Annotated in this window: 35 protein-coding genes (1 of these 35 cut by a window edge); 12 read left to right on the top strand and 23 right to left on the bottom strand. The window is 71.4% G+C overall.

Annotated features, from left to right (window positions below; translation table 11 throughout):
* Positions 1-143: 143 nt before the first annotated feature.
* Positions 144-1,595, bottom strand: a complete 1,452-nt coding sequence (locus ACF07B_RS06050) for an NCS2 family permease (protein ID WP_392177875.1) — start codon at positions 1,593-1,595, stop codon at positions 144-146.
* A gap of 255 nt (positions 1,596-1,850) precedes the next feature.
* Here ACF07B_RS06050 and ACF07B_RS06045 point away from each other — a divergent pair, with 255 nt between their 5' ends.
* Positions 1,851-2,417: a SigE family RNA polymerase sigma factor gene (locus tag ACF07B_RS06045; RefSeq protein ID WP_384243208.1), complete on the top strand. Its 567-nt coding sequence runs from the start codon at positions 1,851-1,853 to the stop codon at positions 2,415-2,417.
* Positions 2,414-3,277: a hypothetical protein gene (locus ACF07B_RS06040; RefSeq protein ID WP_392177874.1), complete on the top strand. Its 864-nt coding sequence runs from the start codon at positions 2,414-2,416 to the stop codon at positions 3,275-3,277. Before ACF07B_RS06045 ends, ACF07B_RS06040 begins: the two co-directional genes overlap by 4 nt.
* A gap of 93 nt (positions 3,278-3,370) precedes the next feature.
* On the opposite strand, the gene ACF07B_RS06035 is transcribed toward ACF07B_RS06040, so the two are convergent.
* From ACF07B_RS06035 to ACF07B_RS05960, 16 genes are all read right to left on the bottom strand, one after another.
* Positions 3,371-4,165, bottom strand: coding sequence for an HAD family acid phosphatase (locus ACF07B_RS06035; protein WP_384242078.1), 795 nt, complete (start codon positions 4,163-4,165; stop codon positions 3,371-3,373).
* Positions 4,166-4,288: 123 nt separating this feature from the next.
* A complete protein-coding gene (locus tag ACF07B_RS06030; protein ID WP_392177873.1) occupies positions 4,289-5,398 on the bottom strand; it encodes a pectate lyase in 1,110 nt (369 codons plus the stop codon).
* Between the two features lie 43 nt (positions 5,399-5,441).
* Positions 5,442-6,461, bottom strand: a complete 1,020-nt coding sequence (locus ACF07B_RS06025; protein ID WP_392177872.1) for a pectinesterase family protein — start codon at positions 6,459-6,461, stop codon at positions 5,442-5,444.
* A 1-nt stretch (position 6,462) separates the two neighbouring features.
* A complete protein-coding gene (locus tag ACF07B_RS06020) occupies positions 6,463-7,605 on the bottom strand; it encodes a pectinesterase family protein (RefSeq protein WP_392177871.1) in 1,143 nt (380 codons plus the stop codon).
* A gap of 2 nt (positions 7,606-7,607) precedes the next feature.
* The gene (locus tag ACF07B_RS06015; RefSeq protein ID WP_369481321.1) at positions 7,608-8,936 is read right to left on the bottom strand and encodes a polysaccharide lyase family 1 protein; all 1,329 of its coding nucleotides are present in this window, start codon (positions 8,934-8,936) and stop codon (positions 7,608-7,610) included.
* Between the two features lie 27 nt (positions 8,937-8,963).
* Positions 8,964-9,758: a rhamnogalacturonan acetylesterase gene (locus ACF07B_RS06010; protein ID WP_369481322.1), complete on the bottom strand. Its 795-nt coding sequence runs from the start codon at positions 9,756-9,758 to the stop codon at positions 8,964-8,966.
* Positions 9,759-10,035: 277 nt separating this feature from the next.
* Positions 10,036-11,418 (bottom strand): ABC transporter substrate-binding protein, encoded by a 1,383-nt coding sequence (locus tag ACF07B_RS06005; protein WP_392177870.1) that lies wholly within the window; start codon positions 11,416-11,418, stop codon positions 10,036-10,038.
* Positions 11,419-11,606: 188 nt separating this feature from the next.
* Complete coding sequence (locus ACF07B_RS06000) at positions 11,607-13,169, bottom strand: family 43 glycosylhydrolase (RefSeq protein ID WP_392177869.1); 1,563 nt, start codon at positions 13,167-13,169, stop codon at positions 11,607-11,609.
* Complete coding sequence (locus ACF07B_RS05995) at positions 13,169-14,011, bottom strand: PmoA family protein (RefSeq protein WP_369481324.1); 843 nt, start codon at positions 14,009-14,011, stop codon at positions 13,169-13,171. The genes ACF07B_RS06000 and ACF07B_RS05995 overlap by 1 nt, the downstream gene beginning before the upstream one ends.
* Entirely contained in the window at positions 14,008-15,165 is a 1,158-nt protein-coding gene (locus ACF07B_RS05990) for a Gfo/Idh/MocA family protein (protein ID WP_392177868.1), read from the bottom strand. The genes ACF07B_RS05995 and ACF07B_RS05990 overlap by 4 nt, the downstream gene beginning before the upstream one ends.
* On the bottom strand, positions 15,162-16,064 hold the full coding sequence (locus tag ACF07B_RS05985; protein ID WP_392177867.1) for a carbohydrate ABC transporter permease: 903 nt from the start codon (positions 16,062-16,064) through the stop codon (positions 15,162-15,164). Before ACF07B_RS05985 ends, ACF07B_RS05990 begins: the two co-directional genes overlap by 4 nt.
* The gene (locus ACF07B_RS05980) at positions 16,061-16,996 is read right to left on the bottom strand and encodes a carbohydrate ABC transporter permease (protein WP_392177866.1); all 936 of its coding nucleotides are present in this window, start codon (positions 16,994-16,996) and stop codon (positions 16,061-16,063) included. Before ACF07B_RS05980 ends, ACF07B_RS05985 begins: the two co-directional genes overlap by 4 nt.
* A gap of 98 nt (positions 16,997-17,094) precedes the next feature.
* Positions 17,095-18,825: an L-arabinonate dehydratase gene (gene araD, locus ACF07B_RS05975; RefSeq protein WP_392177865.1), complete on the bottom strand. Its 1,731-nt coding sequence runs from the start codon at positions 18,823-18,825 to the stop codon at positions 17,095-17,097.
* On the bottom strand, positions 18,813-19,721 hold the full coding sequence (locus tag ACF07B_RS05970; protein WP_369481328.1) for a dihydrodipicolinate synthase family protein: 909 nt from the start codon (positions 19,719-19,721) through the stop codon (positions 18,813-18,815). Before ACF07B_RS05970 ends, araD begins: the two co-directional genes overlap by 13 nt.
* Complete coding sequence (locus ACF07B_RS05965; RefSeq protein ID WP_369481330.1) at positions 19,718-20,374, bottom strand: GntR family transcriptional regulator; 657 nt, start codon at positions 20,372-20,374, stop codon at positions 19,718-19,720. The genes ACF07B_RS05970 and ACF07B_RS05965 overlap by 4 nt, the downstream gene beginning before the upstream one ends.
* A 506-nt stretch (positions 20,375-20,880) precedes the next feature.
* The gene (locus ACF07B_RS05960) at positions 20,881-21,468 is read right to left on the bottom strand and encodes a TIGR03086 family metal-binding protein (protein WP_392177864.1); all 588 of its coding nucleotides are present in this window, start codon (positions 21,466-21,468) and stop codon (positions 20,881-20,883) included.
* Between the two features lie 453 nt (positions 21,469-21,921).
* Here ACF07B_RS05960 and ACF07B_RS05955 point away from each other — a divergent pair, with 453 nt between their 5' ends.
* Positions 21,922-23,097 (top strand): serine hydrolase domain-containing protein, encoded by a 1,176-nt coding sequence (locus ACF07B_RS05955; RefSeq protein ID WP_392177863.1) that lies wholly within the window; start codon positions 21,922-21,924, stop codon positions 23,095-23,097.
* Positions 23,098-23,401: 304 nt separating this feature from the next.
* Positions 23,402-24,076, top strand: coding sequence for a DUF4097 family beta strand repeat-containing protein (locus ACF07B_RS05950; RefSeq protein ID WP_369481333.1), 675 nt, complete (start codon positions 23,402-23,404; stop codon positions 24,074-24,076).
* Positions 24,077-24,204: 128 nt separating this feature from the next.
* Here ACF07B_RS05950 and ACF07B_RS05945 read toward each other — a convergent pair whose 3' ends face one another.
* Together ACF07B_RS05945 and ACF07B_RS05940 are read right to left on the bottom strand one after the other, a co-directional pair.
* Positions 24,205-25,386: a hypothetical protein gene (locus ACF07B_RS05945; RefSeq protein ID WP_392177862.1), complete on the bottom strand. Its 1,182-nt coding sequence runs from the start codon at positions 25,384-25,386 to the stop codon at positions 24,205-24,207.
* Positions 25,383-26,324, bottom strand: a complete 942-nt coding sequence (locus ACF07B_RS05940) for a 5-dehydro-4-deoxyglucarate dehydratase (RefSeq protein WP_392177861.1) — start codon at positions 26,322-26,324, stop codon at positions 25,383-25,385. The genes ACF07B_RS05945 and ACF07B_RS05940 overlap by 4 nt, the downstream gene beginning before the upstream one ends.
* 282 nt (positions 26,325-26,606) lie before the next feature.
* Between ACF07B_RS05940 and ACF07B_RS05935 the strand changes: the two genes are divergently transcribed.
* The 7 genes from ACF07B_RS05935 (at position 26,607) to ACF07B_RS05905 (ending at position 34,131) form a co-directional block, all read left to right on the top strand.
* Positions 26,607-27,416: an NAD-dependent epimerase/dehydratase family protein gene (locus tag ACF07B_RS05935; protein WP_392177860.1), complete on the top strand. Its 810-nt coding sequence runs from the start codon at positions 26,607-26,609 to the stop codon at positions 27,414-27,416.
* A gap of 332 nt (positions 27,417-27,748) precedes the next feature.
* Positions 27,749-28,519 carry a DeoR/GlpR family DNA-binding transcription regulator gene (locus tag ACF07B_RS05930; RefSeq protein WP_392177859.1) on the top strand — a complete coding sequence of 257 codons (771 nt, stop codon included), beginning with the start codon at positions 27,749-27,751 and terminating at the stop codon, positions 28,517-28,519.
* Between the two features lie 111 nt (positions 28,520-28,630).
* Positions 28,631-30,001 (top strand): ABC transporter substrate-binding protein, encoded by a 1,371-nt coding sequence (locus ACF07B_RS05925; RefSeq protein WP_392177858.1) that lies wholly within the window; start codon positions 28,631-28,633, stop codon positions 29,999-30,001.
* Positions 29,998-30,933, top strand: coding sequence for a carbohydrate ABC transporter permease (locus tag ACF07B_RS05920; protein ID WP_392177857.1), 936 nt, complete (start codon positions 29,998-30,000; stop codon positions 30,931-30,933). The genes ACF07B_RS05925 and ACF07B_RS05920 overlap by 4 nt, the downstream gene beginning before the upstream one ends.
* Entirely contained in the window at positions 30,933-31,784 is an 852-nt protein-coding gene (locus ACF07B_RS05915) for a carbohydrate ABC transporter permease (RefSeq protein WP_369481341.1), read from the top strand. The genes ACF07B_RS05920 and ACF07B_RS05915 overlap by 1 nt, the downstream gene beginning before the upstream one ends.
* Positions 31,781-32,770, top strand: a complete 990-nt coding sequence (locus ACF07B_RS05910) for a zinc-dependent alcohol dehydrogenase family protein (protein ID WP_392177856.1) — start codon at positions 31,781-31,783, stop codon at positions 32,768-32,770. The genes ACF07B_RS05915 and ACF07B_RS05910 overlap by 4 nt, the downstream gene beginning before the upstream one ends.
* A gap of 161 nt (positions 32,771-32,931) precedes the next feature.
* Positions 32,932-34,131 (top strand): TerD family protein, encoded by a 1,200-nt coding sequence (locus ACF07B_RS05905; protein WP_392177976.1) that lies wholly within the window; start codon positions 32,932-32,934, stop codon positions 34,129-34,131.
* Positions 34,132-34,514: 383 nt separating this feature from the next.
* Here ACF07B_RS05905 and ACF07B_RS05900 read toward each other — a convergent pair whose 3' ends face one another.
* Complete coding sequence (locus ACF07B_RS05900) at positions 34,515-35,081, bottom strand: TetR/AcrR family transcriptional regulator (RefSeq protein WP_392177855.1); 567 nt, start codon at positions 35,079-35,081, stop codon at positions 34,515-34,517.
* A gap of 135 nt (positions 35,082-35,216) precedes the next feature.
* On the opposite strand from ACF07B_RS05900, the gene ACF07B_RS05895 reads away from it, so the two are divergent.
* Positions 35,217-36,671 carry an MFS transporter gene (locus ACF07B_RS05895; protein ID WP_392177854.1) on the top strand — a complete coding sequence of 485 codons (1,455 nt, stop codon included), beginning with the start codon at positions 35,217-35,219 and terminating at the stop codon, positions 36,669-36,671.
* 88 nt (positions 36,672-36,759) lie between these two features.
* Here the strand turns inward: ACF07B_RS05895 and ACF07B_RS05890 are convergent, their stop codons facing one another.
* The 3 genes from ACF07B_RS05890 to ACF07B_RS05880 form a co-directional block, all read right to left on the bottom strand.
* Positions 36,760-38,349 (bottom strand): TROVE domain-containing protein, encoded by a 1,590-nt coding sequence (locus tag ACF07B_RS05890; protein ID WP_392177853.1) that lies wholly within the window; start codon positions 38,347-38,349, stop codon positions 36,760-36,762.
* A 517-nt stretch (positions 38,350-38,866) separates the two neighbouring features.
* Positions 38,867-40,324 carry an alkaline phosphatase PhoX gene (locus tag ACF07B_RS05885; RefSeq protein ID WP_392177852.1) on the bottom strand — a complete coding sequence of 486 codons (1,458 nt, stop codon included), beginning with the start codon at positions 40,322-40,324 and terminating at the stop codon, positions 38,867-38,869.
* Between the two features lie 267 nt (positions 40,325-40,591).
* Positions 40,592-41,154: the 3' end of a hypothetical protein gene (locus ACF07B_RS05880; RefSeq protein ID WP_392177851.1), read on the bottom strand. Its footprint extends 862 nt past the window's final position; 563 of the gene's 1,425 nt are visible here — the last part of the coding sequence; the start codon falls outside the window, past its right edge; the stop codon is at positions 40,592-40,594.

Below are 41,154 nucleotides of genomic sequence, written 5' to 3'. Positions count from 1 at the left end.
AAGGGTGTGGCGGCGCGGGTCGCCTCGGGTTTGTTGGGGGGGGCGCTTAAGAACGTCGCCGCGCCGGGCCCCGCACGCGCGGCGGCCCCGCACCCGATCGGGTGCGGGGCCGCCGCGCGTGAGGGCTCCGTCGCACGGGCCGGTCACTTCACTCCGAGCACCTGCTCCACCGGGTCGATCGCGAAGTACACCAGGAACAGCGCCGAGACGGCCCACAGCAGCCAGTTGACCTCCTTGGCCTTGCCCAGGACCGCCTTGATGACGACGTAGGCCAGGAAGCCGGCCCCGATGCCGTCGGTGATGGAGTAGGTGAACGGCATCACGGCGATGGTCAGGAACGCCGGGATGGCGATCTCGTACCGGTCCCAGTCGATGTGCTTGACGTGGGTCATCATCAGGAACCCGACCGCGATCAGCGCGGGCGCCGCGGCCTGGAGCGGGACGATGGTCAGCAGCGGGGTGAGGAAGAGCGCGAGGCCGAAGAGGCCGCCGGTGACCAGGTTGGCGAAGCCGGTGCGGGCGCCCTCGCCGACGCCGGCCGCGGACTCGATGTAGGCGGTGTTGGAGGAGGCGGAGCCCACACCGCCCGCGACGGCGGCGGCGCCGTCGATGAACAGGACCCGGCCGATGCCCGGGACCTGGCCCTGCTCGTCGAGCAGCCCGGCCTCGGCGCTGATCCCGACGATGGTCCCCATGGCGTCGAAGAAGTCCGACAGGACCAGCGTGAAGATCAGCAGGACCGCGGTGAGGACACCGGCCTCGGCGAAGCCGCCGAACAGGCTGAAGTGGCCGACGAGTCCGAAGTCCGGGCTGGCGACGATCTTGTCCGGGACCTTGGGCGTGGTCAGGCCCCAGCTCTTGATGTCGGCGACGGCGTCGATGACGATCGCCACGACCGTCATGGTGACGATGCTGATGAGGATCGCGCCCTTCACCTTGCGGGCGAGCAGCGCGATGGTCAGCAGGAGACCGAGACAGAAGACGAGGACGGGCCAGCCGGTGAGGCGGCCCACGGCCCCCAGCTGCACGGGAACGGTGGTGTGGGCGACGTCCGGGATGCGGCTGACGAACCCGGCGTCCACGAAGCCGATGAAGGCGATGAACAGACCGATGCCGACGCCGATGGCCTGCTTGAGCTGCTGCGGGATCGCGTTCATGATCGCTTCCCGGAGGCCGGTGAGCACCAGGACGCAGATCAGGACGCCTTCGAGGACGACCAGGCCCATGGCGTCGTCCCAGCTCATCAGCGGTGCGAGCTGGAAGGCCACGACGGCGTTGAGGCCGAGACCCGCCGCGATGGCGAGCGGCAGATTGCCTCCGATCCCCATGATGACGGTCATGACACACGCCACCAGCGCGGTGGCGGTGACCAGTTGACCGGTGTCGAGCGTGTGCCCGAACTTGTCCTTGGCGCTGCCGAGGATGATGGGATTCAGGACGAGGATGTAGGCCATGGTGAAGAAGGTGGCGAATCCGCCGCGTATCTCCCGGCCGACGGTGGAGCCTCTGGCGGATATCTTGAAGAACGCGTCGACCCCGCCTGCCGCCGGTGGGGCGGTACTTGGCCGGTTGTCGACCTTCTGCGCTTCGGGCATGGCGATACTCCTCGTTGCCTGCGTGCCTGGTGTGCGGATGCTGGCTGGATTGTTCCCCCGATCAACCGGTTTCAGGTTTTCCCCGTGTTACGGAATCGGGTTCGGCCCGCCATACGCCGTCCGAAGGCCCGCACGACCGGCTGGTACGCTCACGCGTCCCGCTCCGCCGGAACTCCCGTGCCCCACACCGAGATCACGGATCCGTATACACCGCACCCGCACCGGTGCCGCAGCCGAAGCGAGGGGAGGCATCCCGTGGGCACTCTCCTCGACGACGCCGCCTCGGTGGAGTTCCACGCGTTCTTCGAGCAGCACTACGCCGAACTGGCCCGCCTGGCCCATCTGTTGACCGGTGAGCCGGACGCCGCCGACGATCTGGCCGCCGACGCGCTGCTCGCGCTGTGGCACCGCTGGGACCGGGTGCGGGCGGCGGACCGTCCGACGGCGTACGCGCGCGGAGTGGTCGCCAACCTCGCCCGCACCCGGATCCGCGCCGCCGTGCGCGAACGCCGGCGGATCACGCTCGTCTGGTCGCAGCGCGAGGACAGGACCGAGAACCCCGACATACCCGGGACCGTCGATGTCCAACAGGCCCTGCGGCGGCTGCCGTTCCGCAAGCGCGCCTGTGTCGTGCTGCGGCACGCCTTCGATCTGTCGGAGAAGGACACCGCGCTCGCCCTCGGCGTCTCCGTGGGTACGGTGAAGAGCCAGACGTCCAAGGGCATGGCGGAACTGAAGCGGCTGCTCGGCACGGACGAGGCGTCGGTACGGCTGCACGCGGGCGCGCTGCCCGCGGGTGGGACCGGAGGACGAGACCGGTGAGGGAGCCGCGGGAGGTGCACGACGAACTGCGCGCCCGGCTGCGCGAGGCGGCCGGGGCCCACGAGCCGGACCGCGCGCGCGTCCTGGCGCGGGTGGAGCGCGGCATGGCGGGCTCCGGCGAGCGGCGGCCCCCGCGGGCGGCACGCCGGCCGCCGCTCGGCTGGGTCCGGGTCCTGGGCGCGACGGCCGCGGTCGCGGGCGTCCTGGCGGTGGGCGGTTACGCGGTCGCCACGGCGGTGAAGGACGACGGCCCGGCGCGGCGGACCGTGGCCGTTCCCCCGGCGCCCGACCCGTCGCCGGACCCGGCCGGCCGGGCGCCGGCCACCCCCGGGGCCGGACCTCGTTCCGGGACGCCGGAGGTGTCGGGCCGCCCGCGTCCGTCGCCCTCCCCGACCGCTGTGCCGACCGGGCCCACGGCCCCGGCGCGGACACCCGGCGGGGACACCGCGGACGGCCCGTTGCGGTCGGACGGCTCGGTCGACCCGCACAGCGACGACTTCTGGGCGCAGAGCGATGTCAGCCTGAGGGCCACGGAGCACCTCACCTCGCTGTCGGTCACGTTGAAGGTCAGGCAGACCGGCGGGGTGAGCCGGACGGGGGCGTGGCTCTCGCTGCCCGAGAGCGACTTCACGACGGCGGCCGGCGAGCGGGACGGCTTCCTCGTCTTCACCTGGACGCTCAAGCCGGGGCGTACGGTCCGGCCGGGCGCGTGGATCTTCGCCGGCCAGTACGGCCACGATCGTGGCGGCCGGGACGCGAAGGACGACGGCTACACGGTGACGGCGACGGCGAAGGGCGGCGAACGGGCGTCCGTGGCCGGGGACTTCGCGGCCCGGGACACCGACGGCGGCGATCCGTGACGAGCCCGTGGACGCCTTCGTCTCCCGGGATCGTCGAACGCCCCCGCCGGTGAGGACCGGCGGGGGCGTTCGACGTTTCACTGCGGGTGGACGTCAGCTCACGAAGTACGTGGGGTTCGGGAGCTTGTAGGTCTTGTCGGCGTAACCGCCGTCGAGGTCCGAGTACTGGTCGCCGAAGTTGGCGACGATGTCGTACCCGAGGGACTCGATGTGCTTGCGGGTACCGGCCTTGTACTGCACGGTCGTGCAGTTCCAGGCGGTGGCCGTGGCGCAGTCGCCGAGGTACGCGGGCGGGTTGGCCGCGTCCTTGAGGAACATGTGCGAGGCGTCGAGGTTGACGTCGACGCCGACCTTCTTGAGGTTGTCGACCGCGGAGACGCGCTGCGACTCCTTCAGGCCGGAGTTGTAGAACACCTCGACGCCCTTGGACGCGGCGTACTTGACGAGGTCGGCGCTGCCGAAGACGGCCGGACGGTCCGCCTGGGCGACGTACGCGGCCCAGGAGGCCGAGTTGTACGTGTAGTTGGTCTTCTTCTCGTAGTCGAGGGAGAGCAGCAGCGTGTCGTCGATGTCGAAGACGACCGCGGGCTTCCCGTGGCGGTGGTGGGCCTTGCGGGCCGCCTGGTCGATGTACCGCTTGGCGGAGGCGTCGAGGCGGGCCAGGTCCTTGGCGTACGGGCTCTCGGGGGACGCCTGGTAGACCCCGTTGGCGTCGGCCGTGGTGCCGTAGTAGGTGTCGATGTCCTTGACGAGGACACCTATGTTGTAGGGCTCGTGCGTCGAGTTCGCCGTGGACTGACCGGCGGTGGCGACGCCGGTGCCGTACAGGGCGGCACCGGCGACGACACAGGTTGCGGCGACGGCCGCGATGCGCAGTGGCTTATGCATGACAGGTTTCTACGCGCGTCACGTCCCCGGACGCGAGGCCTTTTGCCTGATCGATACATACTTTTCGGCCGACTTGGGCCTCGCGTCCGGTGATTTCGGGCCTCACGCCCTGCCCGGCGGGGGTCAGTTCATGGTCGCGCCGATGGTCGTGCTGCCCGTCGTGAGGAAGGTGGTCGCGGGCAGTGTCCCGCTGGAGGAGCGGGAGTTGTACGTGGTGGTCGCGTTCGTGGAGAGGAACGCCGGGGTGGCGACGCCGGAGTCCCAGTTGTTGCCGGCCGACGTCACCGAGGATCCCTTGGAGACCGCCGTGCCGTTGCTCACGGCGAGGTTCTTGCCGAGCTTGGCGGCGCTGGTGGCGAAGTAGTAGCCGTACTTCCCGTTGGCGTAGGCGGTGGTGCGGTTGATGACGATGGCACCGGTGTTGGAGTTCTCGGTGAAGCCGCTGCCCGCGTCGTCCCAGGCCGCGGAGTTGTTGACGACGTGGGCGACCACCTCGCCGTCCCCGCCCAGTTTGTAGCCGTTGCCGTCGCCCGCGAAGGCCGAGTCCCCCCAGCGGTTCTTGCCGTTGCCGAAGGACCAGGTGTGCTCGACGGTGACGGGTGAGGAGAACGACCAGAAGTCGATTCCGTCGTCCGAGTTGTTGTAGAGACGGGCCCCGGTGATCAGGTTGCCGCTGCCCGAACCGAACTTCACGGCGACGCCGTCCGCGTTCTCGCCGTGGGTGGCGGCGTCGTAGTTGCCGTACGAGTCGATGTTCTTGACCGTGTTGTTCACGGTGCCGTCTCCGGTCAGGGTGAAGCCGGAGTCGCCGCCGTTGATGGTCTTGATGTTGTTCCAGGTGGTGCCGGTGCAGGACTGGCAGACGACGGCGCTGTCCGGGGAGTTCTGGAACGTCACGTTCGAGACGTTCCAGTAGTCGGCCGTCAGCTTGAAGATCCAGGAGCCCGAGGGGAGCGAGGAGCCGTCGATCTTCACGGTCTCCGAGCCGTACGCCGTGAGGGTGACCGGTGAGGAGGACGTGCCGTTGGCCGTGGACTGGAGGGTGGCCGTCGGGGAGTAGGTGCCGCCGCGCACCTGGATGACGGTTCCGGCGGTGGCGCCGGAGATCGCGCTGGTCAGTTCGGCGGTGGTGTCGACGACGACGGTGGCGGCCTGTGCCTGCGTGGGGAGGACGGCGAGGCCTGCGCCGAGCGCCAGGGCGGCGCCTGAGGAGAGAGCGGTACGACGAGACATGGAGTGCGGTCCTTTCGTCGTGCTGTCGGATGGAACGGGGACATCACGGGCACCAGTCGCCGAGATAGGCGGCACGGGTGTGCCGCTCGGCCTCCGCGTCCGTGAGCTGGGGACGGTTCTCCGGGACGGTGATCACCGCGCCGGGTCCGGTGTCGCGGTACTCGCGAAAGCGCATGGACTGCCACGGATAGGCCGCGCGCATGTCGGTGTAGGGCGCCACCGCGTCGATGCCGGGACCGAGTTCGCAGCCGCGGACCACGAGTGAGGGCCACGCCGTGGTCTCGTACGACGGGACCCAGGGCCGGGCGATCTTGTACGCCCCGTCCTCGGCGCCCGAGGTGACACGGCCGCCGGCGACGAGGAAGCCGTGGGGGTTCGCGCGGGCCGTGGACGGCGCGAGGACCATGCCCTCGGGCTTGAAGGAGACGTCCCGGTCGAGGGTGTGGAAGCGGCAGCGCTCGAAGACGGCGGTGGCCCGGCCGAAGACGAAGTCGACGTCGCCCTCGATGTGGCAGTCGCGGTAGCAGTGCCGGTCGAAGGCGGCCAGGTCGCTCGTGTCCGCGAACAGCGTGTCCTGGTGGGCCAGCAGCCGCACCCGCTCGAAGTACGAGCGGTCGCCGGTGACGTAGGCAGCGACCGCCTGCGTGCCGGTGATCTCCGGGTGGTCGGCGCGCAGCCAGTCGTTGGCGATCGTCAGACAGCGCACGGTCAGCCCCGGAGCCGCCGAGGTGAAGGTGGCCGAGCCCGCGGTCCCGTAGGTCCCGGAGCCGTCCGGTACCGGCGTGCCGTTCGCCCGGTCGAAGACGACGACCGCGTCGCGCGGGTCGCGGGTGACGCCACGGAGGGTCAACTCCCCTTTGTCCGCGGGGATGTGGACCACCTCGCGGTACGTTCCCGGGTGGATGACGATCGTCTGCCCGGGACCGTCCACCGCGTCCACGGCGGCCTGGACCGAGTCGCCGGGACGCACGTGCAGGGCACGACGGCCGCCCGCGGCGGCCGGGGCGGCGCCCACGGCCGTGACCGACCCCGCCAGACCCGCGAGGAGGGTTCGCCTGCGCATCTCAGCACCCCTTCCACGGGGTCCAGTCGCCGAGGTACGCCTCGCGGGTCGCCGAACGGGCCTGCTCGTCCGTGAGCTGGGGCCGGTTCTCCGGGACGGTGATCACCGCGCCGGGCCCGGTGTTGCGGTACTCGGCGAAGCGCTGGCTCTGCCAGGGATAGGAGGCGGACATGTTCGTGTAGGGCGCGACCGCGTCGACACCGGCGTCCAGACGGGTGTCGCGGACGGTCAGCATCGGGCGGGCGGTGAGGTCCGAGCCGGGTACCCAGGGGCGGGCCAGTTTGTAGTACGTGTCCGGCGCGGCGCTGCTGATCCGGCAGCGGGTGACCAGGTATCCGCGCGGGTCGGCGACGGCCGTGGACGGCGCGAAGACGAAGCCGTACGGGGCGCCGGCCAGGTCCGCGCGGTCCAGCGTGCGGAAGTGGCAGTGCTCGAAGACCGCCGTCGCCCGCCCGAAGACGAAGTCCACGTCCCCCTCGGCGTAGCAGTCCCGGTAGAACTGCCGGGCGAAGGTGCCGAGCGCGATCGAGTCGGCGTACAGCGTGTCCTGGTGACCGAGGAAGCGGCACCGGTGGAACGCCGAGCGGTCGCCCTGCACCTTGATCGCCACGGCCTGGGTACCGGTGATCCCGGGGTGGTCGGCGCGCAGCCAGTCGTTGGCGAAGGTGACCGAGCGGGCGGTGAACCCGTCCGTCCGCACGGTGGTCGTCGCCGAACCGGTGGTGCCGTAGGTGCCCGAACCGTCGGGTTTCGGCGTGCCGTTGGCGTTGTCGTACACGACGACGACATCGCGCGGATCGCCGGAGGCGCCGATCCAGGTCATCTCCGAGCCGGCGGCGCCGGGCAGGCCGGTCGCCGGGTCGACCGCTCCGACCGAGACCGTCTCGCGGTAGACGCCGGGGGCGATGACCAGGGTGAATCCGGCGCCGGTCGCGGCGGTCACGGCGGCCTGCACGGTGGTGTGGTCGCCGAGGCCGCCGGGATGGACGTACAGCGTCCTCGCGTCGCGCCGCGCGGACGGCGAACCGTGCCGGCCGAACGGGGAACGCCCGGTGGCGCGGGCGGGGGCCGCGAGGCCGAGAGCCAGTGCGGCTCCGGTGCTCGCGGCCACGAACGCCCTTCTGCTGACGGGGTGTCCGGCCATGGTCAGCAGATCTTTCCGGCGCCCGCGCGGTGGTCGACGATGCCGGGAACGGCCCTCGGCGGGTCGACCTTCGTCCGCAGGACCGGGGTCCAGCCGGCACCGGACCGGAGCGTCTCGGCGGGGATCTCCGCGTTGTGCACGGCGATCAGGTCGGTGCGTACGCCGTTGACGTAGTTGTCGGCCGCGGTCAGCGGCGCTTCCTTCCACTTCTTGAGGACCAGCGCGGCGCTGACCGAGTCCGGCAGCGTGAACGCGTTGTGCTCGGCGACGAGTTGGGACTCCATGCCGATGCCGTAGCTGTAGCCGTAGGAGGAGTCGGCCACGAAGTGGTTGTTGTAGGAGTCCACTTGCCCGAAGCGGACGCGCGGGGCGCGCTCGACGAGGCCGGTGAACAGGTTGTGGTGGAGGGTGACCTTCAGATGACCGCGGTCCACGGCGGCCGTCGCCGCGCTGTCGCTGTTGCCGATCAGGATGGTCTTGTCGTGGTCGGCGAAGACGTTCCAGGACGCGGTCACGTGGTCGGCGCCCTTGACGATGTCCAGTTCGCCGTCGTGCTGTTCGTAGATCCGGCCGTAGTACGTCGGCAGCGAGCTGTCCGGGTGGTCGCCGTCGGTGAACGTGTTGTGGTCGAGCCAGACGTGCGTGGCCCCGTAGACGACCGCGCTGTCGTACTCGGAGTTCCAGTTGCCGGTGTCGCCGTCCGTCGGGTCCCACTGCGGGAAGCAGTCGAGGGGGCTCTCGAAGGCGAGGTTGCGGACGATGACGTTGTCGACGTCCTTGATCTGCAGGCTCGCGCCCTTGATTCCGGCGTCGCGGCCGATCCCGACGATGGTCGTGTTGGCGGGGACGTACGCCTTCATGGCGGTGTCCTGGTTGGCGGCGGAGGCGGCGCGCAGATCCTCCTGCTCGCCGCTGACCACCTGGTCGTAGCCCCACACCGCCGGGTCGTAGTCGGCGAGGTACCGGTCGAAGTCGTAGCCGGGCGCGGCGAAGGAGTCGCAGCCGTCGGCGTTCGCGTCGATCGTGCCCTTGACCTTGATGATCTTCGGCGCGCTGCCGTCGGCGGCGAGCGCGGCCCGGAACTCCGCCCAGGTCGTGACCGTGTGGATCCGCGCGGCCCCGGCGGCCGAGCCGCCGGTGGTGCCGGTCCCCTCGGACGCCCAGCCGTCGCCCGCGGCGAGCGTCTGCCGGCCCAGCTCGCGGGACTGGGCCTGGGCGGGGGTGCCGGTGACGGCGAGCACGAGGGCGGTGCAGCCCATCAGCGCGGCCGTTCTCCGCGTGGCGGTCACACTCCATGCTGTGGCATGCGCATGCCATTTCTGTGTGTTCATGGTGCGGCTCTCCTTCGGCTCAGGGGTTCAGGCGGTCGGCCAGGTGATCCGGGAATCGGGTATCTCCGCGTCGAGACGGCGTACGTCCCGGGGCGGGAGCACCCGGCGGCGCAGCAGTCCGGCCGCGACGAGACGGGCCACGGCGATGGCGCCCGGCGGGTTGAAGTGGGTGTTGTCCTGCTCGGTGTCGGTCCAGTTGAAGTACGTCTTCGTCTCCTCGACGCCGAGCCGCTGCCACAGCGCGATGGACTGGGCCTGGATGTCGAGGAGCGCCACCCGCTCGTCCGCGGCGAGCGCCCGCATCGACGCCGGATAGTCGCCGTGCGTCGGCACCGCTTCGCCGTCCGCGTCGAACTTCCTGCGCTCCACCGGAGTGGCGAGCACCGGCCGGGCGCCCCGGGCCCGCGCCCCGTCGAGGTACTGCCGCAGACAGTCCTGGAACGTCGTCCACGGCTCGGTGTAGCGCGTCGGGTCGGCGCTCTTCTCGTCGTTGTGCCCGAACTGGACGAGCAGGAGGTCGCCGGGCCGGATCACGTCGAGGATCGCGGCGAGGCGTCCCTCGTCGATGAAGCTCTTCGAACTCCGGCCGTTCACCGCGTGGTTGGCCACCACGACGTCCTCGCGGAGGAAGAACGGGAGCGCCATGCCCCACCCGGTCTCGGGTGCGGCGTCGGCGTACTTCTGGGCGGCGGTGGAGTCGCCGGCGATGTGCAGCGTGCGCGGCCGGCGGTGCGGGGCGGCGGGCGCGGGGCCCGCCGCGGCGACGGCGAGCGGTAAGGCGGCCACGGCCGCCGAGGTGACCTGTCTGCGCGTGAGGGACACGGGGGTGTGCCTTTCGACAGAGGTTTCGGCTGGGCTTTCCACGGGAGGTCTCGGCCGGCTCTCCGGCAGAGGACCTGGCTGAGGTTCCGGCAAAGGACCCGGCAGAGGACCTGGCTGGGGTTCCGGCAAAGGACCCGGCAGAGGCCCTGGCTGAGGACCCGGCACAGGTTCCGGCCGAGGTTCCGACAGGGGTTCCGCCGGACGTGCTGAGACAGCCGCCGGTCCCGGGCCGGCCGCGGCGCGACGCGCGCCACGGCCGGCCCGCGGGCGCGTCGGACTAGTGGTGGGCCTTCCAGTCGGCCTGCGCCTTGTTGAGCTGGTCGGCCAGCGTGTCCAGGAAGTCCTTCACGCTCATCTTGCCGAGCAGCACCTTCTGGAAGCCGGGCTCGTTGTCGGCCTTGGAGATGGTGTTCCAGTCGGGCAGGTAGTACGGCAGCTGCACGATCTTGGTGCCGGAGCCGTTCAGCGCCTCGGCGGCGAGCTTGGTCGGCTCGGCCTGCTGGATCCAGGCGTCCTTCGCCGCGTCGGTGTTCGCCGGAACCTGACCGGCCGACTCGTTGAACTTGGAGTTCTCCGCCGCCGAGACCGCGAACTCGATGAACTTCCAGGCGGCCGCCTTGTTCTTGCCGGACTTGAACAGGCTCAGCCCGTCGACCGGGTTGGAGATCTGCACACGCGTGCCGTCGTCCAGCGTGGGGTTCGGGACGCCGCGGAACTTGCCGGCGCCCAGCGCCTTCAGGTGGTCCTGGTAGGAGCCGAGGTTGTGGCTCAGCATGCCGATGGTGCCGCTGTCCCACTGCGCGACCATCTTGGTGAAGTCGTTGTTGACGTCGGCGGACGGGGTGGACTTCTTGTAGAGGGCGACGTACTTCTCCAGGGCCGCCACGTTCTTCGGGTCGTTGACAGTGGTCTTGTCGCCGTTCCAGAACGAGGTGATGCCGGTCTGGCCGTACGCCGCGTCCAGCGCCGGGGCGATGGAGCCCTCTCCGCCGCGGATGGTGAAGCCGAACTTGTTCTTGCCCGTGTCCGTGAGCTTCGCGGCGGCGTCGTAGAACTTCGACCAGGAGGTCGGCGCCTCCAGGCCCGCCGACTTGAACAGGTCGGTGCGGTACCAGAGCGTGCCGTTGTTGGCGGAGGTCGGCACCTGGTACAGCGTGTCGCCGCCGCCCGCGGCCCGGCTGACGTCGAGCAGGTTCTGGCTCAGCTTTCCGTTCAGCGCGCTCTTCTCGATCCGGCTGTCCAGCGGCTCCAGCGCCCCCTGGACGGCGACCTCGGCGAGCATCGCCGTACCCACGCCGCCGACGTCGGGCAGGCCGCCGCCCTGGATGGCGGTGTCGTACTTCGACTGGGCGCTGGCCGCCGGGATGCCGACGTAGTTGACCTTGATGTCGGGGTACTTCTTCTCGAAGTCGGCGATGATCTGCTTCCAGATGTCGGTGCGGACACCGCCGTTGTTGTCCCAGAAGGTGATCTCGCCCTTGCCGGAGCCCTCGGTCCCCTTGTCCCCCGCGCTGCCGCTGCCGTCGTCACCACAGGCGGTGACGGTCAGCGCGAGCACGGATCCGAGGGCGACGGCCACGGCGGCACGCCGGGCTCCCTGGACGCCGGTCCTTCTGGGGCCGGTCGCCGGTGGGTTGTTCCTGAGTGGGCTGGTCTTCATCGATCGGCTCTCTTCTTCCGGATCCAACGGGGCGGTGGGGTCGGTGCTGTGTCCTCGGAGATCGGCGGCCGGCTGCTTCCGGAAGGGGCGCGCCCTTCCCTCTCCGACCGGCAAGCGCTTGCTACGGAGGTGCTTCATTGCGGCTCCCAACAGGCGGGCGAACGACTGACGACGGCTGACGAGGACCCTCAGGGGGCCGGGGTGACACGGAAACGGGTGAACGTGGCGGCCCCCGCGTGTCCCGCGCCGGCCGGCGCGAGCGCGAACAGGCCCAGCAGGGCGCCGACCCAGCGCCGCCCGGTCGCGGCGAAGACCTGCCCCGAGGGCTGCCGGCCGCCGCCGACGTCGCAGGAGAAGCGGCAGCGGGCCCCCGCGCCGATCTCGATCCACAGCCGGGCCCGGCCCCCGGGGGCCAGGCGTGCCGCGGCGGCGTCGCGCTCGCCCTCGCACGGCCCCGAGCGCACGAGGGGTGCCCCGGCGGCGGTCTCGGCGAACCGGTGCACGAGCCGCACCGGTCCCCCCGGCTCGCGCTGGAGGCCGATCCAGCCGAACGCGTCCCCGAGCACCGCGATCCCGGCCCGCGCCCCGGGCTCCTCGCTGTCGAGGCGCAGGTCGACCTGGACGGTGGCGGCCGCGCCCGGCATCCGCTGGGTGAGGACATGGGGCAGTCGGCGCAGGTCGTGGGCGTCCACCGTACGGACACAGGCCAGCCGGAGTCCGTCGCCGGAGTGCTGGGTGGCCCAGCCGTCCTGGGGGTTGGCCGTCCACTGCCACTGGCGCCCGAAGCGGCCGCCCGGGAAGTCGTCGTCGGTGGCGGGCGCGGACGGCGGCTGGGCCGGCAGGTCCGGCTTGCGGTGGACGGCCACGGGGGTGCCCCGGTCGCCGAGCACCGGCCAGCCGTCCTCGCCCCAGCGCATCGGCTGGAGGTGGACCACCCGCCCGTAGGGCCCGCGCTGCTGGAAGTGCGCGAACCAGTCCTCGCCCGCCGGGGTGCGCACCCAGCCGCCCTGGTGCGGTCCGTTGACCGGGGTGTCCCCCTGTTCCAGCACCACCCGCTCCTCGTAGGGCCCGAAGAAGCCGCGCGAACGGAAGGCGCCCTGCCAGCCGGTCTCGACTCCCCCGGCGGGCGCGAAGATCCAGAACCAGCCGTCGTGACGGTAGGCCTTGGGCCCTTCGAGGGTGAACCAGCCCGGAATCAGATCGGCGTCGACGATCACCTTCCCCTCGTCGAGCAGCCCGGTGCCGTCGGGACGCATCCGGTGCCCGGTCAGCCGGTTCTTCACTCCCGAACGGGATCTGGCCCAGGCGTGCACGAGATACGCCTCGCCGCTCTCCTCGTCCCACAGCGGGCAGGGGTCGATGAGCCCCTTGCCCTCCTTCACCAGATGCGGACGCGTCCAAGGGCCCCTGATCTGCGAGGCGTTGACCTGGAAGATGCCGTGGTCGGGGTCGCCCCAGAAGATCCAGAAACGGTCGTCGTGGTGACGCAGAGAGGGCGCCCACACACCGCAGTCGGGCCGGGGGCTCCTGAACTCACGTGCGGGCTCAAGGCGTTGGAGAGCGTGCCCGACGAGGGTCCAGTTCACCAGGTCCCGGGAGTGCAGCAGTGGCAGGCCGGGGGCGCGGCCGAAGCTGGAGGCGGTGAGGTAGAAGTCGTCGCCGACGCGCAGCAGGTCGGGGTCGGACCAGTCGGCGTCGAGGACGGGGTTGCGGTAGGTGCCGTCACCGAGGTCGGCGGAGGGCAGGGCCATCAGGGGCTCACCGCCTTGCGGACCAGCGCGGCGGCCCCGCTCCGGTCGAGGGTCCCGTCGGCGACGACGGTGACGACCCGGCGTACGAGCGTCTCCCCCGCCTCGACGGCCAGCCGCTCGTCCTGGGCCAGGGAGGAGCCGACCCCCGGGTACTCGGCGGTGCGGACGAACCACGGGTCACGGCGGGTCGCGGCGGTCGCCCCGGCGAGGACGAGCGTCCAGCCGGCGCCCGCGAGGGCGAGCCAGTCGGCGGGGCGCGCGTGCACGGCCTCCTCTCCCTCCGCGTCGGCGGTGAACACGCGCGGGGCGTCCTGTTCCTTGCGGGCCCGCCAGAAGAAGCCTCCGTAGGCCGCGCCCGGCCGTCCGTTGGTGGCGGGGCTGCCGATCGACAGAGCGCGCGCGGTGACGTTCGTGAGGGAGAAGGTGAAGTCCAGCGCCCAGGCGGTGTCGGTGAGGGCGACGGCCGCGACCGTACGGCGTTCCCGCAGCAGTTCGGCGCCCCCGGCCATCCAGCGCAGCTCCTCCACGAAGCCGTCCGGGTCGCGCAGCTGGAAGCCGGCGTGGCGCTGGGTGCCGTGGTTGTCGAGCTCGGTCGGTCCCTGGTCGCGGACGTAGGTGCGCCCGCCCCAGAAGTTGTGCCCCTCGACGTCGGGTACGGCCACACCGACGCCGAGGTGGTGTGTGTGGTCGGCCGGGCTGAGCTCGGTGACGGCGGTGCCGGCCAGGGTGGTGACGGGGTGCAGATACGGGCGCGGGGAGAGCCGGGCCGGGAGCGCGGGCCGGGTGACGTAGCGGGCGACGGGGCGGCCCGCGATCCGCAGGAGCTGCGAGTCGTCGTTCATGGGGTGCTCACCTCTTTCGGGAGCGCCCAGGAGGCGCCCAGCTCGGAGTAGAGGGCGAGGGTGTCGGCCGCGGCCGCGACGAATCCGTCGACGCCGGGCACGACACGGCGCTGTTCGCCGGGGATCGTCTCCCAGGCGTCCGGGGGCAGCGCGACCGGGTCGGGGGCCTGCCGGATCGCCTCGACGACCTTCATGAAGGCGCCCGTCGACCCGGGCGTGACCAGCAGTCCGGCGCCGCCCCTGAGATGCTCGACGAGGTTCTCCAGCAGGTCGGTGCGGCCGTACTCGATCTCCTCGGGGCCGTGTCCTGACCGCTGCACGAGCACCCGGTCCTGCTTGTACCAGAAGGTGATCCGGCCGCCCGTGCCGTGCACCAGGACGTACGGTTCACCGGGGCGTTCGGCGCAGAGCGTGGCGGCGACGGTGATCCGGCCCCCGGTGGTCGTCACCCGCACGCACGAGGTGTCGTCGGACTCGATGTCGTTGGCTCGCAGCAGTTCGGTCCGGATGCCGGTGACGTCCTCCGCGCGGGTCGAGCCATCCAGCGCGAGGGCCGTGGCGACGGCGTGGGCCAGCGGGTTCGTCAGGACCCCGTCGACGACGTCGACGCCGTCGAGCCGGCGCCTGCCCGCCCAGGGCGCGCGGCGGAAGTACGCCTCGTCGCGGACCCACGCGCCCGCCCCGCCGATTCCGGTCACCCGGCCGACCGCCCCCTCGGTGATCAGTTTCCTGATCGCCGGCACGGCGTGCGAGCCGAGCGACTGGAAGCCGATCTGGCAGACCACTCCGGCCGCCGCGACCCCGTCGGCCATCCGCCGGAACTCGGCGTAGGACGGCGCGGGCGGCTTCTCCAGAAGCAGGTGGACGCCCTTGCGCGCGGCGGTCAGCGCGAGGTCGGTGTGGGTGGGGATGGGGGTGCAGATCACCGCGACGGCGGCGCCGGTGGAGTCGAGGAGGGCCCCGAAGTCGGCGGACTGCTCGACGCGCCGCCCGTCCAGCTCCTCCTCGGTGAGCGGGATCAGCTCGCAGACTCCGGCCAGGCGTACCAGGCCCTTGTCCTGGAGACGGCGGATGTTGTCCAGGTGCCAGCGGCCGTGGCCCCGGGCGCCCGCGAGGACGACGGGCAGCGGGCCCTGGCGCGAGGTGGCGGTCATCCCTTCACCGCCCCGGCGCTGAATCCGGTGATCAGCCACTTCTGGATGAAGGCGAAGACGACGACCACGGGGACGGCGGCGACGATGCCGCCCGCCGCGAGCGCGCCGAGGTCGACGCTGTCGGAGCTCATCAGGGTGTTGAGGCCGACCGGGATGGTCTGCTTGCTCTGGTCGCTGAGGAACATCAGGGCGAACAGGAAGTGGTTCCAGGCGTGGACGAAGGCGAAGGAGCCGACGGCGATCAGCCCGGGCCGCAGCAGCGGGAGGACGACGATCCGGAAGGCGTCGAAGCGGTTGCAGCCGTCGACCCAGGCTGCCTCCTCCAGGCTGTACGGCACGTTCCTGATGAACCCGCTGATGAGGATCATCGACAGCGGGAGCTGGAAGACCGTCTCGGCGATGACGACGCTGACCAGCGAGTTGATCATCCGGAGCTCGGCGAAGATCTGGAAGAGCGGCACCAGGAGCAGGGCGCCCGGCACGAACTGCGAGCAGAGCAGCGCGAGCATGAAGCCGCGCTTGGCCCTGAAGTCGAAGCGGGCGAGCGCGTAGCCGCCGGCGAGGGCGACGAGCGTGGTCATCACCAGGGTGGCGACGGCGATGATCACGCTGTTCTGGAAGTAGGTCCCGAAGCTCCGCTCGGTCCACACCTTGTCGAAGTGGTCGAGGGTCATGGGCCAGGGCACGAGGGAGGTGGACCCGGCCGGGCGCAGCGCGAAGAGCAGGATCCAGTAGAAGGGGACCAGGGTGAAGAGGAGGTAGCCGCCCAGGGGGACGTAGATCTGCCAGCGCGGGGCCTCGTCCCAGGCACGCCGCTTCCTCCCCGCGCTCGGGCGGGGTTCCTCCCTGGGCGGGGCGGGTACGGCCGGGGCGATCGTCCCGGCGTCCTTGGTGATCACTTGTCCCCGCCTCCGAACTTGCTCAGCCGCAGATAGACGATCGAGCAGAACAGCAGGATCACGAACGCGACCGTGGTGAGGGCCGAGGCGTAACCGAAGTTGTGCGCGTCGACGCTGGTGTTGGCGATGTAGAGCGGAAGGGTCGTCGTCTCGCCCGCGGGGCCGCCGCCGGTGAGGGTGTAGAGCAGGTCGACGTTGTTGAACTCCCACACCGCGCGCAGCAGGGTGGAGAGGACGATCGCGTCCTTGAGGTGCGGCAGCGTGATGTGCAGGAACTGCCGGACGCGGCTCGCTCCGTCGACCTCGGCGGCCTCGTACAGGTCCTTGGACACGGACTGGAGGTCGGCGAGGATCAGGATCGCGAAGAAGGGCACTCCGCGCCACAGGTCCGCGACCACGGCCGCCGGGAAGACGGTGGAGGTGTCCGAGAGCCAGCTCGTCCCGTACGAGCCCATGCCCGCGTCGGCGAGGTAACGGGTGATGCCCGTCTGGGAGTTGTAGAGCAGCACCCAGATCGCGGAGGTCAGCACCCCGGAGACGGCCCAGGGCGAGAAGACCAGGGCGCGCCCGGCGGCCCGGCCGACGAAGGTCTGGTTGACGATCAGCGCGAGCGCCAGGCCGAACAGCAGTTGGAGGCCCACCTCGACGACGACCCACTTCGCGCTGAAGGTCAGCGTGTCCCAGAACTGGGGGTCATCGGTGAAGGCGTGCACGAAGTTGTCGAGGCCCGCGTAGCCGTTGCGCCACGGTTTGGTCGGGTTGTAGTTCTGCAGGCTGTAGTAGAAGACGCTGATGACGGGGTAGGCGATGAAGCCCAGCATCAGCAGCGCCGCCGGGGCCATCAGCAGATACGGAAGCCTGCGCGGGGTCGCTGAGGCACGGCGCCGCCGGGGTGGCGCGGGCGGTTTCGCCACGGCTGCGGCTTGGGCCATGACTGTTCTCCGTTCGCAGTGGGGCAGGTACAGCGAGTACAGGAAGCGCTTGCTACAACCGCATGGGTCGAGCACGTTCCCATGCGGTCGTGGGGGCCTCAGCCCGCGTACGGGTCCGGGACCTTGCCCGGGCGGGCCAGGAACGCGAAGTCGCAGCCGGTGTCGGCCTGGGTGATCTGGTCGTTGTAGAGCGCGCCGTAGCCTCGCTCGTACCGGACGGGCGGCGGGGTCCACTCGGCCCGCCTGCGCTCCAGCTCCGCGTCGTCCACGTGGAGCCGGAGTGAGCGCGCCTCGACGTCGAGGGTGATCGGGTCCCCGCTCCGTACGAGGGCGAGCGGGCCTCCGACGTACGACTCGGGCGCCACGTGCAGCACGCACGCGCCGTAACTCGTGCCGCTCATCCGGGCGTCGGAGATCCGCACCATGTCCCGGACGCCCTGCTTCAGCAGATGGTCCGGGATGGGCAGCATCCCGTACTCGGGCATGCCGGGGCCGCCCTTGGGGCCGGAGCCCCGCAGCACGAGGACGCTGTCCGCGGTGATGCCGAGCGACGGGTCGTCGATGGTCCGCTGCATGGTGCGGTAGTCGTCGAAGACGACCGCGGGACCGGTGTGCTTGAGCAGGTGCGGCTCGGCGGCGATGTGCTTGATGACGGCGCCGTCGGGGCAGAGGTTGCCCCGCAGGACGGCCACCCCGCCCTCGGCCGCGACCGGGTTCTCCCGGGTGCGGATGACGTCGTCGTTGTGCACCCGGGCACCCGCGAGCTGCTCACGCAGGCTGTCGTGGGACACCGTTGGCCGGTCCAGGTGCAGCAGGTCGGTGATCCGGGAGAGGAACCCGGGCAGCCCGCCGGCGAAGTGGAAGTCCTCCATGAGGTACTTCTGTCCGCCGGGCCGGACGTCGGCGAGGACGGGCACGGTCCGGGCGATCCGGTCGAAGTCGTCCAGGGTCAGGGTGACACCGGCCCGTCCGGCCATGGCGATGAGGTGGATCACGGCGTTGGTGGAGCCGCCGAGACCGAGGACGGTCGTCACCGCGTCCTCGAAGGCCTCGGCCGTGAGGATGTCGGACAACACGCGTTCCTTGTGGACGAGTTCGACGATCCTGAGCCCGGCCGCGGCCGCCATCCGGTCGTGTCCCGAGTCGACGGCGGGGATGCTCGACGCGCCGGGAACGGTGACGCCGAGCGCCTCCGCGGCGGCCGTCAGCGTGGACGCGGTGCCCATCGTCATACAGTGCCCCGGCGAACGGGCTAGCCCGCTCTCCAGCTCGGTCATCTCGCAGTCCCCGATGAGGCCCGCGCGCCGGTCGTCCCAGTATTTCCACATGTCGGTGCCGGACCCGAGGACTTCGTCGCGCCAGTGGCCCGGGAGCATCGGCCCGGCGGGCACGAAGACGGTCGGCAGATCGACCGAGGCGGCCCCCATGAGCAGCGCGGGCGTGGTCTTGTCGCAGCCGCCCATCAGCACGGCCCCGTCCACCGGATACGACCGCAGCAGTTCCTCGGTCTCCATCGCGAGCAGGTTGCGGTAGAGCATCGGGGTCGGCTTCTGGAACGTCTCGCTCAGCGTGGACACCGGGAATTCGAGCGGGAATCCACCGGCCTGCCACACTCCCCGCTTGACGGCCTGCGCGCGGTCGCGCAGGTGCACATGGCACGGGTTGATGTCGGACCAGGTGTTGAGGATCGCGACGACCGGCTTGCCCAGGTGCTCCTCGGGGAGGTAGCCGAGCTGCCGGGTCCTGGCCCGGTGGCTGAACGAGCGGAGCCCGTCGGTGCCGTACCACTGATGGCTTCTGAGCTCCTCGGGCCGTTTCACAGGGACCATCCGGCGGCTATGGCGGCGACCTCGGAACGCTCGCTCGCGGGCAGTGGTCTGCTCGGCGGGCGTACGTCACGACGGCACAGGCCGAGCGAGGACAGGGCTTCCTTGACGACGGTGACGTTGTTCGCGGAGGCGTCGGCGGCGCGCAGCTCCTCGAAGCGCCGGATCCGCTCCCAGACCTTCATGGCGGCCGGGTAGTCGCCGGACCGGAGTGCCTCGATCATGTTCAGCGAGACGGCCGGGGCGACGTTCACCAGGCCCGAGGTGAACCCGGTGGCGCCGGCCGAGAAGTACGAGGGGGCGTACGGCTCGGCGAGTCCGGCCACCCACACGAACCGTTCGAGTCCGGCGTCCCGCGCGAAGGACGCGAAGCGCGCGGCGTCGGGGACGGCGTACTTCACACCGATGACGTTCGGGCAGGTGTCCGCGAGTTCGGCGAGCCGCGCTCCCGCGAGCAGCGGATTGCGGATGTACGGCACGACGCCCAGCTCCGGCACGGATTCGGCGATCGCCCGGTGGTAGTCGACCCAGCCGCCCTCGGAGACGTACGGGTGCACGGGCTGATGGACCATCACCATCGGTGCGCCGAGGGCACGGGCGTGCCGTGCGGAGGCGACGGCGGTGGGCAGGTCGTGCCCGACCCCGACGAGGACGACCGCGCGGTCGCCGGCCTCCTCGATCGTCAACTCGGTTATGGTGCGGCGCTCTTCGGGGGTGAGGGCGTAGAACTCGCCGGTGTTGCCGTTCGGGGTGAGGGTGCGGACGCCGCCGTCGATCAGCCGGCGCAGCAGGGCCCGGTGGGTGTCCCGGTCGATCGTGCCGTCCTCGGCGAACGGGGTCACCGGGATCGCCACGACCTCGGCGAGCGCGGCCCGCTGGGTCTCGAACGTCGCTGTCATTCCTGTCCCCCCTCTTCCTGGCCCTGCGGGAAGGCCCGTCGCACGAACGAGGCGATGTGCGCGTGCAGCGCCACGGCCGCGCCGTCGGCGTCACCGTCGAGGGCGAGCCGCAGGATCTCCCGGTGCTCGTTCGCCTCCCGCTCCCAGGAGGGATCGGACGCCCAGGCGACCGCCGAGACGAGGGCCGCCTGGTCGCGCACCTCGTCGAGCATCCGGCCGAGCAGCGGATTTCCGCAGGGGACGTACAGGGCACGGTGGAACTCCCGGTTGGCCAGGGAGCGTTCGGCGGTGTCGGCGGCCGCGTCGGCACGGGTGAGCGCGTCGCGGGCGGCGTCGAGGGAGGCCCCCCGGCGCACCACCCGCCGCAGAGCCTCGGGTTCGAGGAGCAGCCGCACGTCGTACACCTCGCGCGCCATGTCCGCGTCCACCATGCGCACCGTGACGCCCTTGTACTGGTTCATCACGACGAGCCCGGTGCCGGCCAGGGTCTTGAGCGCCTCGCGCACCGGGGTCTTCGACACCCCGAACTGCGCGGCGAGGTCGGTCTCGACCAGGGCCTGCCCTGGGGTCAACTGCCCGGTGAGGATGCGGTGTTTGATCCCCTCCAGCACGAACTGCGTGCGGGACGGGATCGGGGTGGGCACAGAGGTCATGCGCGCCTCTCTGGTCTCACGTCGCGGATCACGGGAGCCGGGTACCGGTCGCGAACACCGATCCCCGATCTCGCATATCGCGTCTCATATATGACGTACGAAGTACGACGCGTTGAAGGTAGGAGCGTGACCGTGTTTCGTCAACGCTTCCGGCAGAGGAAGTTCGGGAGACAGGTGCGGCGCGGGGTGCCGGAGGGTCCGGACTCCTCCCCCGAGGCGGGGCCTGTCGGATGTTCGCTCTCGCGACGCCGTCCGGGAGCACACGGACGGGCCGCCCGCTCGGCGGACGGCCCGTGAGACTTCAGGGGAGCGGTTTTTCGGCGGAGAGGAGGGGGCGGCGTCCCACGGGGGCGCCGGGCTTCGGGCCGCCTCCGGGCTTCACGGACCGTGTGCTTCCGTGAAGTGACGGCGGCCGTGGGCGGCTCGCGTCGGCGGCTCCTCCGTCACGGCTTCCGGCCCCGGTCGACCCCTCCGTCATCGGCTTCCAGCCCCGGTCGGCTCCTCCGTCACGGCTTCCAGCCCGGGTCACGGCCGCTGAGGCCGATCACGAGGTCGAGGAGCGGGGCGTCGTCGGGTACCGGGACGACGGGACCGAAAATGCCTCCGACGCGGGTCGGGTCGTCGGCGACGCCGTCGAGGAACTGCCGCGCCACCTGGAGGGCGGTGGTGTCGGGGGTGTACTCCTGGCCGGTGGCCCGCGCGAGGTCCCAGCCGTGCACCACCAGTTCGTCGGCGGCGACGGCCGCCGCGACCCCGGCCGGGAGCGTCACTCCGCCCGCCTGGGTCGTGCCGGTCCAGGCGGCCGGGTCGCGCCAGGCCCCGGCGAGTTCGTCGAGCGCCTTGGGCAGGGCCTCACGCCAGCTCGGCTCGATGTCGGGCAAGGCGGCGGTCGGGCTCGTGTCGGTCGTGGGGCCCAGGTCCTTGCGCCCGGCGTCACGGAAGGCGACGGCCAGGCCGGTCAGATGGCCGAGCAGGTTGCGCACCGCGTACTTCGGACAGGGGGTCGCCCCGTCGAACTGTGCGTCCGTGACACCCGCCGCGAGGCGCGCCACGACGAGGGCCTGCGGGCCGAAGTCGAAGGTCTGGCCGGTCATCCGATTCTCCTCAGAACGCGTATCCGTTGTCGTGTCCGATGCGGGGACATCGTGGGCGAGCCCGCGGGGCGAACCCGCGGGACTAGCCCCTCGGGGCACCCCCATGGCGGAGACCCTCGGGGCACGTACGTGGGGCCACCCCATGGGGTAGACCCCGCCCACACGGGAAAGTCATCGGTGCCCCGACCCGGGGTTCCCGTACCGGAGTCATCGCCCCCGGACCCGGGGTTCCCGCACCGGAAGGGCCAGCCCCGGCTCGGGGTCCCTCACCGGAGTCGGCCCCCCGGCCCGAGGGTCCCGCACCGGCGGCCGGACGGCTCAACACCGGGCCGCGCGCTCCTCCGTATGCAGCAGCGGCGCAGGCGAGCCGATCACCCCGGACCGAAGCTGGGCGTGCCCCGGCCCCCGCCCGACCCGGGAGGGGGCGTGCCCGGCCCCGACTCGGGAGAACCCATGCCTCTGCCCCGCCGCCTCCGGCCGCGTCCGTCCCTCGGCGTCCTGCTGGCCGCCGCCTGTCTGACCGGCGCCGTGTCCGGACCGGCCGACGCCGGTTCCGGCTCCGCGGACCGTGACCACGACCGCGCTCTGCGGAACCAGCTCGAAGAGCTGGTGCACAGCCCCGGCGGCCCGCCCGGCGTCATCGCCGTCCTGCGCCGCGAGGGCGGGTCCCGCATCGTGCGCGCCGGGGTCGCCGACCTCGACAGCGGACGTCCGATCCGGGTGGACGACCACACCCGGATCGCGAGTACGGCCAAGGCCTTCAGCGGCGCCGTGGCACTGCGCCTGGTGGACCGGCACGCGCTCTCCCTCGACGACACCATCGGCCGCCGGCTCCCGTCCCTGCCCCGACAGTGGCGCTCCGTGACACTGCGCCAGCTCCTGAACCACACCAGCGGGCTGCCCGACTACACGCAGTCCCCCGAGTTCCTGGAGATCCTCACCGCCGATCCGCGCCACCACTTCGACTCGCGCCGGCTGCTCGATTTCGTGGCCGACGAACCGCTGCTGTTCCGGCCGGGCTCGAAGTACCAGTACTCGAACTCGGACAACATCGCGGTCGCGCTGATGGCCGAGGCGGTCACCGGCCGGCCCTACGAGCAGTTGCTGCGAGGCCTCGTCTACCGGCCGCTCGGCCTGCGCGACACGAGCCTCCCCCAGGGCTACGAGATGCCCGAGCCCTACATGCACGGTTACGACGTCACGCCGCCGAATCCCCCCGAGGACGTCAGCGAGGCGCTGAGCGCGTCGGGCGTGTGGGCGTCGGGCGGGATCATCTCCACCCCGGCGGACCTGACCCGCTTCATCCGCGGGTACGCGGGCGGGGCCCTGATCTCCAAGGCCACCCTGCGCGAGCAGCGCCGATGGATCGACGGGGCCTCGGAGCCCGCGGGCCCCGGCGTGAACAAGGCGGGAGCGGCGATCTTCCGCTACTCCACCCGCTGCGGAGTGGTCCTCGGCCACACCGGCAACTTCCCCGGCTACACCCAGCTGATCGCCGCCACACCGGACGGCCGGCGGTCACTGACCTTCACGCTCACCACCCAGGTGAACAAGACGAACAAGCCCGAGCTGCTGGAGCGGCTGCGCACGGTCGAGGAGAGTTTCGTCTGTGCCCTGCTGAAGAACTGACGGAGTCTCCCGAGGGCGCCCGGACCACTCCGGGCGCCGTCCGCCCACTCCCCCCTCCCCGCGCCCGGCCCGCTCCCCGCTCCCCGCTCCCCGCTCCCCACTGAGCGTTCACCTTCAGTCGATTGCAATGCACCAAAGAGGCGACGTTGCATTAGAAGCAGAATCATTGCAATGAAATATCGGCATTCACCTGCAATAACAACAGCATTGCGCAATAAGCATGTTGCCCGATCCTTGAACGCAACGTAGCGTTTCTCATGTCAGAAACACAGGAACGCACCCGACGCAGACCATGGAGAGCATCATGCAGAAGTTCGACACCCCCGCCCCCGTCTCGGCCGTCCTCGACATCCCCGCCGGACGCATCCAGTTCATCGCCGCCGACCGGACCGACACCACCGTCGAGGTCCGGCCCGCGGACGCCTCCAAGGGCCGCGACGTGAAGGCGGCGGAGCAGACCGAGGTCTCCTACGCCGACGGCGTCCTGCGCGTCGAGATCCCGGAGGCGAGGAACCGGAGCATCGGCTCCTCCGGGTCCGTCGAGGTGACCGTGCAGCTTCCCGCCGGTTCCCATGTCGAGGCGAAGGCGGCCGCCGCCGGGTTCCGCGGCGTGGGACGGCTCGGCGAGGTCACCTTCGAGGGCGGCCACGGCTCGGTCGAGCTCGACGAGGCCGACAGCGTCCGCCTGACCGGTCTCGACGCCGACATCACGGTCGGCCGCCTGAACGGCCCCGCCGAGATCAGCACCCAGAAGGGCGACCTGAGGATCACCGAGGCCGCCCGCGGAACGCTCACGCTGAGCACGCTGAAGGGCGACATCACCGTCGGCGCCGCCCCCGGGGTCTCCGCGTCCCTGGACGCCGGCACCACCTTCGGCCGGGTCAGCAACACGCTCAGGAACGCCGACGCGACTCCCGGTCTGACCATCCGCGCGACCACCGCCCACGGCGACATCACCGCCGGCTCGGTGACGAACTGAAGGCACGACCCGCGCCGCCCTCCCCGCCCCCTCCTCCCCCGCCCGGGGCGCAGGGGGCGCTGGGGGTGGAGTCGGTGGAGTCGGTGGAGTGGATGGAGCCCCGCGAGAGCGCGGAGCACGAGCCCCCTCTAGCCGTCCAGCCCCGCCAGCACCCCCCGTACCGCCTCCAGATCGGTGTCCGAGGCCAACCCCGCGTGATACAGCCGCAGTTCAGTGGCGCCCAGGGCGACCGCGTCGGCCACGTCAGCCGCCAGCCTGTCCGGCCGGCCCCCCATCCCGGACACCACGGTGAAGTTGGCGGCCAGGACCCTTCCCCGCGCGCCCGCCCGCACCGCCTCAGCGAACGGCGTCAGCGGGCCCGCTCCTCCGGTGCACGGCACGACCACCCCGTCGGCCACGGACAGGATGTGCCCGGGGTCCACCCCGGCGTTGGCCCCGCAGTGGAAGGAGACCGGGTCGGCGTGCAGCAGCACCTGGAACCCGGCCGGCGCGGCGGATCGGACCGCCGCGACCGTCTCCTCCTGGAGCGAGCGGGCCACCTGGTCGCGCCAGACACGGGTGGCCGCCGCCGTCCCCGCCCCGAGCAGCTTCTCCACTCCGGCCCAGCCCCCGCCGGACGGCTCCCCCCGCCACACCGGCTCCAGCGCTCCGCGCACGAAGGACGCCAACTCCTCGGCGTCGAGGCCCTGCCGGTCGTACCCGTCCGCGCACGCGGCGCAGAAGCAGAGGGACATCAGATACTGCCCGGCCTCCCCGAGCTGCACTCCGCCGGTCTTGTCGTGGGCGTGCAGGTGGGCGAGCCCGTACCAGCCGAGCGACTCCAGTTCCGTGCCCGCCGCGCCGGGCCGGACCGCGGCCTCCACCGCGAGGCCGGCCAGGTAGGCGCGGGTGCCGGGCTGGGCGACACAGGGAGCCCAGGGGTAGCGGTCCCCATAGGCGTTGACGACGGACGTCGCCGGATGCTCTTCCCCCATACGGGAGTTGTGCGCGAGCACGACCCAGGTGTGGACGTCGAGCCCCGCCCCGGCGAGCGCGGCGGCGGCCTCGCCGTACGCGTCACCGGGGGCCCAGTCGCCGGCCGGGTACGGGCGAAGGGCCCGGCCCCGCCACCGCGCCTCGTCCACCGGGTGGAGCACGGCGGCGTGCGAGGCCGTGACGATCCGGTGCCGGGGATGGCGGGGCGTCAGCGCGCGCGTGGAGTGGTACGCGGAGGCGAGGGTGACCTGGCGGACGCCGAGACCGGCGGTCCTGGCGGCGGCCTCCGGGTCCCCGTTGACGTCCCAGGGGTACAGGAACGCGGACGTCCTCACATGTCCTCCCCGATGAGCGCGTACCCGCGCTCGATGAGCTGCGCGAGCTGCTTGACATGGTCCTCGGCCGGTTCGTGCAGCGGGGGCCGGACCTCGCCGACGTCCAGTCCGCGCAGCCGCACACCCGCCTTGACGAGGGCGACCGCGTAGCCGCGTCCCCGCGCCCGCAGGTCGACGAAGGGCCGGTAGAAGCCGTCGACCAGACGGTTCACCGTCGTGTCGTCCCCGGCGTTCAGGGCCCGGTGGAAGGCCAGCGCGATCTCGGGAGCGAAGCAGAAGACCGCCGAGGAGTAGAGCGTGATGCCCAGCCCCCGGTAGGCGAGCCCGGTCAGTTCGGCCGTGGGCAGGCCGTTGAAGTAGAGGAAGTCGCCCGGCGTCTCGCTCCGGACGGCGCTGACGACGCGCTGCATCAGGTCCAGGTCGCCGAGTCCGTCCTTGAAACCGATGATCCCCTCGGTGCGGGCGAGTTCGACCACGCTCGCGGGGGTGAAGACGGCGTTGTCGCGCTGGTAGACGATGACGTCCAGGGAGGTGGCGGCGGCGATCTCCCGGTAGTGCCGGAGCAGCCCCTCCTGCCCGGCACTCACGAGATACGGCGGCATGGCGAGCAGCCCGTCGGCCCCGGCCGCCTCCGCGAGGCGCGCGTAGCGCACGGCGAGAGCGGTCCCGTATCCGGCGCCCGCGATCACCGGGACGCGCCCCTCGGCCGCTTCCACCGCGGCCCGTACGCACGTCTCGAACTCCTCGGGCACGAGCGCGTGGAACTCGCCGGTGCCGCAGCACGCGAAGACCGCGGCCGCACCGGCCTCGACACCGCGCCGCACATGCTCCCGGTAGACGCCGAGGTCGACGGTGCCGTCGGGACCGTACGCGGTGACGGGGAAGAAGAGCGGCCCGCTGGGGATGCTCAGCCGAGCGGCAAGAGGGGCTGACGTCACGGACTCTCCCTAAAAAGGTGCCCACCGAGTGCATGTTTCTGATCCATGTCCATATCTCTGAACTCGCCCACGCTAAGCCGCCACGTCGGGGCCGGTCAAGCACACAAACCCGCAACACGAAGGCGGATTTCACCCGTCCGCGCGACACTTGACGCGGCACGTCAGCGCTCTTAGCGTGTCCATGGATATGAATGCCATACACACATACGGCTGACTGTCAGGGCCGCCGCCGAGTCCGCCCCCGGCGCCGGCCCCGGCACACCCGCACGGAGGAGATCCCGCATGCCCGCTCCCCGCACCGTTCTGCTCACCGGCGCCGCCGGCGGACTCGGCACCCTGATGCGCGGGCTGCTGCCGGAGTACGGCTACGAGCTGCGCCTGCTCGACCTGCTCCCGGTCGAGGGCGAACCGGACGCGATCACCGCGGACCTGGCCGACCGGGCGGCGCTGCGCGAGGCGGTGCGGGGCGTCGACGCGATCGTCCACCTCGCGGGCATCTCCCTGGAGGCCTCCTTCGACAAGATCCTCAGGGCGAACATCGAGGGGACCTACAACCTGTACGAGGCGGCGCGCGAAGAAGGCGTACGCCGTATCGTCTTCGCCTCCTCCAACCACGCCGTGGGCTTCACCCCCCGCCCGCAGGGCGACGACCCCCTGATCCCGGTCGGCACCCCGCGGCGCCCCGACACCTTCTACGGGCTCTCCAAGTCGTTCGGCGAGGACCTGGCCCAGTTCTACTGGGACAAGCACGGCCTGGAGAGTGTCTCGGTGCGCATCGGATCCTGCTTCGCGGAGCCGTCCAGTGTGCGCATGCTCTCGGTGTGGATGAGCCCCGAGGACGGCGCCCGCCTCTTCCACGCGGCCCTGACGGCGAAGGACGTGGGGCACACGGTCGTCTACGGCTCGTCCGCCAACACCCGCCTGTGGTGGGACCTTTCGACGGCGCGGGCCCTCGGCTACGAACCGCGCGACGACTCCGAGCCGTACGCCGAGAAGCTGATCGCCGCGCAGGGGGAGCTCGACCCCGGCAACCCGGACCACGCCCACCTGGGCGGGCACTTCACGACACACCCGCCGATCTGGCCGTACTGACGCGGCCGGGACGGTGTACGCCGGGCGGACAGCGGAACCGCCGGCACAGGGGACGGGCGGACAGCGGAACCGCCCGGTGACGAGGCGGGCGGGCACCGAACGGGCCCGCCCGCTCCCGTGTTCGGGCACGGCCCCTGCCCGATTCTCCTTCCTCACCCGCTCCACCCCAGGTCCGCCGCGGGCGGCCACGGCGCCGAACGGGCACAGCCGGGCAGCATCGGGCCCGTAACAGGCCTGGTCAGTGGCAGACGCCCGCTGTAGAACTTCCCTCAAGGGCCCGCCGGGTCCGAACGGGCAGTGCGTGACGGAGCGCGAGGGAGCGGGTGACGGCGATGACGGCCATGACGGCGGAAGAACGGCAGCGCGAGATCGTCCGGACCGCGCGCCGCACCGGCTCGGTCGACGTCACCGAACTCGCCGGCGAACTGGGTGTCGCCAAGGAGACCGTACGGCGGGATCTGCGCACCCTGGAGGACCACGGTCTGGTGCGCCGCACCCACGGCGGCGCCTACCCCGTGGAGAGCGCGGGTTTCGAGACGACGCTCGCCTTCCGTACGACGAGCCATGTGCCCGAGAAACGCCGGATCGCCGCCGCGGCGGCCGAGCTGGCCCGGGACGCCGAGACCGTCTTCGTCGACGAGGGGTTCACCCCGCAGCTCATCGCCGAAGCGCTGCCCAGGGACCGGCCGTTGACGGTCGTGACCGCCTCCCTCGCCACCGCCGGGGCGCTCGCCGAGGCCGACAACACGAGCGTCCTGCTGCTCGGCGGCCGGGTCCGCCCCGGCACACTCGCGACCGTCGACCACTGGACGACGAAGATGCTCGCCGGCTTCGTCATCGACCTCGCGTTCCTCGGCGCCAACGGCATCTCCCGCGAACACGGCCTCACCACCCCCGACCCGGCGGTCAGCGAGGTCAAGGCTCAGGCGATCAGGGCTTCCCGGCGCACGGTCTTCGCCGGTGTGCACACCAAGTTCGGCGCCGTCAGCTTCTGCCGGTTCGCCGGCGTCGGCGCCCTGGAGACGATCGTCACGAGCACCCTGCTCCCGGCCTCCGAGGCGCACCGCTACTCGCTGCTGGGCCCCCAGGTCATCCGCGTCTGACTCCCGACCCCACCTCCCCGCTCCACCCTGTGCGAACGCCCGCCCCACCGACTCCGGGGCACCCCCATGCCCCGCGCCGCCCCCTGGCCCCCCTTCCTCCAGGAGTGATCCATGCGAACCCCGAGCCGACGGAGGCCGCGTGCACTGCTCGCCGCGGCCGCCGCAGGGACGCTGCTCACCCCGCTCCTCTCCGGCTGCTGGACCGGAGCGGGCGGGACGGGCTCCGGCGGGAACTCCATCAACGTCCTGATGGTCAACAACCCGCAGATGGCCGAGCTCCAGAAGCTCACCAAGGCCCACTTCACCCGGGAGACCGGCATCGAGGTGAACTTCACCGTCCTGCCGGAGAACGACGTCCGCGACAAGATCAGCCAGGACTTCGCCAACCAGGCCGGCCAGTACGACGTCGCCACGCTGTCCAACTACGAGATACCGATCTACGCCCGCAACGGCTGGCTGCACGAGATGGACTCGTACGTGCGCGAGGACAGCGCGTACGACGAGCGGGACATCCTGAAACCCATGCGGCAGTCGCTCACCGCCGACGACGGAAAGCTGTACGGGCAGCCGTTCTACGGCGAATCGTCGTTCCTCATGTACCGCAAGGACGTGTTCGCCGCGAAGGGCCTGAAGATGCCCGCGCACCCCACCTGGCAGCAGGTCGCCGCCCTCGCGGCGAGGGCGGACGGCGCCGGGCCCGGCATGAAGGGCATCTGCCTGCGCGGCCTGCCGGGCTGGGGCGAGGTCATGGCCCCGCTCACCACCGTGGTCAACACCTTCGGCGGCACCTGGTTCGACAAGGACTGGAAAGCGCGCCTGGACTCCCCCGAGTTCGAGAAGGCCACCAGGTTCTACGTGAACCTCGTCCGCGAGCACGGCGAGTCCGGCGCGGCGCAGTCGGGCTTCGCCGAGTGCCTCAACAACATGACCCAGGGCAAGACGGCCATGTGGTACGACGCCACCTCCGCCGCGGGCCTGCTGGAGGCCAAGGACTCCCCGGTCAAGGGCAAGCTCGGCTACGTGCCCGCGCCGGTCGAGAAGACCCGGTCCTCCGGCTGGCTCTACACCTGGGCCTGGGGACTCCAGAAGGCCTCGCACAACTCCGACAAGGCCTGGAAGTTCATCTCCTGGGCCTCCGGCAAGGGATACGAGCGGTTGGTCGGGGACACCGCGGGCTGGTCGAACGTCCCGGCGGGCAAGCGCGCCTCGACGTACACGAACGCCGCCTACGTCAAAGAGGCCGCGGCCTTCCAGGACATGACCCGCGCGGCCATCGAGGGCGCCCGGCCCAGGGACCCCGGCGTCCAGCCGCGCCCCGCGCCCGGCATCCAGTTCGTCGGCATCCCCGAGTTCACCGACCTCGGCACCAGGGTCTCGCAGGAGATCAGCGCGGCCATCGCCGGACGCCAGTCCGTCGACGCGGCCCTGAGCACGTCCCAGAAACTCGCCGAGAAGATCTCCAAGGAGTACGAGGGCCGATGACCGCCACGACAACGGCCCGCGTGGCCGCTCCTCCCGTACGCACTCTCGGACAGCCGTCGGCCCGGCTGCGCGCCTGGGCCAGGCGCGGCCCGCTGCTCCCGGCGCTGATCTTCATGATCGTGGTGACCCAACTGCCCTTCGTGGCCACGCTGGTGATCTCGTTCTTCGACTGGAACGCGCTCTACCCGAAGGCCCGTCACTTCACCGGCCTCGGCAACTACGGGGACGTCCTGACCGACGCCGACCTGCGGCACTCCGTCTGGACGACGATCCTGCTGACCGTCACCGTGGTCCTGGTCAGCCTGGTCCTCGGACTGGTCCTCGCCCTGCTCCTGGACCGCAGGTTCCGGGGACGCGGGATCGTCCGCACCCTGCTGATCGCACCGTTCCTGGTGGTCCCGGTCGCCGCCGCCCTGCTGTGGAAACACGTGCTCTTCAACCCCGAATACGGCCTGCTGAACGGCCTGTCGCACTACGTCGGCGGCCCGCAGCCCGACTGGATCTCCAGCACCCCGCTGCTCGCGGTCGAGGCGTCCCTGGTCTGGCAGTGGACCCCGTTCATGATGCTGATCCTGCTCGCCGGCCTCCAGAGCCGCGACCACCAGCAGATCGAGGCGGCGCGCGTGGACGGCGCGAACGACTGGCAGGTCTTCCGCCACCTCACCCTCCCCCACCTGCGCCGCTATCTCGAACTGGGCGCCCTGCTGGGCTCGGTCTACATCGTGCAGAACTTCGACGCGGTCTTCACGCTCACCTCCGGGGGCCTCGGCACCGCCAACCTGCCCTACACCGTGTACCAGAGCTTCTACCAGGCCCACGAGAACGGCCTCGCCTCCGCCGCGGGCGTCCTGGTGGTCATCGGCTCCATCGTCATCGCGACCTTCGCCCTGCGCGTGGTGTCGTCCCTGTTCCGCGAGGAGGTATCCCGCTGATGAGCGCCACCGCGACACCCGCCCGTCCCCGCCGCGCCAGGGGCACCGGTCTGGGCCTGGCGGCCTGGGCCCTGGGCATCGTGTTCTTCCTGCCCATCGCCTGGATGGCCCTGACCTCCTTCCACTCCGAACCGGACGCGGCGAAGAACCCGCCCGCCCTCGGCGCGGCCCTGACCCTCGACGGCTACCGGGAGTTCTTCGGCACGGGCGGCGGCGCGAGCCCCTGGCCCGCGCTGGTCAACTCCGCCGTGGCATCGCTGGCTTCCACCCTCCTCGTCCTGCTGCTGGCCCTCCCGGCGGCGTACGCCCTCTCGATCCGCCCCGTGAAGAAGTGGACGGACGTCCTGTTCTTCTTCCTGTCGACGAAGATGCTGCCGGTCGTGGCGGGCCTCCTGCCGGTCTACCTGTTCGCCAAGAACACCGGCACGCTCGACAACATCTGGCTGCTGGTCGTCCTCTACACCTCGATGAACCTGCCGATCGCGGTGTGGATGATGCAGTCGTTCCTCGCCGAGGTCCCGGTCGCGGTGATCGAGGCCGCGCAGATCGACGGCGCCCGGCTGCCGACCGTACTGGCCCGGGTCGTGGCCCCCATCGCCCTCCCCGGCATCGCGGCGACCGCCCTGATCTGCTTCATCTTCAGCTGGAACGAGCTGCTCTTCGCCCGGGTGCTCACGGGTGTGGTCGCCGAGACCGCCCCCGTCTTCCTGACCGGATTCATCACCAGCCAGGGACTGTTCCTGGCGAAGGTGTGCGCCGCCTCGCTCGTCGTCTCCCTGCCGGTGCTCGCCGCGGGGTTCGCCGCCCAGGACAAGCTGGTCCAGGGCCTGTCGTTGGGAGCCGTGAAATGAAGGCCGCGGTCATCGAGTCCGTGGGCCGTGCCGTCGTGGCCGAGGTCCCCGACCCGGCGCCGGGCCCCCGCGAGGTCGTGGTCGAGGTCGCCGCCTGCGGCCTGTGCGGCACCGATCTGCACATCCTCCAGGGCGAGTTCGCGCCGAAGCTGCCGATCGTGCCGGGCCATGAGTTCGCGGGCGAGGTGGTCGGCGTGGGCACCCGGGTCACGGAGCTCACGGTGGGCGACCGGGTGGCCGTCGACCCCTCCCTGTACTGCCACGAGTGCCGGTACTGCCGTACGGGCCACAACAACCTCTGCGAGCGGTGGGCCGCGATCGGCGTGACCACCGCGGGCGGCGCCGCCCAGTACGCGACCGCGCCCGTCGCCAACTGCGTGAAGCTCCCCGAGCACGTCGCCGCCCAGGACGCGGCCCTGATCGAACCGCTCTCCTGCGCCGTCCGCGGCTACGACGTCCTGCGCTCCCGGCTCGGCGCGCACGTCCTGGTCTACGGCTCCGGAACGATGGGCCTGATGATGCTGGAGCTCGCCAAGCGCACCGGCGCGGCGAGCGTGGACGTCGTCGACGTGAACCCCGAACGGCTGGCCACCGCCCGGCTGCTCGGCGTCTCCGCGTCCGCGGCGAACGCCGACGAGCTGGACCGCCCCCAGGGCTGGGACGTGGTCGTCGACGCGACCGGGAACGCGGCGGCGATCCAGGACGGCCTGGACCGGGTGGCGAAGGCGGGCACCTTCCTCCAGTTCGGTGTGGCCGACTACGCGGCCCGGGTCACCGTCGACCCGTACCGCATCTACAACCAGGAGATCACCATCACCGGTTCGATGGCCGTCCTGCACAGCTTCGAACGCGCCGCGGAACTCTTCGCCGCGGGCGTCCTGGACCCGTCGGTCCTCATCAGCGACCGCCTCCCCCTGACGAGCTACCCGCAGGCACTGGAACAGTTCGCCTCGGGCGTGGGACGCAAGATCGTCGTCGTGCCCTGAGCCGGCGCGGCCGGTGCCCGGGTCACCTTCCCGGGCACCCCGCCCGGACCCGGGAAGCGGCCGCGTACCGATATGACCATTCCGCCACACGCCGCCACACCTCACCCCTTGGGTAAGGGAACGGTAAAGCGCCTTTGCTCGTTACCCCTGTCATGACAGCTATGACGCCCGGCTCGAACATCCCTCTCCCCGTCTCGCGTGTGACGGTGGACGTCACCGCCCCGGTGCGGCTCGACGTGTCGAGCCTGCTGCTCACCGCCGACGGCAAGGTGCGCTCCGACGAGGACTTCATCTTCTACAACCAGCCCACCGGACCCGGCGTGACCTACCGTTCCGGCGGCGGCACGGCGCCGGACGCGATCACGGTCGACACCAGCGCGGTCCCCCCGGGCATCGAGAAGATCGTCGTCACCGCGAGCCCGGACGCCGCGGGCCAGTCCTTCCAGGGCATCGAGCCCACCGCGACGATCCGCAACGCGGACGACAACGCGGAGCTGGCCACCTTCACCCCGCCCCGGCTGGGCACGGAGACGGCCCTGGTGATCGTCGAGATCTACCTCCGCAACGGCGCCTGGAAGGCCCGCGCGGTCGGCCAGGGCTACGCGAACGGCCTGGCGGGCATCGCCACCGACTTCGGCGTGAGCGTGGAGGAACCCGCCCCGGCCGCACAGCCCGCCCCCGCGGCGCAGCCGCCGGCCCCGGCCGCGGACCCCCGCCTCGCCGCTCCCCGGACGCCGGCCGCTCCCCCGGTCCCGCCCATGCCCCCCGCGCCTCCGGCCACCGGCAAGATCAACCTCGACAAGGGCCGGGTCAGCCTCCAGAAGAACCAGACGGTGTCCCTGGTCAAGGGCGGCGCCCCGCTCCTCTCCAAGGTCCAGATGGGCCTCGGCTGGGAACCCGCCTTCCGCGGCAAGGACATCGACCTGGACGCCTCGGTCATCGCGTACGGCCCGCAGCGCAACCACATCGACAGCTGCTACTTCGGCAAGCTCTCGATCGTGAACGGCGCGATCAAGCACTCCGGCGACAACCTCACGGGCGAGGGCGGCGGGGACGACGAGGTGATCACCGTCGACCTCGGCCGTCTCCCCCAGGAGGTCACCGGCCTGGTCTTCACGGTCAACTCCTTCTCCGGCCAGAAGTTCACCGAGGTGGCCAAGGCGTACTGCCGCCTCATCGACGCGGCCAGCGGCGAGGAGCTCGTCCGCTTCGACCTCACCAACGCCGAGGCCCAGACGGGCGTCATGATGGCCAAGCTGATCAAGCAGTTCTCCGGCGAGTGGGACATGACGGCCCTGGGCAGCTTCGTCAAGTCCCGCACGGTCCGCGGCATGGTGAAGCCGGCAGCAGAGTCCCTCTGACCCACGGCGCCCCCTGGCCGTGGGCGAGAGTCCGGCCCGGCTCCGGCACCCCCTTCCCTCGCCCCCTCCGCCCCTGCGCCTGCCATACCCGGGGCTCCGCCCCAGACCCCGCTCCTCAAACTCCGGAGGGCTGAAACTCAGCCCCGGCCGGGACTGAATCCTCCTGGACGGCCGCCACCACGACGCACCCGCGGGCGGGATCCGGCGGGAGGGGCCGTGCCGGTACATCACATGCCCGTCGCCACCGACGGTCACCTCTCGTCCAACGGCGACGGGCGGATGTACCGGCACGGCCCCGACCCCCCACCGAACCGACACCCGACCCTCACCCGCGAACGCCAGCGCAGCGACCCCGCACCCGAACCTGGTGACACCCCGGAGGGCTACGCCCGCAACCCCTCCGTCAGCAACAAGAGATACCGGCGGATGTACGCCCCGTCCCCGCTCCCGAGCTCCGACGCGGTGGCCACCCCATGCACCAGGCGCAGTACGTCGATCGGCTCCAGATCGGCCCGCAGGGTCCCCTCCCGCTGGGCCGCCTCGACCAGCCGCCCCGCCGCCCCCTTCACGAAGGCCCCGCACCGGGCCAGCACCTCGGAGCTCCCGTCCGCGACGGCCGACCCGAGCAGCGCCTTCAGCCCCCGCACCTGGATCATCCCGAGGCCCAGTTCGTTGAGCCATTCCCCGAGGGCCTCACCCGGCGGCAGCTCCGCCGCGAGCTCGTCCGCGCGCACGGCGATCGCCTCGATGGTGTCCACGTAGACCGCTTCGAGCAGCTCCTGCCGGGTGGGGAAGTGCCGGTACAGCGTCCCGGACCCCACGCCGGCCCGCTTGGCGATGTCGTCCAAGGACGCGCCTTCCCCGTGTTCGGCGAACGCGACCGCCGCCTCCGCGAGGAGCCGCTCATAGTTCCGCCGCGCATCCGCCCGCATCGGCTTGACCTGGGCCATTCAGATACTCCTTGCGAACCGGGGACCCTCTCCGTATCTTGGCGAGGGTTAAACGGAGACAGTCCCCGCTTATTTCGCGGGCAGTCCGTGCTGCCCACTCGCACCGTACCGGGGACGCCAGACCAGGAGAACTCCATGCCCACCGGCACCCCCGCCCCCGACAGCCCGTCAGCCGCCTTACGCCCGAGCCGCCTCCGCCCCGCGGACGAGCCCGGCAGCACCGCCCTTCTCGTCATCGTGACGGCCTATCTGATGGTCGGAATCGACTCCACCGTCGTCAACGTCGCCCTGCCGGACGTCCAGCGGGACCTCGGCTTCACCCCCACCGGCCTGTCCTGGGTCCTCAACACCTACACCCTCGCCTTCGGCGGCCTTCTCCTGCTCGGCGGCCGGATCGGCGACATCGCGGGCCGCCGTCGCACCCTCACCGCCGGCGCCCTCCTCTTCGCCGCCGCCTCGCTGCTCGGCGGCCTCGCGACCGAGAGCTCCTGGCTGCTCGCGGCCCGCGCGCTCCAGGGCGTGGGCGCCGCGCTCATCGCCCCCAGCACCCTCGCCCTCATCACGACCGGTTTCCCCGAAGGCCCCCGTCGCCACCACGCCCTCGGCGTCTACTCCTCGATGGCCGGGATCGGCGCGTCCGTCGGCCTGGTCCTCGGCGGCGTGCTCACGTCGTGGGCGTCCTGGCGCTGGTCCCTGCTGATCAACGTGCCGATCGGCATCGCGGTCGCCACCGCTCTGCCGCGCTTCGTCACCGAGACCCCGCGCCACGCGGGCCGCTTCGACGCGGCGGGGGCGCTCACCGGCACGGCGGGCACGGCCTCCCTGGTCTACGCGTTCATCCGGGTCTCGGAGCAGGGCTGGAGCGACACCCAGGCGATGCTGGGCTTCAGTACGGCGGCGGCCCTGCTCGTCGGCTTCCTCCTGGTGGAGACGCGCGCGGAGCAGCCGATCATGCCGCCGCGTCTCTTCGCCGACCGCAACCGGGCGGGCGGTTACGCCGGCGTCCTGCTGCTGCCCGCCGGCATGTTCGGCGCGTTCTACTTCCTCACGCTGGTCGCCCAACAGGCCCTCGGATACAGCCCGTTGCGCACGGGGTTCGCCTTCCTGCCGCTTACTCTGGTGATGTTCACGACCGTGCGTCTCGTGCCTCGGCTGCTCCAGCGCTTCGGCGCCAAGCCCGTCCTGCTGTCAGGCATGTCCCTGATCGTGGTCGCCTGCGCCTGGCTGTGGCGGCTGGAGCCCGGCGACGGCTATCTCTCCGGCCTGCTGGGCCCGTTGCTGGTGATGGGGCTGGGCGTCGGCCTGAGCTTCCTGCCGCTGAACGCCACCATCCTCGCGGGCGTCGGACCGCGCGAGGCGGGATCCGCGTCCGGACTGCTCCAGACCCTCCAGTGGCTCGGCGGCACCCTCGGACTCTCCGTCCTGGTCACCGTCTTCGGCACGGCGACCCGGCACTCCCACGGCTCACCGTCGGAGATCCTCACGGAGGGCTCGGCCCGCGCGTTCGGCGCCGGTTCCCTGATCGCCCTGACCGCACTGGTGCTGTCGGCCTTCGTGATCACCGGCACCGCACGCGAACGCGGCGCCTAGAGGGGCCCGCCGGACCCGGCACGCACAAGGGCGCGGCCCGTACCGAAGTACGGGCCGCGCCCTGTCCCTGACCCGAGGGCCTCACCCCTCAGCCGGCCTGGACCCACGGCCAGTCCGCGTCCCGCGCCGACTCCAGCAGCGGAACCATGCGGAAAGCCGCGTCAGAGAGCCCCCCGAACGTGTGCCGGTTGCCCGTCCCCGAGGGCCCGTGGCCCGGGCGGTATCCGGCGAGGTTCCAGGTGTAGACCGGAACGTGCGCCGGGACCTGCTGGGTCGGGTCGCCGTGGTGGCTGTACGCGGCCTGCTCGTCGGTGACGATGAGCACCCGGTCGTGCTTCTTGTAGTGCGCGCGGACCGCGTCGCTGGTGTTGGTGCCGCCGAGGTCGCCGAACCGCTCGATGACCTTGAGCACCGACTCGCCCGCGCGGAACTTCACCCGCTTGCTGGCGGTACCGAACTCGACGAGATCCGCGTCCGCCGCCCGCAGCGCGAGCGCCGTGCCGAAGATCGCCGCCGCGTCGGCCCGGTTGAGCTCGGAACGCTCCGACAGGCGCGAGTAGAACATCGAGCCCGAACGGTCCACGAGCACCAGGGTCCGGCCGGGCAGCGCGGGCACGTTGGCCAGCGAGTGACCGAGTGCCTGCTCCAGCGGGTACGACCAGCGCAGCGACGGCGCGTGCTGGTAGGCCGCGAGGTAGCGGAACGGGAACTGCCGCGAGCGCGCGACCTCCGCCGGGTCACTGATCTTCGCGGCGACCTGTGCCGCCACCTCGTCGCTGACGCCGGCCTCGTCGAAGTTGCGCAGGTTGCGGACGAGCGCCATGGCGCCCATGGACGGGATGACGGCCTCCCAGGCCGCCTTGTCCATCGGCCCCTGAAGCCAGCCGGCCAGCGCCTCCCAGGTCATCCCCGCGTCCGCCAGCCGCCGCGCTCCCTGCGCGCCGGTCACGACCTCGCGCCGCTCGGCGGGCCGCAGCGCCATGAGGTCGCGGTGGGCGGCCAGCACGGGCAGCGACGTGGGGACGACGGCCGTGTCCGGGTTGTGGCGACGGTCCAGCGCGTACTGGAACAGGTCGCCCTGCCAGGACTTGTCCGGGTCCGGTGCCGCGTGGACGAGATTGAGGACGTCACCGAAGCGGTACCCCTTGGACGCGGTGTCGTACTTCAGCAGCGACTTGCCGTGGTAGAGGCCTCGTACGGCGTCGGCGATGCCCCGCTTGACGGGCTTGGGCACGTTGCGGCCGTACCGGGAGGTCCAGTAGGCGAGCAGCTCGCCCGGCTCGTCCGGCCGGCGCAGCACGGAGGCGACGACCTGCCGGTTGGCCGGACCGTCGGTGGCACCCGCGTCCAGGCGCGCCTTCACGTACTCGGCGGCGCCCACGAGCGAGGCCGTGCGCAGGTTTCCCTCTCCGCGCAGCCAGCCCAGCAGGCCGGCGGTCCAGGACGGGTCGGTGACGGCGAGCTCGCGCACGAGCGCGGCGAACCGGTCGTCGCGGGCCTCGCCCGTCTCGTAGAAGGTCTGCTGCGAGACGAAGTTGGCGATCGCCAGAAGGAAGAGCTCGGAGCGCGCGTCGCGCTCGTGGCCCCGGCCGCCCTGGTGCGTCCGCAGCACCCGGCCGGTGGACGTCACGCGGGAAGTGGGCTGCGCCTTGGCGGCCTTGGTGTTGAATCGTGCCATGGTGAATTCCCCCGAATTCCTTCTACGACGGTGACGTCGCGTTTCGGAGGGAGGCACAGCAAATGGAGGGTGCCCGAGGTCGGAATTCGGCGACGGAACTGTTCGGACGCTCTGCCAACTGAGCTACACCGACCCGAAGTCGATGACGGGACTTGAACCCGCGGCCTTCCGATCCCGATGAAGTAACCGTTGCCTGCGCACCGGGCACCCACCATGTGCTGCGCCTCCCGAGATCAAGTCGGCCGCGGCATGGGTTCTTTGAGAGAGAAGTAGCCGCGGCCCGCGCACCGGGAGGTGCGTGAAGTTGTGGTGTCCAGAGTTCAGGTTCGGCTGAACCGACGTAGGTGCTCTACCCCTGAGCTACACCGGCGCGTTGTACCGGTGGCGGGAATCGAACCCGCGGCCGCCCCATTAGCAGTGGAAGTAGGTCCTGCCTTCGCACCTGGACATGCATCACTTTAGGAGGGCGGCCGCGCGTCGGGCGAGCGAATTAAATCGCCGGGGAAGCGGCGGGAGTTCAGCCGCGCTTCTGCCGCTTCCAGGGTCCGGTGATGGCGAGCATGATGCCCGGCACCTGGATGTTGGCGAAGAGGGTCCTGCCGTCGGGCGAGAAGGTGACACCGGTGAACTCGCTGTATTCCGGCGCCTCGGCGGTGCCGATGTTCAGCTCGTTGCGGGCGATCGGGTACGTACGGCCGCTCTCGGTGGCGCCGAAGAGGTGCTGGACGCCCTCGCCGTCCTCGGCGATGACGAGGCCGCCGTACGGGGAGACGGTGATGTTGTCGGGGCCGTCGAAGGCGCCGTCGACGGACGGGTCGGGGTTCACGCCGATGAGGACCTTCAGCGTCAGGGTGCGGCGCTTGGGGTCGTAGAACCAGACCGCTCCGTCGTGCGCCTGGCCGGGGCTCTCGGTGCGGGCGTAGGAGGAGACGATGTAGACGCCGCCGTCGCTCCACCACATGCCTTCGAGCTTGCGGGCGCGGGTGACCTGGCCGGCGGTGAACTGCTTGCGGACGGAGACGGTCCTGGCGTCACGGTCCGGGACGTCGACCCAGTCCACGCCGTACACCGTGCCGATCTTCGTGGCACGGGAGAGGTCGTCGACGTAACGGCCGCCGGAGTCGAAGCACTTGAAGGCCTGGAGCGAGCCGTCGGTGTCGCCGAGGGTGCGGAGCTGTCCGTGGCCGTGCTCGAAGCCCTGCGGGGGCGTCCAGCGGTAGAGCAGGCCGTTGGGGCCCGACGCGTCCTCGGTGAGGTAGAGGCGGCCGCGCTTGGGGTCGACGACGACGGCCTCGTGCGCGTAGCGGCCGAGCGCCTTGATCGGCTTGGGGTCCCGGTTGCGGCGGCGGTCCTCGGGGTCGACCTCGAAGACGTAGCCGTGGTCCTTGGTGAAGCCGTTGGTGCCGGCCTTGTCCTCGGTCTCCTCGCAGGTCAGCCAGGTGCCCCAAGGGGTGTTGCCGCCCGCGCAGTTGGTGGCCGTGCCGGCGATGCCGACCCATTCGGCGACCTTGTCCCGGCGCACCTCGACGACCGTGCAGCCGCCCGCGGCCGCGGGGTCGTAGACGAGGCCCTCGGTGAGCGGCACCGGGTGGGGCCAGTTGGCGCGGGGGCCGGCCAGCTCGTGGTTGTTGACCAGGAGGGTGGCGCCGCGCGGGCCGTCGAAGGTGGACGTTCCGTCGTGGTTGGACGGGGTGAACTCACCCGAGTCCAGCTTGGTGCGGCCGCTGTAGGTGATGACGCGGTAGGAGAACCCGGCGGGCAGCGCGAGGAGGCCCTGGGGATCGGTGACGAGCGGGCCGTAGCCGACGCCGCCGTGGCGGGACTCCGCCGCGTCCTCACCCGCGCCCCCGGTCTCCGTCTCCGTGGCGGCGAGCGCGTTGGGAGCGGTGGCGAGGGAGCCCACGCTGCCGATCAGGACCACGCCTGCACCGGTGATCGCGGACTGCCTGGCGAAGTCCCTGCGAGAGAGCGACATGTGATGTCTCCTGTGACGGTGAACTCGGAAGGTTCTTGAGGGGAGCGGCTGGCGACCTCGGTTCGCGGCCACACCGTCCCGCCCTCGCCTGAACACGAGTTGAACGCGCGCCGACGTCCGGGGGCCCCCTTGCGTGAATCCACCCGACCGGCACAGGGGAACGGGCCGCTCCGGGGAGCGGCCCGCCCACGGGTCCGGCACAGGGGCCCGGCCGGGGACCCGGCCAGGGACCCGGCACACGGTCCCCGAGTCACCTCACCGGCCTCGTCACGCTCCCTGCTGCGACCGTGCCTTGAACGCCGCCTTGCGGGCCTCCTTGGCCACCTTCTTGTCGGGGTGCAGACGGCCCATGGCCTCCAGGACGTCCGGGGCGGCGGGGTGATCGACCCGCCAGGCCATGTCGAAGAAGCCGCTGTGCTGCTGGGCCAGGCCCTCGACCAGGGACTGGAGCTCCGCGGAGTTCCCCTCCGCGGCGAGCTGTGCCGCCACCGTGTCGATGGTCAGCCAGAACACCATCGTCTCGGACGGCGGGGGCACGTCGGGCGCGCCGCGCTCGGAGAGCCAGACCCGGGCGAGACCGCCCAGTTCGGCGTCGTCGAGCACGTCGCGCAGCGCCGGCTCGGCCTGTGCCCCGACGAGCGCGAGGGCCTGCTGGCAGTGCAGGCGGCGCAGCGGGGCGTTCGCGTCCGCGCCACGCGCCGCGGACAGCAACTCCTCTGCGGCGGGGAGCGGTTCACGCCGGGCGAGCCATTGCTCGATCTCGGCCTGGGCGGCGGTCGGAGGGAAGCCGGCCGTGCCGTCCAGCAGTGTGTCCGCGCCCTTGTCGGTCA

Origin of the sequence: Streptomyces sp. NPDC015532 (assembly GCF_043078065.1) — a bacterium.
Lineage (GTDB): Bacteria > Actinomycetota > Actinomycetes > Streptomycetales > Streptomycetaceae > Streptomyces.
Note: the sequence above shows the minus strand (reverse complement) of the source record. Positions and strands in the feature narration are given on the sequence as shown.

Bases quoted from the DNA above. Each gene is read 5' to 3' on its own strand.
- ACF07B_RS05960 (WP_392177864.1), bottom strand. From the start codon at position 21,468: ATGACCGGCCAGACCTTCGACTTCGGCCCGCAGGCCCTCGTCGTGGCG.
- ACF07B_RS06050 (WP_392177875.1), bottom strand. From the start codon at position 1,595: ATGCCCGAAGCGCAGAAGGTCGACAACCGGCCAAGTACCGCCCCACCG.
- ACF07B_RS06020 (WP_392177871.1), bottom strand. From the start codon at position 7,605: ATGGCCGGACACCCCGTCAGCAGAAGGGCGTTCGTGGCCGCGAGCACC.
- ACF07B_RS05915 (WP_369481341.1), top strand. From the start codon at position 30,933: ATGAGCGCCACCGCGACACCCGCCCGTCCCCGCCGCGCCAGGGGCACC.
- ACF07B_RS05980 (WP_392177866.1), bottom strand. From the start codon at position 16,996: ATGGCCCAAGCCGCAGCCGTGGCGAAACCGCCCGCGCCACCCCGGCGG.
- ACF07B_RS05965 (WP_369481330.1), bottom strand. From the start codon at position 20,374: ATGACCTCTGTGCCCACCCCGATCCCGTCCCGCACGCAGTTCGTGCTG.
- ACF07B_RS05910 (WP_392177856.1), top strand. From the start codon at position 31,781: ATGAAGGCCGCGGTCATCGAGTCCGTGGGCCGTGCCGTCGTGGCCGAG.
- ACF07B_RS05895 (WP_392177854.1), top strand. From the start codon at position 35,217: ATGCCCACCGGCACCCCCGCCCCCGACAGCCCGTCAGCCGCCTTACGC.
- ACF07B_RS05950 (WP_369481333.1), top strand. From the start codon at position 23,402: ATGCAGAAGTTCGACACCCCCGCCCCCGTCTCGGCCGTCCTCGACATC.
- ACF07B_RS06025 (WP_392177872.1), bottom strand. From the start codon at position 6,461: ATGCGCAGGCGAACCCTCCTCGCGGGTCTGGCGGGGTCGGTCACGGCC.
- ACF07B_RS05930 (WP_392177859.1), top strand. From the start codon at position 27,749: ATGACGGCCATGACGGCGGAAGAACGGCAGCGCGAGATCGTCCGGACC.
- ACF07B_RS06000 (WP_392177869.1), bottom strand. From the start codon at position 13,169: ATGGCCCTGCCCTCCGCCGACCTCGGTGACGGCACCTACCGCAACCCC.
- ACF07B_RS06030 (WP_392177873.1), bottom strand. From the start codon at position 5,398: ATGTCTCGTCGTACCGCTCTCTCCTCAGGCGCCGCCCTGGCGCTCGGC.
- ACF07B_RS05925 (WP_392177858.1), top strand. From the start codon at position 28,631: ATGCGAACCCCGAGCCGACGGAGGCCGCGTGCACTGCTCGCCGCGGCC.
- ACF07B_RS06005 (WP_392177870.1), bottom strand. From the start codon at position 11,418: ATGAAGACCAGCCCACTCAGGAACAACCCACCGGCGACCGGCCCCAGA.
- ACF07B_RS05995 (WP_369481324.1), bottom strand. From the start codon at position 14,011: ATGAACGACGACTCGCAGCTCCTGCGGATCGCGGGCCGCCCCGTCGCC.
- ACF07B_RS05935 (WP_392177860.1), top strand. From the start codon at position 26,607: ATGCCCGCTCCCCGCACCGTTCTGCTCACCGGCGCCGCCGGCGGACTC.
- ACF07B_RS06035 (WP_384242078.1), bottom strand. From the start codon at position 4,165: ATGCATAAGCCACTGCGCATCGCGGCCGTCGCCGCAACCTGTGTCGTC.
- ACF07B_RS06015 (WP_369481321.1), bottom strand. From the start codon at position 8,936: ATGAACACACAGAAATGGCATGCGCATGCCACAGCATGGAGTGTGACC.
- ACF07B_RS05970 (WP_369481328.1), bottom strand. From the start codon at position 19,721: ATGACAGCGACGTTCGAGACCCAGCGGGCCGCGCTCGCCGAGGTCGTG.
- ACF07B_RS05955 (WP_392177863.1), top strand. From the start codon at position 21,922: ATGCCTCTGCCCCGCCGCCTCCGGCCGCGTCCGTCCCTCGGCGTCCTG.
- ACF07B_RS05885 (WP_392177852.1), bottom strand. From the start codon at position 40,324: ATGTCGCTCTCTCGCAGGGACTTCGCCAGGCAGTCCGCGATCACCGGT.
- ACF07B_RS05920 (WP_392177857.1), top strand. From the start codon at position 29,998: ATGACCGCCACGACAACGGCCCGCGTGGCCGCTCCTCCCGTACGCACT.
- ACF07B_RS05990 (WP_392177868.1), bottom strand. From the start codon at position 15,165: ATGACCGCCACCTCGCGCCAGGGCCCGCTGCCCGTCGTCCTCGCGGGC.
- ACF07B_RS05890 (WP_392177853.1), bottom strand. From the start codon at position 38,349: ATGGCACGATTCAACACCAAGGCCGCCAAGGCGCAGCCCACTTCCCGC.
- ACF07B_RS05905 (WP_392177976.1), top strand. From the start codon at position 32,932: ATGACGCCCGGCTCGAACATCCCTCTCCCCGTCTCGCGTGTGACGGTG.
- araD (WP_392177865.1), bottom strand. From the start codon at position 18,825: ATGGTCCCTGTGAAACGGCCCGAGGAGCTCAGAAGCCATCAGTGGTAC.
- ACF07B_RS05900 (WP_392177855.1), bottom strand. From the start codon at position 35,081: ATGGCCCAGGTCAAGCCGATGCGGGCGGATGCGCGGCGGAACTATGAG.